The 57671-nt window shown below is 47.5% G+C and carries 48 protein-coding genes, 2 tRNA genes and 1 riboswitch (1 of these 51 only partly in view); of the genes, 30 read left to right on the top strand and 20 right to left on the bottom strand.

Annotation, left to right across the window (positions count from 1 at the left end; all coding sequences use genetic code 11):
- Positions 1-175 precede the first annotated feature (175 nt).
- The gene (locus tag T497_RS0106075) at positions 176-808 is read left to right on the top strand and encodes a hypothetical protein (protein ID WP_028514844.1); all 633 of its coding nucleotides are present in this window, start codon (positions 176-178) and stop codon (positions 806-808) included.
- Between the two features lie 76 nt (positions 809-884).
- Here the strand turns inward: T497_RS0106075 and T497_RS0106070 are convergent, their stop codons facing one another.
- Together T497_RS0106070 and T497_RS0106065 are read right to left on the bottom strand one after the other, a co-directional pair.
- A complete protein-coding gene (locus T497_RS0106070; RefSeq protein ID WP_242839979.1) occupies positions 885-1676 on the bottom strand; it encodes an NUDIX hydrolase in 792 nt (263 codons plus the stop codon).
- Positions 1677-1831: 155 nt separating this feature from the next.
- A tRNA-Arg gene (locus tag T497_RS0106065) sits at positions 1832-1905 on the bottom strand.
- 156 nt (positions 1906-2061) lie between these two features.
- Positions 2062-2137: riboswitch (adenosylcobalamin-variant (AdoCbl-variant) riboswitch) on the top strand.
- Between the two features lie 142 nt (positions 2138-2279).
- On the opposite strand from T497_RS0106065, the gene T497_RS0106060 reads away from it, so the two are divergent.
- From T497_RS0106060 to T497_RS17420, 21 genes are all read left to right on the top strand, one after another.
- Positions 2280-3197, top strand: coding sequence for an NPXTG-anchored protein (locus tag T497_RS0106060; protein ID WP_028514842.1), 918 nt, complete (start codon positions 2280-2282; stop codon positions 3195-3197).
- On the top strand, positions 3187-5001 hold the full coding sequence (locus T497_RS16045; protein WP_037324525.1) for a DUF4430 domain-containing protein: 1815 nt from the start codon (positions 3187-3189) through the stop codon (positions 4999-5001). Before T497_RS0106060 ends, T497_RS16045 begins: the two co-directional genes overlap by 11 nt.
- A complete protein-coding gene (locus T497_RS0106050; RefSeq protein WP_028514840.1) occupies positions 4998-5876 on the top strand; it encodes an energy-coupling factor transporter transmembrane component T in 879 nt (292 codons plus the stop codon). The genes T497_RS16045 and T497_RS0106050 overlap by 4 nt, the downstream gene beginning before the upstream one ends.
- Positions 5849-7489, top strand: coding sequence for an ABC transporter ATP-binding protein (locus T497_RS0106045; RefSeq protein WP_028514839.1), 1641 nt, complete (start codon positions 5849-5851; stop codon positions 7487-7489). Before T497_RS0106050 ends, T497_RS0106045 begins: the two co-directional genes overlap by 28 nt.
- Complete coding sequence (locus tag T497_RS0106040; RefSeq protein ID WP_037324524.1) at positions 7480-8166, top strand: ECF transporter S component; 687 nt, start codon at positions 7480-7482, stop codon at positions 8164-8166. Before T497_RS0106045 ends, T497_RS0106040 begins: the two co-directional genes overlap by 10 nt.
- Positions 8167-8343: 177 nt before the next feature.
- Positions 8344-9183: a pyridoxamine kinase gene (locus tag T497_RS0106035; RefSeq protein WP_051530556.1), complete on the top strand. Its 840-nt coding sequence runs from the start codon at positions 8344-8346 to the stop codon at positions 9181-9183.
- A 113-nt stretch (positions 9184-9296) separates the two neighbouring features.
- Positions 9297-10070, top strand: a complete 774-nt coding sequence (locus tag T497_RS0106030; protein ID WP_028514836.1) for a SigB/SigF/SigG family RNA polymerase sigma factor — start codon at positions 9297-9299, stop codon at positions 10068-10070.
- Between the two features lie 145 nt (positions 10071-10215).
- Positions 10216-11523 (top strand): ABC transporter substrate-binding protein, encoded by a 1308-nt coding sequence (locus T497_RS0106025; protein ID WP_028514835.1) that lies wholly within the window; start codon positions 10216-10218, stop codon positions 11521-11523.
- Positions 11520-12395 (top strand): carbohydrate ABC transporter permease, encoded by an 876-nt coding sequence (locus T497_RS0106020; protein WP_028514834.1) that lies wholly within the window; start codon positions 11520-11522, stop codon positions 12393-12395. The genes T497_RS0106025 and T497_RS0106020 overlap by 4 nt, the downstream gene beginning before the upstream one ends.
- Positions 12395-13222, top strand: coding sequence for a carbohydrate ABC transporter permease (locus T497_RS0106015; protein WP_028514833.1), 828 nt, complete (start codon positions 12395-12397; stop codon positions 13220-13222). Before T497_RS0106020 ends, T497_RS0106015 begins: the two co-directional genes overlap by 1 nt.
- Positions 13219-14340 carry a glycoside hydrolase family 88/105 protein gene (locus tag T497_RS0106010; protein ID WP_028514832.1) on the top strand — a complete coding sequence of 374 codons (1122 nt, stop codon included), beginning with the start codon at positions 13219-13221 and terminating at the stop codon, positions 14338-14340. The genes T497_RS0106015 and T497_RS0106010 overlap by 4 nt, the downstream gene beginning before the upstream one ends.
- 125 nt (positions 14341-14465) lie before the next feature.
- Complete coding sequence (locus T497_RS0106005) at positions 14466-14900, top strand: NfeD family protein (RefSeq protein WP_028514831.1); 435 nt, start codon at positions 14466-14468, stop codon at positions 14898-14900.
- A 42-nt stretch (positions 14901-14942) separates the two neighbouring features.
- Positions 14943-15968 carry an SPFH domain-containing protein gene (locus tag T497_RS16040; protein ID WP_051530553.1) on the top strand — a complete coding sequence of 342 codons (1026 nt, stop codon included), beginning with the start codon at positions 14943-14945 and terminating at the stop codon, positions 15966-15968.
- Between the two features lie 273 nt (positions 15969-16241).
- Positions 16242-17642: an MBOAT family O-acyltransferase gene (locus T497_RS0105995; RefSeq protein ID WP_028514830.1), complete on the top strand. Its 1401-nt coding sequence runs from the start codon at positions 16242-16244 to the stop codon at positions 17640-17642.
- A gap of 12 nt (positions 17643-17654) precedes the next feature.
- Positions 17655-19091 carry a DHHW family protein gene (locus tag T497_RS16035; RefSeq protein ID WP_051530552.1) on the top strand — a complete coding sequence of 479 codons (1437 nt, stop codon included), beginning with the start codon at positions 17655-17657 and terminating at the stop codon, positions 19089-19091.
- A gap of 8 nt (positions 19092-19099) precedes the next feature.
- A complete protein-coding gene (locus tag T497_RS0105985; protein WP_028514829.1) occupies positions 19100-20896 on the top strand; it encodes an HAD-IIIC family phosphatase in 1797 nt (598 codons plus the stop codon).
- A complete protein-coding gene (locus T497_RS0105980; protein ID WP_028514828.1) occupies positions 20893-21135 on the top strand; it encodes an acyl carrier protein in 243 nt (80 codons plus the stop codon). The genes T497_RS0105985 and T497_RS0105980 overlap by 4 nt, the downstream gene beginning before the upstream one ends.
- Positions 21135-21968 carry a metallophosphoesterase gene (locus T497_RS0105975; protein WP_028514827.1) on the top strand — a complete coding sequence of 278 codons (834 nt, stop codon included), beginning with the start codon at positions 21135-21137 and terminating at the stop codon, positions 21966-21968. Before T497_RS0105980 ends, T497_RS0105975 begins: the two co-directional genes overlap by 1 nt.
- A 226-nt stretch (positions 21969-22194) precedes the next feature.
- Positions 22195-22956 carry a 23S rRNA (guanosine(2251)-2'-O)-methyltransferase RlmB gene (gene rlmB, locus T497_RS0105970; protein ID WP_028514826.1) on the top strand — a complete coding sequence of 254 codons (762 nt, stop codon included), beginning with the start codon at positions 22195-22197 and terminating at the stop codon, positions 22954-22956.
- A 10-nt stretch (positions 22957-22966) separates the two neighbouring features.
- Entirely contained in the window at positions 22967-25492 is a 2526-nt protein-coding gene (locus T497_RS0105965; protein WP_028514825.1) for a hypothetical protein, read from the top strand.
- 61 nt (positions 25493-25553) lie between these two features.
- On the top strand, positions 25554-26990 hold the full coding sequence (locus T497_RS17420; protein ID WP_051530551.1) for an LCP family protein: 1437 nt from the start codon (positions 25554-25556) through the stop codon (positions 26988-26990).
- 60 nt (positions 26991-27050) lie between these two features.
- Here the strand turns inward: T497_RS17420 and T497_RS18780 are convergent, their stop codons facing one another.
- The 3 genes from T497_RS18780 to T497_RS0105950 all read right to left on the bottom strand — a co-directional run bounded on the left by T497_RS18780 (position 27051) and on the right by T497_RS0105950 (position 31137).
- Positions 27051-27563 (bottom strand): hypothetical protein, encoded by a 513-nt coding sequence (locus T497_RS18780; protein ID WP_242839978.1) that lies wholly within the window; start codon positions 27561-27563, stop codon positions 27051-27053.
- Between the two features lie 51 nt (positions 27564-27614).
- Complete coding sequence (locus tag T497_RS18775; RefSeq protein ID WP_242839977.1) at positions 27615-28643, bottom strand: glycoside hydrolase family 5 protein; 1029 nt, start codon at positions 28641-28643, stop codon at positions 27615-27617.
- 529 nt (positions 28644-29172) lie between these two features.
- Positions 29173-31137, bottom strand: a complete 1965-nt coding sequence (locus T497_RS0105950) for a putative bifunctional diguanylate cyclase/phosphodiesterase (protein WP_028514824.1) — start codon at positions 31135-31137, stop codon at positions 29173-29175.
- 294 nt (positions 31138-31431) lie between these two features.
- On the opposite strand from T497_RS0105950, the gene T497_RS0105945 reads away from it, so the two are divergent.
- Entirely contained in the window at positions 31432-33498 is a 2067-nt protein-coding gene (locus tag T497_RS0105945; protein ID WP_028514823.1) for an Eco57I restriction-modification methylase domain-containing protein, read from the top strand.
- 12 nt (positions 33499-33510) lie between these two features.
- Here the strand turns inward: T497_RS0105945 and T497_RS0105940 are convergent, their stop codons facing one another.
- Positions 33511-34428 carry a tetratricopeptide repeat protein gene (locus tag T497_RS0105940; RefSeq protein ID WP_028514822.1) on the bottom strand — a complete coding sequence of 306 codons (918 nt, stop codon included), beginning with the start codon at positions 34426-34428 and terminating at the stop codon, positions 33511-33513.
- A gap of 123 nt (positions 34429-34551) precedes the next feature.
- On the bottom strand, positions 34552-36105 hold the full coding sequence (locus T497_RS0105935; RefSeq protein ID WP_028514821.1) for a dockerin type I repeat-containing protein: 1554 nt from the start codon (positions 36103-36105) through the stop codon (positions 34552-34554).
- Between the two features lie 330 nt (positions 36106-36435).
- On the opposite strand from T497_RS0105935, the gene T497_RS0105930 reads away from it, so the two are divergent.
- Positions 36436-37710 carry an aminotransferase class I/II-fold pyridoxal phosphate-dependent enzyme gene (locus tag T497_RS0105930; RefSeq protein WP_028514820.1) on the top strand — a complete coding sequence of 425 codons (1275 nt, stop codon included), beginning with the start codon at positions 36436-36438 and terminating at the stop codon, positions 37708-37710.
- Between the two features lie 321 nt (positions 37711-38031).
- On the opposite strand, the gene T497_RS16020 is transcribed toward T497_RS0105930, so the two are convergent.
- From T497_RS16020 to T497_RS0105910, 4 genes are all read right to left on the bottom strand, one after another.
- Positions 38032-40923 carry a family 43 glycosylhydrolase gene (locus tag T497_RS16020; RefSeq protein ID WP_037324520.1) on the bottom strand — a complete coding sequence of 964 codons (2892 nt, stop codon included), beginning with the start codon at positions 40921-40923 and terminating at the stop codon, positions 38032-38034.
- A 14-nt stretch (positions 40924-40937) separates the two neighbouring features.
- Positions 40938-41255, bottom strand: coding sequence for a TfoX/Sxy family protein (locus tag T497_RS0105920; RefSeq protein ID WP_028514819.1), 318 nt, complete (start codon positions 41253-41255; stop codon positions 40938-40940).
- A 172-nt stretch (positions 41256-41427) separates the two neighbouring features.
- Entirely contained in the window at positions 41428-44037 is a 2610-nt protein-coding gene (locus tag T497_RS16015; protein WP_028514818.1) for a glycoside hydrolase family 11 protein, read from the bottom strand.
- A 206-nt stretch (positions 44038-44243) separates the two neighbouring features.
- Positions 44244-45698 carry a DUF6937 domain-containing protein gene (locus T497_RS0105910; RefSeq protein ID WP_028514817.1) on the bottom strand — a complete coding sequence of 485 codons (1455 nt, stop codon included), beginning with the start codon at positions 45696-45698 and terminating at the stop codon, positions 44244-44246.
- Between the two features lie 114 nt (positions 45699-45812).
- Here T497_RS0105910 and T497_RS0105905 point away from each other — a divergent pair, with 114 nt between their 5' ends.
- From T497_RS0105905 to T497_RS17415, 4 genes are all read left to right on the top strand, one after another.
- Positions 45813-46460 (top strand): TetR/AcrR family transcriptional regulator, encoded by a 648-nt coding sequence (locus T497_RS0105905; protein ID WP_028514816.1) that lies wholly within the window; start codon positions 45813-45815, stop codon positions 46458-46460.
- Between the two features lie 5 nt (positions 46461-46465).
- Complete coding sequence (locus T497_RS0105900) at positions 46466-47854, top strand: MFS transporter (protein WP_028514815.1); 1389 nt, start codon at positions 46466-46468, stop codon at positions 47852-47854.
- Entirely contained in the window at positions 47847-49475 is a 1629-nt protein-coding gene (locus T497_RS0105895) for a glycoside hydrolase family 36 protein (RefSeq protein WP_028514814.1), read from the top strand. The genes T497_RS0105900 and T497_RS0105895 overlap by 8 nt, the downstream gene beginning before the upstream one ends.
- Positions 49476-49580: 105 nt before the next feature.
- Entirely contained in the window at positions 49581-50348 is a 768-nt protein-coding gene (locus T497_RS17415) for a ComEA family DNA-binding protein (protein ID WP_051530550.1), read from the top strand.
- A gap of 104 nt (positions 50349-50452) precedes the next feature.
- Here the strand turns inward: T497_RS17415 and T497_RS0105885 are convergent.
- Positions 50453-50524 (bottom strand) — tRNA-Arg (locus tag T497_RS0105885).
- Between the two features lie 93 nt (positions 50525-50617).
- Between T497_RS0105885 and T497_RS0105880 the strand changes: the two genes are divergently transcribed.
- Positions 50618-51169, top strand: coding sequence for a hypothetical protein (locus T497_RS0105880; RefSeq protein WP_028514813.1), 552 nt, complete (start codon positions 50618-50620; stop codon positions 51167-51169).
- On the opposite strand, the gene T497_RS0105875 is transcribed toward T497_RS0105880, so the two are convergent.
- The gene (locus T497_RS0105875; RefSeq protein ID WP_028514812.1) at positions 51158-51457 is read right to left on the bottom strand and encodes a hypothetical protein; all 300 of its coding nucleotides are present in this window, start codon (positions 51455-51457) and stop codon (positions 51158-51160) included. The two genes, T497_RS0105880 and T497_RS0105875, sit on opposite strands and share 12 nt — an antisense overlap.
- A 1-nt stretch (position 51458) precedes the next feature.
- Positions 51459-52619, bottom strand: coding sequence for a stage II sporulation protein P (gene spoIIP, locus T497_RS16005; RefSeq protein WP_051530549.1), 1161 nt, complete (start codon positions 52617-52619; stop codon positions 51459-51461).
- Between the two features lie 117 nt (positions 52620-52736).
- Between spoIIP and T497_RS0105865 the strand changes: the two genes are divergently transcribed.
- Positions 52737-53612: a polysaccharide deacetylase family protein gene (locus T497_RS0105865; protein ID WP_028514811.1), complete on the top strand. Its 876-nt coding sequence runs from the start codon at positions 52737-52739 to the stop codon at positions 53610-53612.
- Positions 53613-53631: 19 nt separating this feature from the next.
- Here T497_RS0105865 and T497_RS0105860 read toward each other — a convergent pair whose 3' ends face one another.
- The 6 genes in view from T497_RS0105860 to T497_RS0105835 are tightly spaced (at most 59 nt apart) and all read right to left on the bottom strand, a layout consistent with a single transcriptional unit that may run on beyond the window.
- Positions 53632-54309, bottom strand: a complete 678-nt coding sequence (locus T497_RS0105860) for a DUF4190 domain-containing protein (RefSeq protein ID WP_028514810.1) — start codon at positions 54307-54309, stop codon at positions 53632-53634.
- Between the two features lie 13 nt (positions 54310-54322).
- Complete coding sequence (metA, locus tag T497_RS0105855) at positions 54323-55270, bottom strand: homoserine O-acetyltransferase MetA (protein WP_028514809.1); 948 nt, start codon at positions 55268-55270, stop codon at positions 54323-54325.
- Positions 55271-55285: 15 nt separating this feature from the next.
- Positions 55286-55672 (bottom strand): hypothetical protein, encoded by a 387-nt coding sequence (locus tag T497_RS0105850; protein WP_028514808.1) that lies wholly within the window; start codon positions 55670-55672, stop codon positions 55286-55288.
- 1 nt (position 55673) lies between these two features.
- Positions 55674-56405, bottom strand: coding sequence for a pseudouridine synthase (locus tag T497_RS0105845; protein WP_028514807.1), 732 nt, complete (start codon positions 56403-56405; stop codon positions 55674-55676).
- Positions 56406-56418: 13 nt separating this feature from the next.
- On the bottom strand, positions 56419-57567 hold the full coding sequence (locus T497_RS0105840) for a D-alanyl-D-alanine carboxypeptidase family protein (RefSeq protein WP_028514806.1): 1149 nt from the start codon (positions 57565-57567) through the stop codon (positions 56419-56421).
- Between the two features lie 59 nt (positions 57568-57626).
- A protein-coding gene (locus tag T497_RS0105835; protein ID WP_028514805.1) for a GerW family sporulation protein crosses the window boundary here: on the bottom strand, positions 57627-57671 show its end. 393 nt of this gene lie beyond the right edge of the window; 45 of the gene's 438 nt are visible here — the last part of the coding sequence; the start codon falls outside the window, past its right edge — the gene reads right to left on this strand; it ends in the stop codon at positions 57627-57629.

Raw genomic sequence — 57671 nt, 5'->3', positions numbered from 1 at the left:
CAATTTCTGTTATTATAGCACTTCACTGACATATTGTCAATCGAAAAGACCAAAACTGCTCACGATCAGGCACTTTTCATCATACTTTCACACAAACAGGCATACTATAGCTTGACTTTTTCCGACATCAGTAGTATAATAAATACATAACTATGTACAGGAGAGTGTTTATTACATGAGCAGAGGAAACGGCTTTTTCAGCAATCTGAAAAAATCCACCAAGATAACCCTCGTTTCGTGCGGCTGTTTTATTGCACTTACAGCTGTTATTCTTACTTTTTTTGTTATTTTTCCAATAACTCCGTCGGAGAAGATGATATCCAGCTTCGGACGTGAGAGCATATACAAGCAGGATCCACAGAGTACAAGCCCTACTACAGCTGTTACCACTACAGCTACAAGCACTGTATCCAAGACAAAGCGTACAACTACAGTCACAAAGGTAAAGAAGTCAGAATACACCATAAGCTTTACCTCGGGCAATGGCTTCTTCAAGGGACAGAAGATCCCGTCAGGCGACTTCTCGGGACAGCTCAACACCTATACTCCCACTACTACAACTTCCGTTGTAAGCGGCTATGCAGGCGGTACAGGTGAACTCACCACATATCCTAACGGTGAAGGTACGACACTTGATCCGAACGGCGGTACAGGTACAGGAACCGAGAATCCCGTAACTCCTCCTGAGGGCGGCACAGGTACAGGCACTGAAAATCCTGTAACTCCACCTGATAACGGCGGCGCAGGCACAGGCGGTGAGACCGCGGCTCCCGCACCGGCAGACGGCGGAGCTGCTGCATCTGAATAAACACAAAAGGCGTGATGATATCACGCCTTTTTTAATGATGAATCACACATAAAAAAGCAGGCTTTGCCTGCTTTTTTCAAAATACTGCTTTTTTTATCATGTCCAGCTCGTCAAGTGAGATACAATTCGGGATATCCTCATATTTCATTATGGAGAGAAGCTCGTCTATCTCAGCCCAGCATACCTCAGAGACCTCAGATGACTGTAGCACAAGGTCTTCGATGTTGATATTCTCACGGCAGATGTAAACTGCCACGAGCTCGTTATCATGTATGCCGTCCTTGTTGAACTCAGCCTTTTTAAGTCCGATAAATTCAAGCTTGCTCCTGTCTATATCAAGTCCCAGTTCCTCATGTACCTCTTTCAGTGCAGTATAACGGAACTCGTCGCCCTGAGATACGTGTCCTGCCGCAGATACATCGTAACAGTCAGGATTGATATCCTTTTCATGAGCACGTTTCTGCAAAAGAACGAAAACTCCCATATCACGGCGCTTTATCATCCAAATATGTACTGTCGGGTGAAGATCGCCGTCCCTGTGGACAAGGCTTCTCGGCTTGCTGTCAGCAGTTATCCTTGCCTTATCATCGATAAGGTTGAGGAACTCATCGGAAATAAACTCAACGCTGATCTCAGGATTTTCCTCGGCAGCCTCTGAAAATACCGACTTTATTTCTTCGATAGTGCTGTTTTCTATATCCTCGTCAGAAATATAGACCTTGTAGGACACAGGAGCGCCCTTTTCGGCAATAGCTCCCGAAAGTGTGAATCTGTCTGTTATATCTGCCGTGCCAAGCTTTTTTGCAGCTTCCTCATAGAGCTTTTTCTCAGGGGCAAGTCTGCTCAGAAAAATTTCAACATCTTCCATAATCTTCTCCATTTTATCTATATTTCTCCCATAAAACGCCTTTATTCAGCGCTATACATTATATACCTTAGAATGGAAAAAGTCAAGACCTTTTGAAAAATTTAAATATTTCGGGTAAAAAAACAGCTCCCCGACAAATATCGGGGAGCTTACAGCGTCCCAAAGAGGAGTCGAACCTCCGGCCTACTGCTTAGGAGGCAGTCGCTCTATCCTACTGAGCTATTGGGACACATCACGTATAATATTTTACCACATTTAACTGCTCATTGCAAGTCTTATGATATAATTTTATATTTTTACAAACAATCAAGGTTCAATATTTAAAAATACGTGAATTTTTCTTACCGAATGTTGCATTTCAGCAAACTATATGCTATAATATTTTTGTCTGAAACTGAGGGAAGTACGGTGCAAATCCGTCGCAGCAGTCACTGCCGTATAGTCGGATCGCTCGTCAGACAATGGGTAATTACACGTTTTTGGACAGTGAAAAACGTTGCCAGAGAACTCCTCAGTATCGCTGTGGAGCTGTTTGCTGCGCTTTTTCGCAATGCGGAAAGGCTTTTTTATTGTCCCCGACATTATTTTAAGGAGTAGGTTTTTATGAAAAAAACTATCGCTATGGCAGCTGCTCTGCTTATCTCATGTTCAGCTGTCTGTATGACTTCATTCGCTGCTGACGAGACTAAGGTCTTTGTTACTGTTTCCAACGACAAAAAGGATCTTGTTCTCATTCAGGAGCCTATCACTGTTACCGATATCGACAGCGACGGCAAGCTCACTATCAACGACGCTCTCTATATCGCTCACGAGAATAAGTTCGAGGGCGGCGCAGCAGCAGGCTACAAGTCCTCTGTAGGACAGTGGGGACTCGGTCTTGACAAGCTCTGGGGCGTTGAAAACGGCGGCAGCTACGGCTACTACGTAAATGACAAGATGTCCATGGGACTTGCAGACGAAATAAAGGACGGCGACCAGATACAGGCTTTTATCTATCCCGATCCAAAGGACTATAACTACTATTACAGCTTCTTTAACGCTAAAAAGGGCGAGCCTGTTGCTGTTGACGCAGAAGTTCCGCTGACTCTAACATATTACACATTCGGTGCAAACGGCGATCTTGTTGAAAACAAGCTTGCAAACGCAAAGATAACCTTAAACGGCAAGGCAACTGACTTAGTTACCGATAACGACGGCAAGGTTACTGTAAAATTCTCAGAAGCAGGCTCTAATTACGTAAGCGCAGCTTCTGACAGTGTAAATATCGTTCCTCCTGTTTATATGGTCGAGGTCGATCCTGCACTGACTACTACAACAACTACAGCTCCCCTGACAACAACTACTAACTCTTCTACTACGACCACTACTACTGCAACAACTACAAAGACTACCACAAAGGCAACAACTAAAGCTTCAGGCAACTCTCCAAAGACAGGCGTAAAGGGTGCAGGACTGGCTGTATTCGGTCTTGCAGGCGCTGTTGCTACTGCTTTTGTTCTGAGAAGAAAGAATGAGGATTAAGGTACTCACAGGCTTTCTGTGCATTGTACTTACATTGGTTTTATCACTGGGCTGTGTCCCTATGGGAGCTCAGTGCAGCGAACATACCGCCGAGGAGGTCAGCGACCTTATCGGCGGTATCGTTGATTATAAGCTAAGTCAGTGCGGCGCAGGCAGCGTAGAAGAATGGCTCGGCAGTGAGATAGCCGAGGGTGCAGGCAAGACCTCTGACTGGTACGCTCTCGCCCTCAGTCAGTACGGGTATTCCGACCTTTCTGCCTATGAGCGCTCCCTCACGGACTATCTTTCAAGCAATAATGTACCCTCGGCAACTTCAAGAGAGAAATATGCTCTCGGACTGGCGGCGGCAGGCAGCGATAACAGCTATATCTCTGATATACTGGACAGCTCTATCGGCGAACAGGGCATGATGAGCTGGATATACGGACTTCATGTGCTCAACAACGGCTATACCTGCTCCCGTTTCACAGCAGATTCGGTTGTGGATAGTATACTCTCCATGCAGTACGGCGATGGCGGCTGGGCTCTTTTCGGAGACTTCGGCGATATCGACGTAACAGCAATGACTGTTCAGGCTCTTGCTCCCTATAATGACAGGAGCGATGTCTCTGAGGCTGTGGACAGGGCACTGGACTTCCTGTCGGCAAAGCAGAAGTCAAACGGCGGCTATGAGAGCTTCGGCACGCCAAATCCCGAGAGCACATCTCAGGTACTTGTTGCATTGTCGGCTCTGGGGATAGATTGCAGGTACGACGAGCGCTTTATCAAGGACGGTCACGACCTTATCGACGGCATTGCGGAATATCGCCTTGACGACGGCAGCTTCTGCCATACTAAGGGAGGCGGCAGCAATCCTACGGCTACGGTACAGGCTTTTTACTCGCTGATAGCTTTCCAGCGCATGACCGAGGGAAAGTCTCCCCTGCTTGTGCTGGATAACCGCAGAGTTCACGAAGCTCCACAGCGCAACACTGAGGGCGCACATCAGAAGCAGGAGCATAGTACGACTCAGACTGCGGCTGCTGCAGAAGCTAAATCCACGACTTCAAAGACAAGCACTGTAACAACAGCAAAAGCAGGCACAACTCTTGCTAAAACTACTGAAACAGGTGCTGAAACTGTTACTGTTTCAGGAACTGTACTGAATTCGGGGGCAAAAGTTACTTCAACAGCTTTGAATGCGCAGAGCAATAATGCTCCCAAGGGTAAGAACCACAAGCCGATGATAATTATTATTATAATCGGTGCAGTAGGGGTAATTTCGCTTGTTATTTTCATTTTCGGAAAGCGAAGCTGGAAGAACTATCTGTTCATCGTTCTTGTGGCAGGTGCGGCTATAGCTGTTGTACTTTTGCTGGATATACAGTCCGCCGAGGACTACTACAGCGGCGAGAAAAAAGTAAAAAAGAACATCGCAGGTACTGTAACTATGGAGATACGCTGTGACACTATCGCAGGCAAGGCCGAGCATATCCCTGCGGACGGCGTTATACTGCCGCCTACGGCTTTTGACTTTGAAAGCGGCGAGACAGTTTTCGATATTCTCACAGAAGCTGCACAGACCTACGGTATTCAAGTCGAAAACAAGGGCAGCGCTGGCAATGCTCACGGTATGGTCTACATAGCAGGCATAAACTATATTTACGAGTATGATTTCGGAGACCTGTCAGGCTGGGTGTATCATGTGAACGGCATTACTCCGTCAAGAGGATGCGGCGAATACGAGCTCTCCGACGGCGATAAAATAGAGTGGCTGTACACCTGCGAGATAGGCCACGACCTTAACGAGGTATATGAAAAATGAGAAGCTTTTCCGAATACAATCCAATAGTCATAGCCGTCTGGTTTCTAAGCGTAACGGGAATAGCTATGTTCTGCAATTATCCCCTGCTTATGGTCATATCTCTGGTGGGAGCTGTTGCATTCTTTGTCATGCGCAACGGTCTGTCCCACGGGAAAACTCATATATTCTTCTGGGTGCTGTTTCTGATACTGGCACTGGCTAATCCTCTTGTGTCACACAACGGAAAAACTGTACTCTTTGTCATGAACCACAATCCTGTAACCCTTGAAGCCACGCTGTATGGCTTAAATTCAGCTGCTATGATAATCGGAGTGCTGTACTGGCTTCGTTCATTTACACAGATAATGACAAGCGAGAAGCTTCTTTACATTACGGGAGCTCTCTCTCCGAAGCTGTCACTGGTGCTTTCAATGGCGCTTAGATTCGTACCGCTGTTCGGCAGGCAGTCTGCAAAAATAAACGCCGCACAGACTGCAATGGGACTTTACAGGGACGATAATATAATCGACGACATCAAGGGAAAGTCCCGTGTTTTCTCCGTTATGGTCACATGGGCGCTGGAAAACGGCATAATAACCGCCGACAGTATGGAGGCGAGAGGCTTCGGCACAGGCAGACGAACTCAGATGAGAAGATTCAGATTTGCGGCGGCTGATATCGCATTTTTGCTGACAGAACTCGGGCTTCTCGGTATTACCTGTGCAGCTGTAGGAACAAAGTCCCTCAGCTTTGTGTTCTATCCGTCCATAACAGCAAAAGCTCCCGATATGCTTGGAGTTCTTGGACTTATCTCATACGGGCTGATGATACTCATGCCCATGATACTTGAATTGGTGGTGAACCTTAAATGGAAATACTTGCGGTCAGCGGTCTGACCTTTACATATCCGCAGTGCGCAGAACCTGCTGTCAGCAATATATCCTTTTCTATTGAACGGGGCGAGTTCGCCGTACTGTGCGGAGCTACGGGCAGCGGCAAGTCTACTCTGCTGCGTATGCTGAAACGTGAGCTCACACCTCTCGGTGAGAAAAATGGCTCGGTAAGCTTCGGCGGTGTGGAGCTGTCACAGCTTCCCGACAGAAGATCTGCTTCTGCGATTGGATTTGTTATGCAGAAGCCCGAACAGCAGGTCGTCACTGACAAGGTCTGGCATGAGCTGGCTTTCGGACTGGAAAACCTCGGGACTTCGCCTGATGAGATATCCCGAAGAATAGCCGAAATGGCAAGCTACTTCGGTATCGGAGACTGGTACGACAGAGATGTTGCGGAGCTTTCGGGCGGACAAAAGCAGCTGCTGAATCTTGCTTCTATCCTCGTTATGCAGCCTGAACTTCTTATTCTCGACGAGCCGACTGCTCAGCTTGATCCGATAGCCGCAGCAGACTTCATTTCAACTCTCAGGCGGCTTTGCAGCGACCTGTCCATTACAATAATTATGGCAGAACACCGCCTTGAGGACGTTGTACCGCTTTGCGACAAACTTCTCGTTATGGATAAAGGTCAGCTGATAGCAAACAGTAAGCCCTCAGAGGTCATATCCGAACTGAAAGAACGTCCTGATATCCTCTGCGGTATGCCTGCGGCGGCTCGGCTTTACGCCGAGCTCAGCGGCAGCGGAAGCAGCCCGCTTACAGTCCGCGAGGGGCGTGACTTCATAGAAAAAGGCTACAATAATACTACTCGCGGACTGCCGCAGGCATTGTATGAACATTCGGACTCCGCGGCTATGGAGTTCAGCGATGTTTTCTTCCGCTATTCACGGGAGGGAAAAGATATACTTGACGGGCTCAGCTTCACTGTATACGAAAAGGAGATATTCTGTATCCTCGGCGGAAACGGCTCGGGAAAGACAACGGCACTCTCCGCAGCAGCAGGACTTCTAAAACCATACAGCGGCAGGATAAAGGTGTTCGGCAAGCGTCTCAAGGATTACAAGAACCGCTCACTCTATCGTGAGTGTCTTGCCATGCTGCCGCAGGACGTTCAGACAGTATTCCTAAAAAGCACGGTCCATCAGGAGCTCGATGAATGTCACGCTGATATAACCGAACTTCCCTACGATATCAGTCACCTTATGGATAAGCACCCCTATGACCTTTCAGGCGGCGAGCAGCAGCTCACGGCACTGGCAAAGGTGCTGGCTTCAAAGCCGAAATTGCTTCTTCTTGATGAGCCGACAAAAGGTCTGGACGCAGGAGCAAAGCTCAATATAATCGGTGTTCTCCGCAAACTGAAAGAAAAAGGTGTTACCGTAGTAATTGTTACTCACGATGTGGAATTTGCCGCTGTATGCGCAGACAGATGTGCTATGTTTTTCGGCGGCAGGATAGTCTCTACAGGGGAGCCCAATGAGTTTTTCAGCAGGAACAGCTTCTACACAACAGCCGTCAGCCGTATGACGCGCGGTTATTACGACAATGCCGTTACTATCGACGACGCAGTAAAGCTCTGCTCACTTAACGGCAGAAAGGAGAAGCCATGCTCCTGATACGAAACGAAAAGCTCAGAAATGCCGTAAGAATAGCTGTTCCCTTTTTTATAATACCCACGATATCTATACTTGGAGCACTGGTTTTTGACGGCAAAAGGCACATACTCATCGCTCTTGCAGTTGCTGTGCTTTCTCTGGTGCTGTTTGCGGCAGGCTTTGAGAAAAAGTCCACAGGTACTCGGCGCATGGTAATTGTTGCCGTAATGACGGCTCTCTGCTTTGCAGGACGCTTTATCCCCTTTTTAAAGCCCGTTGCAGCGCTGACTATAATCACTGGACTGTATCTCGGCGGCGAGGCAGGCTTTCTTGTGGGCTCGCTGTCGGCTGTTCTCTCCAATTTTTACTTCGGACAGGGACCGTGGACGGCTTTTCAGATGCTTGCATGGGGACTTATCGGTCTATTTGCATGTATGCTCTCAAAGCAGCTTCTCGGAAGCCGTATACTGCTGCTTTTATACGGAGCTCTTGCTGGTCTCGGGTACTCATTTTTCATGGATATCTGGACTGTTCTATGGTACAACGAAGAATTCAGCATAAAGCTCTACGCCGCTGCTCTTGTATCGGCAATCCCCTACACCGTGTCATATGCAGTGTCCAACGTGCTGTTCCTGTATCTGCTCGCGCCGCCTTTCGGCGAGAAGCTCCGACGCATTAAGGTCAAATACGGAGTTTAAACAGCTCTATATTTCAAAAAGGATAGATCAATGTAAGTATTATCTATATGCTCATATCTGCAAACTCCTACTGATTTTTATTTGTTTTTGCAGCAGCTTTTTCTCTATCGTATTGACAAAAACGCCTGTTTGGGGTATAATCAAGAATTGATAATATATATCGAAAGAATGATGAATATGAAAAAAATCGTTTCTATACAGGATATTTCCTGCTTCGGAAAATGCTCCCTTACAGTTGCTCTGCCTATAATTTCAGCTATGGGTATCGAAACTGCGGTAATACCAACGGCTGTGCTGTCTACTCACACGGGAGAGGGCTTCAAGAACTATACATTCCGTGACCTTACCAGCGACATACCTGCCATTGCAAGGCACTGGAAGAGCATGGACCTCAAGTTCGACGCGCTGTACACAGGATATCTCGGCTCTATGGAGCAGGTGCAGATAGTTTCGGACTTCTTTGACGATTTCAGCACTAAGGACAACTATATAATCGTCGATCCTGTACTCGGTGACGCAGGAAAGCTCTATGCAGGCTTTACTCAGGAGTTCGTTTCTGAGATGAAAAAGCTCTGCGCAAAGGCTGATTTCATTATGCCGAATATGACCGAGGTAGCTTTTCTCCTCGGTATCCCCTACACCGAGACCTACGATGAAGCATACGTCAGGGACGTTCTCCGCAGACTTGCTTCTCTCGGCTGCAAGGTGCCTGTTATTACGGGAGTTCACTTTGACGACAAGCAGCAGGGCGCTGCCGCATATGACTCGGCTAACGATAAGTATTACTTCTCCTTTGACAAGAACGTGAATATGCGTTTTCACGGTACGGGAGACATTTTCAGCAGCGTTTTCTCGGGAGCCTGCGCTCTCGGCATGGATATACAGCAATGTCTCGATATCGCAGTTAAATTCACCCTTGACTGCATTGAAGCTACTGTTCCCAATATGCAGGAAACATGGTACGGAAGCTGCTTCGAGCTATGTCTCGGAAAACTGATAGAATACGTAAATAAATGATTATATGAGAGCAGCTTCGGCTGCTTTTTCTTTTTATTCCAGTTATTCCCTGTGATTACCTTGTACAGAAACGGCAATAATATCCTCGTAATCTTTTACGGAGGATATGGCTCATGGCATACAACAAAGTCGTTATCGCAGGGATAAACACCTCGGAGCTGACAGTGCTCAAGGAAGAGGAAAAAATAGCCCTGCTTAAAGAAATAAGAGCTACGGGCAGCAAGGCTGCACGGGACAAGCTCATAAACGGTAATCTCAGGCTTGTACTCAGCGTGATACAGCGCTTCACAGGGCGGGGCGAGGACATCGACGACCTTTTTCAGATTGGCGTTATCGGGCTTATAAAAGCTATCAACAACTTTGACCTTTCAAAGGAAGTCCGCTTCTCCACTTACTGCGTACCAATGATAAGCGGAGAGCTTCGCCGCTATCTCCGCGACAGTAGTCACGTTAAGGTGAGCCGCTCCCTCCGTGACCTTGCCTACAAGGCTATACAGGCTAAGGAACGGCTGACCATAAAGCTCCAGCGCGAGCCCAAAATGGAGGAAATCGCCGAGGAGATAGGAGAAAAGCGTTCAGATGTGGTAATAGCGCTGGAAAGCATAAGTGATCCCGTATCGCTATATGAGCCTGTTTATTCCGACTCAGAGGACAATCTCTACATCATGGATCAGATAAGCGACATGAACGACGTTGAGAGCCGCATGGACGAGCTAACTATCCGCGACGCTATCCATGACCTCGGTGAACGGGAGCGCAATATCCTGTATCTGCGTTTCTTCCGCGGCAAAACACAGGTTGAGGTGGCTGGCGAGATAGGCATATCGCAGGCGCAGGTCTCACGCCTTGAAAAAAACGCCATTGAACGCATAAAAAACAGCGTATGAACTCCGCTCTCCTTCGGGAGAGTTTTTTGTTATATTCTGACATTTTTCTATTGATTTCGAGAGGATTATAGTGTATAATTAAATATATCAGTTTTATAGAGAAGAATCCAAAAAGTCATTATATTAGAGTTTGAGGTCTGAGAGTATGAAAAAACTTTTCAAAGCCGCAGCCTTGTGCTGCGCAGTTACGCTCTCCGCCTGTTCAAGCAGAAAAACCAACTCTGTTACGCCTCCCGACGGCAGGCTGGATAAGTGCAGCCTGCGCTTTTCGTGGTGGGGCAGCGATGACAGACACAAAGCAACTCTGGACGCTATCGGCCTCTGGAACAAGAAGCACCCCGATATCACCATAACCCCCGAATACGGCGGCTGGGACGGGTGGACGGAAAAGGTCTCCGCACAGATGAGAAGCGGCACAGAGCCCGACATCATGCAGATAAACTACGACTGGCTCATTTCCATGTCCGAGAACGGAAGCAGATTCTATGACCTTGACAGTCTTGACAGCTTTCTTGACCTGTCAGGCTATGATGATGAGATACTGTCATTCGGACGAATCGACGGCAGACTAAGTGCCCTTACCGTATCAGTAAGCGGAAGAAGTCTGTTCTACAATTCCGAGGTGTTCGGCTCTCTGGGAGCTGAGTACCCTAAAACGTGGACAGAGCTTACAGCCCTTGGAAAGAGCTTCGGAGTGGAAGGTCTCTATCCTCTTGACCTTGATATCCAGTCAGGAGGAACTGCGTGGTATCTTGCGGTAGTGTATGTTCAGCAGAAAACAGGCAAGGAGTTCATAACCCATGACGGAAAGCTTGGCTTTACCGTCGATGACATCAGTGACGCACTCAAATTTTATAAAAGCCTTGAAGACAGCCATGTTATCAGAACTGTCCGAGCACGTACCGATGAGGACGGAAATGCCGCCCTTTATCAGTCCTCCGAGTTCATTGACGGCAGAGTGGCAGGCGTTCTCGAATGGGGCAGCGCAGTTGGAAAATACGAATCAGTTCTCCCCGAGGGCGTTCTGGAGGCAGGTCCCCTTCTTGCCGACGAAAGCGGCAATACAGGGGGCTGGCTCATAAAGCCTACCCTGCTTTACGCTGTTTCGGGCAATACAAAATATCCCGACGAAGCCGCAGCATTCATCGACTTTCTTGTAAACGATGAAGAATGTGCTGAGCTTCTCGGCACTACACGCGGCATTCCTGCTTCAAAAAAAGCAGCGTCAGCTCTCGAAAAGAGCGGCAAGCTGTCAGGACTTGCAAAGGAATGCAGTGATATCCTTGCGGCTGCCGATACTGTCACCATAAGCCCCTATATGGAGTTGCCGCGCATGAAGGATTTTTACAATACCGCCATTGAATCAGTATCCTACGGCACTGCCGACGCGGATACTGCTGCCCGTCAGATGTACGGCTCTATCACCGACTATCTGGAGAAGATAAGAAAATGAATACCCGAAAATACCGCAATCCCGTGGGCGTCAGCAAGTACACAGGTCTCGCGCTTATATCGCCGTTTATTATCGGCGCTGTGCTGTTCATAGTCTATCCTTTTATTTGCTCATTTGTTGTCGGACTTACCGACAGCGGCAGCTTCGTTGGCTTTGAAAATTTCCGCGAAATGCTCAGCAGCAAGGACTTCGGACAGGCGGCAGGCGTTACTCTGAAATACGCACTGATACTCGTTCCACTGAAGCTCATAGTGTCACTATTGGTCGCTTTGCTCCTCAATATAGAGCTGAAGCACATAGGCATATTCCGCACTGCATTTTACATACCGTCTATATTGGGAGCAAACCTTGCCGTAATAATCATGTGGCAGTATCTCTTCACCGCGGACGGTCTTGTAAATCAGCTTCTTGAAGCTGTAGGGCTCTCCCCTGTTAGCTGGTACGGAGAACCAAACGCAGCCATATTCATAATAGTTCTGCTTAGGCTGTGGGAATTCGGCTCGACTATGGTCATATTTCTTGCGGCTCTCCGCGATATTCCCCGTGAGTTCTATGACGCTGCAAAAGTTGACGGCTGCGGACGGGTAAGAGCATTTTTCGCTGTGACTCTCCCACAGATAAAGAATGTAATTTTCGTCAACCTCATATTGCAGACTATCGCGGCTATGCAGGAGTTCAACGCACCGTATATGCTCACAGGCGGCGGTCCTATGGGAAAAACCAGAACTATCGGTATGCTCATATACGAGGAGATGTTCACCTTCGGCAGCGAGGGTATGGCAAATGCGGTATCATGGGTGCTTTTCGTTATAATCGCCGCAGTTGTGGCTCTCATGTATAAGCTTACTGGCAAAGCAAGGAGGGACGCATAGTGAAAAAGCTGTTTCTCTATCTGCTTCTGACAGCTGTGGGAGCTGTAATGCTCTATCCCCTGCTCTGGCTTGTAGGAGCTTCTTTCAAGACCAATGAAGAGATATTCTCCTCAATATGGTTCATGCCGAAAAGCTTCTGCACGGACTCCTACAAAAATGCGTGGGAGACCGTTACTCCATACAACATGGGGCACTATTTTCTCAATACCTTTGCAATTATAATCCCAAAGACCGTTTTCGCCGTCGCTTCCTCGGTGACAGTTGCATACGGCTTTGCAAGATTTGATTTCCCGTTTAAAAAGTTCTTTTTCGCTCTGCTTATATGCGGTATGCTTATGCCCTCTATCGTGACTGTCATGCCGCGGTATTTCATGTGGAGCAAGCTTGGACTTCTTGATACATATATACCGCTTACGCTCCCCTCGCTGTTTGCCGAGGAGGGAATGTTCGTATTCATACTGGTGCAGTTTTTCAAAGGCGTACCCCGTGAATTCGACGAAGCGGCAAGGATAGACGGCTGCGGAACGCTTAAAACGCTGTTTTTTGTGCTTCTGCCATGCATAAGACCTGCCGTCATATCCATAGCGGTATTCACATTTTTATGGACCATGAACGATTTCCTTGAACCGCTGATAATGATACAGTCAGTGGAAAAATATCCTCTGTCTCTTGCTCTGAGACTGTCCGTGGACAGCACGGGACAGGGCTATGAGCAGCGCAAGGTCATTGCAATGTCTGTCATTGGTCTTATCCCCTCTATAGCAGTGTTCGCACTTGCTCAGAAAAAATTTGTCAGCGGTATCACCGCAGGAGGTCTCACAGGATGACTAAAGCTGAAAGCATCGTTTCAAAATATATCGATAATCTCATAATCCCCTCAGATCCTCTTTCTCCGAAATGGAACAAGGAGAACGAGCTTCTGGACAAGGCTCCGAAATGGAACTATATCGACAACTGCATGATAACAGCCGTCCTTATGATGTATGAGCTTACAAATGATGAGGATCTTCTGGAATATTCCATAAGGTTCATAAATACCTATGTTGCCGAGGACGGCAATATCCCCACTCTTAACTATGCCGACTATAACCTTGACAATATAAACGGCGCAAAAAATCTGTTCAAACTCTGGCGCATAACCGACGAAGAACGCTACAGACTTGGCTTTGAACGCTTCTGGACGGAACAGCTCGTGCGTCAGCCACGACTTGACTGCGGAAGCTTCTGGCACAAGAGCATTTACCCCGACCAGATATGGCTGGACGGCTCATACATGGCTCTGCCGTTTCTCATAGAATACGGCATTCTCCATAAGTCACGGGGTATAATCGACGACGCTATCCGTCAGCTATGGGATATGCGAAGGATACTCCGCGATCCTGATACAGGACTGTTCCATCACGGCTACGACGACACCAACACAATGTGCTGGGCAGACAGGATAACGGGACTTTCTCAGGAATTCTGGCTCCGCTCAAACGGCTGGATGTGCGCGGCTCTTGCCGACAGCTGTGAACTGCTCCCCCAAAATGAGCTCCTCAAAAGAGAACTGTCAGAGATACTTACCGCTCTCGCAAAATACTGCATGGAGGACGGTATGCTTTTACAGCTGCCGACACGCTCCGAGCTGGAAAACAACTATCCCGAGACCAGCGGCTCACTGCTCTTTGCCTACTCTGCTCTGAAAGCAGCCCGTCTCGGCATATGCGGAGACGATATGCGTAAGGCAGGTCAGTGCACATTCGATACCGTCACCGAGAAATACATTGACGACAGCGGTGACGTACCCGTGCTTAAAAACATCTGCCTTGTGGGCGGTCTTGGCGGCGAGAATGACCGTGACGGCTCCGCGGAATACTATCTCAGTGAAAAAATAGTAGAAAACGATGCAAAGGGCATAGCTCCCTATATAATGGCATATACAGAAATGAAAAAGCTGTCCTGATTATACTCTGCGGACAGAAAAATATGTCGAAATACTGCGGTTTATACTTGAAAAGTTCACACTTTTATGTTATAATATTTGCTGTAGGGATTACTACAAATATTATGTGAAAGGGGGAGCTCGTTTTGAATGTACTGTTCTGGGCAATAGCCGTTATCGCTTTCGTTATAGCCGAGGTCGTTACCGTGCAGCTGGTGTCTATCTGGTTCGCGGCAGGCTCTTTTATAACGATGATAGCCTGCTATTTCTATGACCTGTCTACTATGGAGCAGCTGGGATTGTTCATAGTCTCGTCAGTGCTGTTCCTGCTGGTAAGCCTGCCGTTCATCAAGCGGCGAAAACAGCAGATAAAGGTCGCAACAAATGCCGAGCTTGACGTTGGCAAACACGCCACTGTCATCGAGGCCATCGACGCAGACAAGGGTACGGGGCGAGTCACTTTAAACGGGGTAAACTGGAGTGCCGTTCCCGAAAACGAGAACGAAATAATACCCGAGGGTACTGTCGTTATCGTAAAAAAAGTAATGGGCGCCAAGCTTTTGGTGACACCTGAAAACTGAATCTGCAATATTATTTCACAACATTATCGGAGGTAAATCATTATGGACACACTTGGAATCATTGTTTTGATCGTTATCATCATTCTTCTTTTCCTTTTCATCAGATGCTTCAGGATAGTTCCTCAGGCACACGTTTTTGTTATCGAGCGTCTCGGTTCTTTCCACGCTCAGTGGGAAACAGGACTTCATATCCTTGTTCCTTTCATCGACAGGATCGCAGGCAAGGTATCACTCAAGGAAAAGGTAGTAGACTTCAAGCCGCAGCCCGTTATCACAAAGGATAACGTTACAATGCAGATAGATACCGTTGTATTCTATCAGGTAACAGACGCTAAGCAGTACATCTACGGCGTTGAAAGACCTCTGGCAGCTATTGAAAATCTGTCGGCTACAACACTTCGTAACATCATCGGTGAGATGGAGCTGGACGCTACTCTCACATCAAGAGATGTTATCAATACAAAGATCACTTCTATCCTCGATCAGGCTACTGACCGCTGGGGTATCAAGGTAAACCGCGTTGAGCTCAAGAACATCCTCCCTCCTCGTGAGATCCAGGACGCTATGGAGAAGCAGATGAAGGCCGAGCGTGAACGCCGTGAGAAGATACTTCAGGCAGAGGGTGACAAGAAGTCTCAGATCCTCGTTGCTGAAGGTGAAAAGGAGTCACAGATACTCCGCGCACAGGCTAAGAAGGAAGCTCAGATCCTCGAAGCTGAGGCTCAGAAGCAGGCAATGGTCCTCAGAGCTGACGCTGTAAGAGAGCAGAAGATACTTGAGGCTACAGGTGAAGCAAAAGCTATCGAAATGGTACAGCAAGCCCTCGCTGAAAGTATCGTAAAGCTCAATAACGCTAATCCGAACGAGAGAGTTATCCAGCTCAAGTCGCTGGAGTCCTTTGCTAAGGCTGCTGACGGCAAGGCTACAAAGATCATTATCCCAAGCGAGATACAGGGACTTGCAGGTCTTGCAACAGGTCTAAAGGCTATCGTTGAAAAGGATGCTGCTCCTGCTGCACCTGCTGCTAACAACAGCAGCGCAGGCTATCAGGGCTATAACGCAAACTAAAATATCACAGATACTCCCCGATTTTTCGGGGAGTATTTTTTTGTGTCAAAAAACTGCGCAGTCAATGCTGATTTTTTGTGTTTTGATACGATTTTTGCAAAAAGCTCCCGAAAAATAAAAAACAGCCGTATTTTTGCTTGCAATTAAGCGCTTTTTGTTGTATAATAATCTATAAAGATTTCAATTACAATGCTTTTTTATTTTATTTTCTCCGTCAGTCTTTAAGCGGTAAAGCTACAGATATATAATTCATTCCAGCAAGGCGGTAGAACAATGGTTTTTTCGAGACTTTTCTTTATATACATCTTTCTCCCCGTATGCCTTTTGTGCTATGCACTGGCAAGAGGGACGAAAGCAAAAAATCTGGTGTTGATAGTTTTCTCGCTTATTTTTTACGCTTGGGGCGAACCCGTATATATTTTCCTTATGCTGACAACTGCCGCTGTGAACTACGGCGCTGGTCTGGTAATCGGAAAATATCAGGGACAAAGGGGCGATACTGCCGCAACTGTCATTGCGGTGACGTATGACCTGCTCATGCTTGGCGTATTCAAATACAGCGGCTTCATTGTTGAAAACATCAACGCCCTTTTTTCATCTTCAATACCTATTCCCGATATAAGACTTCCTATCGGTATCAGCTTTTACACATTCCAGACTATCTCTTACATCATAGACTGCCACTGGGAAAAGGTCAAGCCACAAAAAAGCTTTGGAAAGTATCTGCTTTTCCTGACACTGTTCCCACAGCTTGTAGCTGGACCTATAGTCCGCTACAGCACTATCGAAAAAGAAATAAATGACCGTAAAATTGAGCTCAGCGACATTTCCTACGGACTCAACCGCGTGGCTCTCGGTCTTGGCAAAAAGGTGCTCCTTGCCAATCAGCTGAGCATAATCGCTGACAGCTTTCTCGGCAATATCGGCAGCTCCACCATGTTCGGAGCATGGTACGGAGCTATAGCCTACGGCTTGCAGATATACTTTGACTTCTCAGGCTATTCTGATATCGCAATAGGTCTGGGACGTATCTTCGGATTCCATTTCGATGAGAACTTCGACCACCCGTTCATATGCAGGGACATCACCGAATTCTGGCAGCGCTGGCACATCTCCCTCAGCACATTCTTCCGCGACTATGTCCTCTATATCCCTATATTCGGCAAGCGCAGAAAGTACGGCGGACTTTTCCTCGTATGGCTCTGCACAGGCATATGGCACGGCGCAAGCTGGAACTTCATCATATGGGGACTTTACTACGGTATTTTCGTATTCATCGAAATGCTCATCGGCAAGAAGCGCATGAAGAAGATACCCGTTGTTATCCGCCATATCTACAGCAAGCTTGTTATAATCATCGGCTTCGGCATATTCTATTTTGAGAAGCTGGGCAAGCTCGGCACATTCTTCAAAACTGCATTCGGCTTCGGCGAAAACGGATTCCTTGCAGTTCAGGACAAGATATCCGTCATCAACAATATGTATCTGCTGACTGTAGCCGTTATATGCTGCTTCCCTGTCATCAAATGGGTAAAGCAGACAGCGGACAAGCATTTTGTCACAAAAGCCGCAGTTTCCTCAGCAGCTGCCGTTGCAGCTGCTCTGCTTCTCATAGTTACAAGCATTATGCTGGTAGCTTCTACTGCAAATCCATTCCTTTATTTCAGATTCTGACGAGGCAAACCCATGACCGATAACCAAAACAAAAACAGCCGTTCCCTGCCTGCTATCTCAATAGAGGCATCGGACCGTGCTAAAACCACCATAGATGTGCCAATTAAGGCAAAAAAACTGAAAAAACAGCAGCGAAAAAAGGCTCTTAACTTCATTTCGCTGGCTAATGTTATAACTATAAGTGCGATCTTCGCAGGCGGCTTCGTTTATGTAACGCTTCTGCCCCACGAGACAAAAGCCGACGACGAGAACCGCTATCTCACAAAGTTCCCCAAGTTTTCCGCAAAAAGCTATGCAAGCGGAAAATTTACCGAGGGCGTTGCTGACTACTTCGACGATACTGTCCACGACAGAGCTCATATCAAGGAGTTCATCTCCGACTACATCATGCAGCTCAAAGGCAGAAAATACGGCGCTGACGGCGAAGAAGCCGAGCTTTTCGGCAGCGGCTTCGAGAAAAAAACAGCCGTAACCACTTCAGCTCCTGTAACTACTGCTGCTTCAGTATCTACATCAGTTACAACTGCCGTACCCGAGACGACAACTGCTCCAGCGGAAGAAGCTCCTGCTGACGGCGAGCTCACAAACAATATCCTCATCGTCAACAAGCGCGGTGTAACTCTTTACGGCGGCGCATGGGGCGCAGAACAGGAGTACGCTTCATATGTGAGTCTGTACAAGGAAAAGCTGCCCGATGTAAACGTTTACTCGATGGTACTGCCAACGTCCAGCTCATTCTATCTTCCCGAAAAATACCAGAACCTCGCCTACAGCGAGAAAGAGGACTTCGACAGGCTTGACGCGGCTCTCCATAACGTGATCCCTATCGACGCCTACAGCATACTCGGCGCTCACAAGGACGAGGCTATTTACTCCCGTACCGACCACCACTGGCAGCCTCTGGGCGCTTACTATGCCGCACAGCAATTCGCTCTAACGGCAGGCGTCCCCTATCCCGAGTTGTCGGAATACGAGACAGTCACACTGCCGGGCTACGTCGGCACCCTTTATATGTACACACAGAGCGCAACACTCATGAATAATCCCGAGGACTTCGTTTATTACAAGCCCAAAACACCCGTAACAGTCACACAGTACAACACACGCTTTGAAAATCCTGTTGCCGCAAATCTTCTTCTCGATCCGTCATATATGGCTAATTCAGGCTATTATATGGTTTTCGGAGCTGACGAGAGGATAGTTCACGTAAATACAGAATGCAAAAACGGAAGAACTCTTGTCATATTCAAGGACAGCTACGGAAACGCCCTGCTGCCAATGCTGACAGGCTCTTTTGAGAACATATATCTCTGCGATATACGTTATTTCGACCTTAACGCCGTCGATTTCATAAACAGAGTCGGCGCAACGGACCTCCTTTTTGCCATGTGTTCATTCTCCGCAGTAGGCGGCAACAGAAACTGTATATACAACAATCTGACAAAATAGGTGATATTATGAGAGAACTCAACTTTCCATTCGACGGCAAGGATATAATCCGCAGACGACTTGCGCTTCGCAAGCAGCTGCTTGCGGACGGCTGCGTCCGCGTAAAGAAGAGGATCGCTGTGCTGGGGGGCTCAACGACCAATCACATTGTATCCGCACTTGAGCTTTTTCTGCTGAATTTCGGCATAGAGCCCGAATTCTATCTGTCAGAATACAATAAGTTCTATGAAGACGCCGTTTTCGGCAATCCCGAGCTTGACAGCTTCGATCCCGACGTTATCTATATCCATACTACATCGCGCAATCTCACTATGCTCCCCGAGAGCCCTGCCGAGACTGCCGAGACAGTGGAGCATAAGCTCAACGACCAGTTCGCATACTTCAAGCAGGTGTGGGACAGCCTTAAACAGCACTTCTCATGCCCTGTCATACAAAACAACTTCGAGCTGCCGCTGTTCAGACGCACAGGCAGCTACGACGGCTGGAGCACGGCAGGTCATGCCGCGTTCATTCAGCGCATGAACGTCATGCTTTTGGACTACGCACGCAATACACGCGGTCTCTACATCCATGATATCAATTATCTCTCCGCAGTCTGCGGACTGGCTAACTGGCACGACGCCGAAGCATGGTATCTTTACAAGTATGCCATGAGCACCAATGTTATCCCAGACTTTGCCTACAGCCTTGCCTGCATAATCAAGTCAATTTACGGCAAGAACCACAAGGTCATCGACCTTGACCTCGATAACACTCTCTGGGGCGGAGTCATCGGCGACGACGGTCAGGAGGGCATTGAGATAGGTCAGGAAACCGCCGTGGGACAGGCTTTCAGCGAGTTCCAGAGCTTTATCAAGGGCTACAAGGACTACGGCGTGCTTTTAGCGGTTTGCTCCAAAAACGACGAGGAAAACGCACTCCTCGGACTGAATCACCCCTGCGGAGTCCTCAAATCCACAGATTTTGTCTCCATTAAGGCTAACTGGGAGCCAAAGGACAGAAATATCGCCGAAACTGCCGCTGACCTCAGTCTGGGACTGGACAGCTTCGTATTCATCGACGACAATCCTGCTGAATGCGCTATTATTGAAGGACAGCTCCCCATGGTTCAGACCATAAACCTCAGCACCGTTCACGAAGCAATGTACAAGCTTACGCGAAGTGGTTTCTTCGAGGTGACAGCCGTTTCCGACGACGATATGCACCGCTCGGAGATGTACGCCGCAAACGCTCAGAGAGCGGCACAGCTGAGAAGCTTCGAGAGCTATGAGGACTATCTGCTCAGCCTCGATATGCACGCTGTCATCTGCGGTTTTGAGCCTGTCTATATACAGCGTATAACTCAGCTCACCAACAAGAGCAACCAGTTCAATCTCACCACTCGCCGCTACAGCGAAGACGAGATACAGAAGGTCAGCACAAGTCCCGACCATATTTGCATCTGCGGCAGACTGCTGGACAAATTCGGCGATAACGGCATAGTTTCCGTAGTTATAGGCAAGTGCAGAGACAAAGAGCTTGATATAGAGCTGTGGCTCATGAGCTGCCGTGTACTAAAAAGAGACATGGAGCTCGCCATGCTGGACGAGCTGGTCCGCCGCGCAAAGGACAAGGGCATAACCCGTATAAACGGCTTTTATTACAAGACGCACAAGAACAGCATGGTAGCGGAGCTTTACAGCTCGTTCGGCTTCACACTTGATAAAAAGCTGGATAACGGAGATTCCGAGTGGCATCTCGACATAGAAGGCTATGAAAACAAGAATAAGGTAATAAAAATACGTGATAAGGAGAATCCTGAATGAATAATAATGAAATACTCCCCCGTCTGAATGAGGTATTCAGAGATGTTTTCGGCGACTCGTCACTTTCGGTGAACGAGAATACCACATCTGCCGATATTGAGGACTGGGACAGTCTTGAGCACATCAATCTCATTGCCGCAGTTGAAAACGAATTCGGTCTGCGCTTCAAGATGCGCGAGGTATCGGGCATGAAGAATGTGGGAGAAATGCTTGCAATTATCGCTGAAAGAGGAAAATAATGTCAAAAAAAGCGAAAAAACGACTTGTAATTGCCGCTGTCTTTGCGGTTTTATGCGCTCTCAGCGCATGGGGCTTCGCTATGAAGCCCGTAAACTACAGCGTCAGCACAAAAAAGCTTGACAAGGGCATGAGAATAGTCTTTATTTCCGACCTGCACAACTGCTTTTACGGTAATACCGACAATTCAAAGCTCATAGACGAGGTTCGCAAGGCTGAGCCCGATATGGTGGTATTCGGCGGCGATGTCATAGATATGTGGGGCGGCACAGAATACGCCCTGAACCTTATGTCTGCTCTCAGCGCTGAATATCCCTGTGTTTACACTCCAGGAAATCACGAGGGTATGCGGGACGACACCGAGGAATTCTACGAAAAAGCACGCAGTATTTGTCCCGTACTCATGGGCGATATGAAAGAATTCAGCATAAACGGTCAGGATATCCGCTTTTACGGTGTTGTGGACTCTGTCCAGTGGGGAAAGAAAAAAACTCAGCTTGAGGAATGCATTGACGAGCTTGACGATAAATATTACAATATACTGCTTCTTCATCAGCCCGAGCAGATAGACGACTGTTTCGGCAGTGACGGCAAGGGCTTTGATCTTGTCCTTTCGGGACACGCTCACGGCGGTCAGTGGAGACTGCCCAAAATACTGGAACAGGGACTTTACGCCCCAGATCAGGGTATATTCCCAAAGTATACCACAGGTATATACCATATTGATGATACAACTCACATAATCAGCCGCGGACTGGCAAGACCTATGCGTATGATATTCATACCCCGTATTTTCAACCGTCCCGAGCTCTCGATAATAGATATAAACAACTAATAATGCTGATATATAGCAATTTTATGCGAAAAGGTACTTGTAATTTCAATTCATTGATGATATAATAAATTTGTATGCAATAACAGCCCTCAGGCGGTTATTGCCCTGAACTATGTTCAGAGAGCGCAAATTCTTTATAAAAAACAGGATTTTCGCAGGCATTAATTGGTTTCAGAAACAAAAACAGAACAAAAGGAGCATGAGCGTTTCGCGCTCGCTGTCAAATATGGAAAAAGAGAAAAATATCAAGGAAATGCCGCAGAATATGATCTGCGGACGTAATCCCGTCATAGAAGCGCTGAAATCGGGAGCTAATCTCGATACGGTCTATATAGACGGAAACGGCGGCAGTCTAAGTGTTATCCGCCGTCTTGCAAAGGAAAACGGCGTCGTAGTCAAGGACGCTGACGATAAAAAGCTCTCACGCCTGTCAGGCGGCGCTTCTCATCAGGGAGTAGTTGCCGAGGGCGCCTGCGGAGAATATGTTACGGTAGAGGATATCCTTGCCGTTTCGCAGAAAAAGGGCACAAAGCCTTTCATCATCATCTGCAATGAGATCGAGGATCCTCATAATTTGGGAGCTATCATACGTACTGCCGAAACATCGGGCGCTGACGGTGTCATTATCCCAAAGCGCAGGAGCGCTTCGCTGAACGCTACTGTCTTTAAGACATCAGCAGGCGCGGCAAGCTATGTGCCTGTGGCAAGAGTTTCAAATCTTGCCTCCTGTATCGACACCCTCAAGGACAACGGCGTGTGGATATACGGCACCGACGCTTCGGGCACGGACTACTCCGAGACCGACTTCACAGGGGGAGTTGCCCTTGTTATCGGCTCAGAGGGCTTCGGCATGAGCAAGCTGATACAGAAAAAATGCGATTTCATGATAAAGCTCCCGATGCTTGGAAAGATAAATTCACTCAATGCCTCCGTGGCGGCAGGTATCTTCATGTACGAGGTACTGCGCCAGCGCAGAGGCTCTGAATAAGGAGATAGATATGTCAGAACAGAAACCGTCGCTGGAGGCTATTCTTGACGAATACTCTCCCGACTCTCTTGAACCTAATAAAGTGGGCAGAGTTGACGCCCAGAAAATAATAAATTCTACGGTAGACGCTCCTGAATTCGTTGAAAGACCTAAGTCAAGACCGCCTATCTCACATGAAAAATCCGCTCTATTCGATAATGCACACCGAAATGAATCTCCTGCCGACGAGGTAAAACCTGCCGACCTTTCAAGACATAAGGTGGCTGTGGTAAGCTCCGACGCCATGAGCGAGATACGCACCAATCCTCAGCGAAAGGTCATACCATCGGGCACTATCACTCCCGTGCAGATGAATCCCGATGAAGCACCTAAGATAAGGCGTATGAGCGAGTCCACCCGCGCCAAGGAGATAGAGAACAAAAAGAACAAGAAAACACGCCGCGGCAAAAAGGATAATTATACCTACGCAAGAGAAACTCCCGAGGGAGAGTATATGTATACTCCTCCTGAGTTCAAGAAGAAAAAGCGAAGCCGCATTCAGATAATCAACGAAGCTGAGAGCCCCGAGGGCAGAAAGCAGATAACGGACATCGTCCCCTCGCCTGCCGCCGTCGAAGCCGCAAAGCCTGTTGAGCCTGCTCCGAGAGCTGAGCTCACAAGCATAAATCTCAGCGAAAAGGCTGATATCGACGCAAATCAGCTGGACGTACATATCACTCAGGGCGCTGACGAATATATGTCGGTGCACTCCAAGAACAAGCGTACAAAGCGTATCGTTGACTTCAACTACTACGGCGATGTCGAGGACGTCGGACGAGATATCTACGAGCTGAAAAGCACTATCTCAGTACGTGTTGTGATACTTGCGATGACTGCTTTCCTCAGCCTTTTTATGACGCTGGCTAATCAGTTCGATGTGCCCACGCTGGATATTTTCAGTATGTCAAATATCAAGTCATATCTGACTGTCCACCTTATACTGGGTACTGTTTCAATTATTTCGTCCATTGCGGTCATAACAAAGGGACTGCGAAAGCTTCTGAGCTTCAAGGCAGACGGTGACTCCATGACGGCTATCACCGCACTTTCCTGCCTGATAGCTATTATCCCCGCTTTCCTAAGTCCCGACCTTGTAAGCTCGGAGAATATACACATTTATATGCCTGTAGGCATACTTGCACTTCTCATAAATGCGTTGGGCAAGCACCTTATCATAAGGCGAGCCGCCAGAAACTTCAAGTTCGTGTCGAAAAACTTTGACCGTCACGGCGTTACCTACGTCAGGGACGAGGACAGAGCAGAACGTATAACCCGTGGAACTCTCGGAGACTTCCCTATCCTTGCTTCAATGCGCAAGACGGACTTCCTCACGGATTTCCTGCGGTATACCTATTCGTCGGATATGACCGACGATTTTTGCAGAAAGGCTTCGCCGCTGTGCCTGTTCGCCTCAATAGTTGTTGCACTGTTCCTCACCATATTCTGCAAGGGAACTATCGCAAGCCTTGACGCGGCGGCATTCGGCTTCTCCATTTTCAGTATGCTGATATGCGCTACTTCCTGTATCGCAATGCCTTTTGTAGTAAATATCCCTCTTGAGAACGTTTCCAAGAGCGCTATCCAGAACAAGGGCATAATGCTTGGCTATCAGAGCGTTGACGACTTCTACGATACAAACTCCATACTCATTGACGCTTCTACTCTCTTCCCTGAGGGAACTGTCAGACTGGACGGTATCAAGGTATTCTCAAATACAAAGCTGGACGAGGCTTTCCTGGAAGCCGCAAGCCTTACAGCTACATCAGGAAGTATCATGTCACAGCTCTTCACTGACGTCATAGCAGGCAGAAACGGTGCGCTCTATCCTATTGAGAATTACTCCTACGAGGAGGGCATGGGAATGTGCGGCTGGATAAACAACAAGCGTGTGCTCTTCGGCAACCGCGAACTCATGACCAGCCATAACATCGAGGGCGTTCCCACCAAAACTCAGGAGGCTGAGTTCGTTGAGGAAGGCAAGGACGCTCTTTACCTTTCAATATCAGGAAACCTTGCGGCAATGTTCGTTGTTGACATCGTTGCAGACAGATATGTGAAGAAATGGGCGAAAAAGCTCTGCAAGAACAAGATATGTATGTTCATCAAGAGCATTGATCCCTGTATAACACTGAAAAAGCTAAACAAGCTCTTTGGTATCCCCGAGGAAATGATAAGGATACTGCCTAAGAAGCTTCACGAGGACTTCTACGAGGAGACTAAAAAGGCAGTCCGTCTCAGCTCATCAATGGCTACAACGGGTAAGTTTTCTTCCCTTGCCGAGCTTCTCATCGGCACAAAGGTAGTTCATTCCTCGGCTATAATCGGACTTATCTTACAGACAGCTTCAATACTTCTCGGCTTTGTGCTGTGTATGATGCTGATACTTTCAAAAGCATTCCGCTCAAATTACGTATATATGTCAGCTACAGCCCTTATCGTTTATAACGTGGCATGGACAGTGCTTACATATATAGCCGTAAGTCTCAAAAAAACATGACGTAACAAGAACCTGTGTCAGCTATGATACGGGTTCTTCAAACATTGAAAGGAGCTTCACAATGCCAAACAGATATAATGGCAGAGACGAGGACAACATTCCAAACACTGATAATCAGGATACTATGCTGCTCCCCAACGGAGTAAGCGGCTACAGCGCTCCGCCAAAACAGGAGCTGCCGCCCCTAAGGAGAGTAAATCGCAGAGCTGCATCGCAGTCAGGTAGCAGTGCTCCCCAGCAGCAGGCTCCCCGCTTTCCCCAGTCAGGACAGCCGCCGCAGTTCCCACATTCAGAGCAGCCGCCACAGTTTCCCCACTCTGCTCCACCACCGCAGCCAAATTACAGCGAACCTCAGTATTACGATTATAATCAGCAGTCACCGCAGGAATACAGCGGCTACGGCGACGGCGGATATTATCCGCCTCCTGCTGCTCCACAAGCAGCACCGCCTCCGCCGCCAAGACCGCCGCAGAAGCGAAAAAAGCCTACTGCACCTCAGTACGAGCCCGAGGAAAAGCCGCGAAAGAAAAAACGCCGCCACAAGTCGCTTCTCCGCAGGATAATCGGCAGACTGTTCAGAACTGTCCTTATACTGTTCCTTCTGCTTTTCGGACTTTACTCCTGCACATCAGTGTCTCTCATAAAGAAAATGGAGTATAAGCCCTCAGACAGCCGTAACCACTACGCAGACAGCCTCGGCAGAGGTCATGTCCGCAGCATACTCGTTATCGGTACTGACGGCAGAACAGCCGACGAGGTCGGACGCTCCGACTCAATGATACTTGTTTCTCTCAACAGCAAGACCAATGAGATAATCATGACCTCATTCATGCGTGACTGCTACGTAGAGATACCGAATAACGGCTGGAACAAGCTCAATGCGGCTTACGCATTCGGCGGAGCTGACCTGCTCATGGACACTCTCGAACTCAATTTTGATGTTCGTATCGACGACTATGTTTCCGTCGATTTTGCTTCATTCGTATCCGTTGTGGATTCAGTCGGCGGCATAGATATCGAGGTAAGCGACGCAGAAGCTCAGGAGATAAATGTTATCCTCATCTCCGAGGTAAACGGTCTCATGGGCGATCCTCCCGACGCAGACCTGCTCAGCGGCGGCGGAAAGCTCCACCTCAACGGCAAGCAGGCTCTCTCCTACTCGCGTATACGTAAGGTAGGCAACAGCGACTTCGAGCGAACAGAGCGCCAGCGCAGAGTAATGTCACTTATCATCGCTAAGATGAAGACATTCAAGCCCTCTATCTTCAAGAACCTTGCTTCGGACGTTATTCCCGATGTTGCTACAAATATGTCCACACCAAAGGCATATCTCCTCTCTCTGAGAGCACCGTTTGCTCTTAAATACAAGACAAAGCAGATACAGATACCTGCCGAGGGAACCTTCACAGGTGCAGATGTAGACGTAGGAAACGTTTTACAGGTAGACTTCGGCGCAAACAGAGAAGTCATCGACAAGGAAGTTTTTTCTAAAGATTAAAGGCAAAAGCCCACAGCATTAAGCTGTGGGCTTTTTTCGGGATATACACGTCTTTAGGTTTTAAAGAGAGGACTTGATACCAAGAAGGAAAAGCTGTATCTCAAGGGCGTCGCCGCTAGTGAGACCGTCATTGCCGCCTGCTACGTCACCGTTATCTGCTCCCTCACGGGTGATGTGGTGCTCGTCTGTGCCGCTCTCGCCGAATCTGTTTGGATTTGCAAGCGACTGCATTATCAGCACAACATCTGACATATCAACATTGCCGTCGCAGTTTGCGTCGCCCTTTTTGCCAGCCTTTGGAGCTGTAGTTGTTGTAGAAGTAACAGGCTCGGCAGTTGTTGTTACAGAGGTCGTAGATGTGGTTGTCTCGGCTGTAGTAGTTACAGTTGTTGTAGTTGTGGAAGATGTGGTAGTTGTTGTTGCAGTAGTTGTAGTTGCAGTGGTTGTAGTTGTTGTCTCAGCAGGAGCCTTTGGCTTGAAGCCTGATATCTCATTGAGAAGCTTTCTCAGCTCCTGATCTTCCATTTTGCAGGTCTCGCGGTTATAGTGTCCGCCTGGAGTTGACCAGAGCACAGGACAAAGTCCGCGCTCATATGCTGCCTTACAAACAGAGCTGATGAAAAGTCATACCGAATCAGGCTCCTTGCCCTTTGTAGGACAGCCGTACTCGCCTACGATAACGGGTATGCCCTTGTCAATAAAGCCATTTTTCATCATGTCCATGTTCGCATTGAGTTCCTTGTAATCCTCGTCTGTACCCCATGTTGCGCGAGCCTTTGCCCATGTTTCGTCCTTATCCTCAAGGATAGCAAAGCCTGCGGGAGTATAGTAGTGAACTGATACTGCCATGCGGTTTGCAGGATCGCTCGGCATTTTGAAGAGAGGATCGCAGGTGCGGTCAAATCCCGTATTGTATCCCGATATCAGCAGATGACGCTTCGGATTGTTACCGCCTGACTTGCGGATAACGTCAACGAACTTCTGATTTATCTCATTTACAAGAGCATAGGACTCAGCCTTGCCCTCTGTGCCGCCCCATGGGTTCCAGACCTTTTCCCAGCCCAGCTCCTCGTTCTGTGACTCGAACATCAGCTTGTCGCCGTAGTCCTTGAAGCTGTCGGATATCTGCTCCCACATTGTCTGATAGCGCTTCATGCACTCGTCCTTTTTGTCAGGGAATGTGTTTACCCAGCCATTATCCCAGTGGATATTGATGATGCAGTACATATCCGCGTCGATAACCCAGTCAACTATCTCATGAACACGAGCGTCAAGGTCCTTGTTTATCTTGTAGTTGTCCTCCATGAGGTTTGACCACGCTACAGGCACACGTACCACGCCGAAGCCCTCGTCAGCCATGCCCTGAATCATTTTCTGAGTAACAACAGGGCTTCCCCATGCTGTTTCGTACTCCTCAACAGTGAGAACTCCGTCGCCCCACTCTGCGTCGACCTCGGCTATCCAGTCGCCGCAAGCCTCCATAGTGTTGCCGAGATTGATACCTACACCCATTTCCTTTACAAGGTCCATAGTCGAGATATCACGCATAGTGCTGTCTGCGGCAAATGCTTTCTTCTCGCTCTGCCCAAAGGGCTGAACTGTCGCCCCGAGCACCATAAGTGCCAGAGCAGTACTGATGATCTGTTTCTTCATAATTATTCCTCCTAAATATTAATGTCCCGTGAACAACTTTTATATTCTGTATCAATTATAGCACAATAAGTCATGCTTGACAACAGTATTTTGATATTTTTAAATAATTTCGGTATCAAAATTACTATTTCAGCATTTCCAAAGGCGTTTTATGCACTCAAAGTGCAAAAATCAACGTAGAAGAATATGCACCGCAGGTTAAAAATTCGTATTCTATTTGTATAAAAAAGCGCTCCCGATAAACGTAACACTAATATAGAGCATATGGCTATTTATGGGGTAAACCTTTCTGAAGAAAGCGTTTCCCCCATACCCCTTTCCAAAGACTTTTATCTGTTTTTTTCGCAGATAGGGCGCTTTATATAATAAAAAAGCCCTGCAAAATGCAGGAGCGCCCTATCTGTGAAAAAACAAAACGAAAGTTTTAGGGAGAGAGTTTGAGAGAAGCCCCTTTTTCAAAAGGGGTTCTCTCAATAATAAACATAAAATTTCTATATAAGTATTACTGTTAAACGAAAGCGCTGTAATATTATTTTGCATATTGCTTTGAGATAGAAAGCTTGCCTGCGGCGATCTTCTGTCTTAGCTCCTCAAGCGGCAGAGGCTTGCTGAACAGGTAGCCCTGTGCGCGGTTACAGCCGATATTTGCAAGGAAATCGAACTGCTCCTTAGTCTCAACGCCCTCGGTAAGCGATACCATACTGAGCTGTTTGGTCAGGTCTACGATATTTTCAAGGATAGGTCTGGTCTTTTCGTTGCTGTCAAAGCCTCTGAGGAACTTCATATCTATCTTGAGAACATCAAAATGGTAATCTTTAAGTACATTCAGCGATGAATAGCCGCTTCCGAAGTCGTCCAGCCAAACCTTGTAGCCCATTTCCCTGAGGCTCTTTATTGCATTCGGCAGGAAATCCTGCTGATCGGTAAGAGCGCTCTCGGTAACTTCCACATCTATAAATTCCTTTGGAACGTTGTACTTCTCGACGATCTCGCAGAGATTTCCGACGATGTCGCAAAGCTCGAAATCAAGTCTTGAGAAGTTGAGCGAAACAGGAACGAAGGCTTTTCCGCTGTCAACAGACTCGCGGTAATCTCTGCAAACCGATTCCACCATGCAGAGGTCAAGCTTGTATATCTGGCGGTATTCTTCAAGTATCTCGATGAATGCGCCCGGAGGAAGAAGTCCGTAATTCGGATCCTGCCACCTTGCGAGAGCTTCAAGACCACAGATAGAGCCGTCAGAAGTATCCACAACTGGCTGGTAGAATACCTTTATCCAGCCGTTTTCAATAGCCGTGTCGATATTATTGACGATGTACTGCTTCTGCTGGAATTTGTCCTCAAGGGACTTATCGTAAAAACGCAGAGTGCGGTCATAGTGCTTCTTGATACTGTTGCAGGCAAAACGAGCTCTGTCGCAGGCCTGACTTATGTCAGACTTATCGTCTGTAGGCTTATAAGCGCCGCATTTCAGTTCAAGGTGGACTTCCTTCTGGAGCTTCTTTATCTCCCCTGAAAGCTGTCCTATCTTATTCTGAGCTCCGTCAACACTGGTAAGAACTACGAAATGGTCATCGGAAAAGCGGGAAACAAGCGAGCCTTCAAATTCATCTTCTATCATATGAGCTATCTTTTTAAGAAGCTCATTTCCTGCCTGAAAACTGTACTTTTCGTTGTAGGACTTAAAGTTTTCGATATCAAAGAACAGGAAAAGGATATTTTCCTTATCGGTCGTTACATAATTCAGAAGCTTTTCGCCCTCTGAGCGGAAATATACCATGTTGTGAATGCCTGTCAGCTCGTCCTCTACGGATATCTTTGAAAGATAAGCGTTTATCTTCTCAAGATTCTCGTCCTTGATAGCCTGCAAACGTGTGTTGTTATAATTTGCAACACATACCATCATAGTAGATATCCACATGGTAAAAAAGTTTATCTGCGTTGCTATAGTAGTACCCTGGTCTCCCGTATTAACTGCCACCATATCATTTATGCGCAGGAAGAAATAAAGATAAGAGCCGCCTGAGATAAGGAACGCCGCCAAAGGCTTCCATGTAAGCAGACACATGGAGAAAAGTTCCATAGTAAGGAAAGTAAGTATCTGCTCTCCCTTTGCATAATCGTTAATGGATATCTTTACTCCGAAATAGATGCATATAAAGGTAAATACCCATTTTATGCACTGTCCGAGAGCGTGATTCTTGGTCTTTCCCCTGATATATCTCTGTGAAAACAGGAGCATAAGTACGCCCGAAACCAGAAGAATTATATAATTGATGTAATACTTCTCGAAATAATGCTTGAAATTACTCTGAAGATTATTCTCAAATATGGTATTGGTCATACGGATTATCATCCATATTTCAAGAACTATTACAACAACGGACATATAAATGCTCGCACGCATATTCGCTCTGAAGAAATACTCGTTTACATATTTGCTTTGCTTCTCAAAACCGAGACCGTCCGACAACCATTTCAAGACCTTTTTCATATGTAGTCCCCCCGTTGTAAAAAAATAGAAACAGTATTACCGCCAAGCTGCGATGTAAATAATCGAATTAATAACTGATAATAAGCTAAAAACATATCGCTTATACGCAATTTATTTAAACCGAAGTTATTGAACACAAAATTATTATAACACACCCATAGTAAATTGTCAATAGTTTACAAAAAATCACATAGTCCCCAAAACGAACTATATCGGCAATATTCCCTTTTCACTTGAAAGAAAAGCCGCTGTGTGTTATAATAATAATGTTATTTGATTTAAGGGGGGGATACCGTGAAAAGGTCATCGCTGAAAAATATCACCGAAGCCGTAAAAAATGAGTTCCGCAGCGCACTTGATTCCGATGCGCTTCGATTTGAAGCCTTTTTCCGCGGAGCTGCCATGCGATACATTGCCGCCAATAAACTGCAAATAGATAAAACGGAACTCAGCGACGCTTTCCCCGAAGTGTTCCCAAGGCTTACCGTTGAAAGCGCAGTTATATCAGCTTCTGATAAGGTATGCAAAATGCTTGGCGATATCCCCGATGAATCGTGGAAAAGCAACGTTCAGCTCATAGGACGGCTCTATCAGTACTTCAACAGCGACGCAAAGGAGGCTGCACTCAGCGGCTTGAAGCGCAATGTCAAGGTTGGCACTGAGAACATCTCAGCCGCTACGCAGATATTCACTCCCCACTGGATCGTACGCTATATGACGGAAAATACTCTCGGTCAGGCTTTTTCGTCAGCCTGCGGATTTGATACATCAAATCTTCCCTATCATATCCGCAGAGATACCGAAGCTATCCCCTGTGCTCCCGAGGATATAACCTTTCTCGATCCATGCATGGGCAGCGGAAATATCCTCACTGCTGCACTCGACCTGTTCATGGAGCTGTATATCTCCCGCGGCTATGACCGCCTTGAAGCCGCAAAGCTCGCTCTTACGCGGAATATCTTCGGTCTGGATATCGACAGCCATATGCGGAGAATGTCCCATTTTGCGCTGATAATGAAAGCAGCGGACTATGCTCCCGAGATACTCAGCTGTAATATTGAGCTGAATCTCTGGGATACCGAGGATTTAGCAGGCGCAGACGATTTTTCGCAGCAGTTTGAGGGTTCGGAGCTCTTCGGCAGTCTTCTCAGACCGACTATACCGCCCCAAACACATGGCACAAAAGCGGCAAAGGTCTATGAGCTCCTAACACGCAAATACGACGCTGTGGTGACGAATCCGCCATATCTAAGCTGCGGAAATATGAGTTCTCAGCTTCTCTGCTTCATCAAGGCTAATTATCCCGACAGCCGTGCTGACCTGTTTTCCGCTTTTATACAGCGCTGCACCGAGCTTGCAAAGCCAGTGGGCTATCTTGGCTTCCTTACGCCCTTTGTCTGGCTGTTCATTCAGAGCTACGAAAAGCTCCGCCGAATGATGTTCACCGAACGTACTCTCGAAAGTCTTGTGCAGTTCGAGTATTCCGCCTTTGAGGAGGCTACCGTGCCTGTCTGCGCCTTTACAATGCGCAACTGCAAAACCGAGTGCAAGGGTGTTTACTTCCGTCTTACGGACTTCCGCGGCGGTCTTGAAGTTCAGCGTGAAAAGCTTCTTGAAGCTATAGCTTCTCCTGACTGCAATTATGTGTTCAAGGCTGACGCCGAGGATTTCTGCAAGCTGCCCAATGCTCCTGCGGCATACTGGCTTAGTGACAGCGTCCGCGGACTTTTCACGAAATATCCGCCTCTGGGAAGTATCGCAGCTCCCCGAAAAGGCAATTCCACCTCTGATAACGACAGATTCCTGAGACTTTGGTTCGAGGTGGACAAAAACAAGCTCAATCTTGACAGCAACTCTATCGACAGGGCTGAAACTCTGAAAAAGCGCTGGTTTCCTTATAATAAGGGCGGCGGCTATCGGAAGTGGTACGGCTTCAACGACTATGTCATCGACTGGTTTGACGACGGTGCAGAGATAAGAGCTATCCCCACTGCTGTTGTAGCGAATTACCGCTATTTCACCAAGGCAGGTCTTACATGGTCTACCCTCACCAGCGGAAAATTCAGTATCCGCGAGTTCGGAAAGGGCTATATCTTCGATAACGGCGGCTGCTGTATATTTGACCTTGACGACAAAAAGCACTTCATCTGCGCACTGCTCAATTCCAAGGTTTTTGCCTATATCTTCGGTCAGCTGAACCCTACTCTGAATTTTCAGTCGGGAGAGGTGGCAAAATTCCCCGTAATATATAAAAAGTCCGCCGAAGTCGATGAGCTTGCGGCGGAATGTGTGGAAATATCCAAGGCTGAGTACGATTTCTTCGAGACCAGCCGTGATTTCAAAAAGCACCCGCTGATATGAGGCATCACCTCATTATCTGCGAGTGCTTTTTCTTGTTTTTGAAGAAATAGGGTTGTTTCTTTCAAGGTCGATAGTGCGCCTGCGCCAGTCATTTGTAGCCATGGAATAGGCTTCGTTGAAGTAGTTCTCAGCCTGCTCCGTTCTGCCCATGCGCATATAACAGCGTCCCTTGTCAAGCAGATATCCGAATCTCAGTTCCTCGTTGTCCTTGTATTTCTCAAGGAGCTTATCAGCGTTTTCGTACTGCTCATGCACTAAAAGGGACTCGAAATAAGCCGTATCTATAAGATAGTTCATCATTTCGCTCTTATCACGGTATAATGCGAATACCTTTTCGCCGCTGGCTACACGCTCCTCAGTCAGCTTTATATCGCCGCTTACGGCGGCAAGCTGAACTCTCAGCACATGAATAAGCAGGATATTCCGCTGTAATGATATGGTATTTGTGCCGCGGAGCTCGCTTTTCATGAACTCATAGTCCACACAGCCAAGCTTTTCCTCGGCAAGCTCATACTCATGGAGCGACATATAAGCTTCGGTGAGGAACATTGCGTACTGATTCCTGTATGTAGCGTAGCTTGTAGGCATAGTCATACAGAACTGGAGCTGAGCCTCCATATCCTTTATAACCGCGTCGGAATAGCCCTCGTCGGATATCCTTGACACTATTTTCCGGAATATCCGAAACTGCTTATTAACTCGCGGTATCACTAAGAAATACACTATAAACGTTATCGGAACTGCGGACAGTGCCGAAAAAGCCGCACGGAACATCATCGCCCTGCCGATACCAGTACCTTTCCATGCCGATGAAAGCAGGTCTATGACCGTTGTGGCTGAAAAGATAATGGAAAATCCCAGTACCCACCAAGCCGCAAGGGCTCGCAGTATCATCAGATTATCCTTTGGTTTCTGGAAATCATTTTTCATAATATCCTTTCTCCGTTTCTGTAAAGCCCTTTACTGGTGGTGTACACAGTGAAAAAGGCTCTGATAGACGATGTGAGAGCCTTTTTCACCTTTTAACTGTAAGAAAATGAATGATATAACGCGTTATTTAACTTTACCTGCAATGAGCAGTTTTCTCATGAAAACGATATCGAACGAATCTGTATTGCCGTCGCCGTTAGCGTCGCAGGAATGCTGAGGCTTTATCTTGCCGATAACTGTTCCCTGACAATATACAAGGTCTGCAACATTTACCTCGCCGTCCTGATTAAGGTCGCCTATAAGCGTTTTTGGCGGCGCAGTTGTTGTCGTAGTCGTTGTAGTAGTTGTGGTCGTTGTCGGCTTAGCCGTTGTAGTCGTTGTGGTTGTTGTTGTTGTTGTCTTAGCGGTCGTAGTAGTCGTTGTAGTTGTTGTAGTCGGCTTTGTTGTGGTAGTTGTCGATGTAGTCGTTGTTGTGGTCGGCTTTTTTGTGGTTGTAGTAGTCGTAGTGGTGGTAGTAGTTGTTGTAGTCGGCTTCTTTGTTGTAGTGGTAGTAGTTGTTGTGGTGGTTGTTGTTGTGGTTGTAGTCTGCTTTGGTCCTGTAGTCAGGACATAATCTGTTTCCGAAAGCTCGGGGTACTCAAAATGAGTTATTTTATAGTCAGACTCGGGAGTATGCTTCTCAGAGAAGCTCTTTGAACCTCTCAGGAAATAATCATACTTGACTTCCCTGCCGTACTTGCCGTCAAGATCGTCCCATGTTACGTCCATAGCGTACCATATGCCGTCTTCCATTTTGACGTAATTCCACATATGTCCCGTATTGTCCTCCTCGATGAGGTTTCCGAATACGCATACGCATGGGATATCCAGTCTGTCGCACATGAGCTTGAACGCCTCGGCATAGCCCTCACAGACAACACCGGGTTCAACAACAGCGCCCAGAGCAGAGCTGCTGAACCTTGCTTTAAGGTCGTAATTTGTAAATTTAGCTATGTAGTCATGTATGCTTTTGAGCTGCTCATATCTGTTTGAGCCCTCAATTGATACCTTGTCCAGTCCCTCTTCAAGGAGAGCGCCGTAGCTCTTAGCCTCCTCAAGTGAGCTGAAGCCTTCAAGATAGGCAGGTGTAATTTCAAGGGACCTTATCTTCAGAGTATAGCCGCCTGTCCAGAAGCTTGAAGTAACGCCTGTATCTTCGCCAAGACCGATATTTATGCCCGAAGGCTCTATCCAGTATATCTCGGGGCAGTCAAAAAGCGCAGCGTCGATACCTGGCTTACAGGCACCGAATACAGCCAGCTGGAAATTCTCCTGATCCTCTTCGGTGAAACGCGCTGAATTAGGCAGCGCAGACACTTTAAGAGTCACAGTCTCGGGCAGTTTGACATTGATAGGTGTGAGGTCTGGAACAGTGAGCTTAACAAACTCATTGTAGACCGCCGTATTGTTGGCATCAAGCTGGTCTCCGTAGTTAAAAGAGCCGCTTTTATAGTTGGACTCAGCCTTTGGAGAAGCAGGAAGCGTCAGCGAACCGAAGTCAGCGTCGCCTAAAGTCACTTCAAATCCTGAGACATCTTCCGAATTATCAACTGCACATACCACGCCTGCTGTGCCTGCACCCATGGTCAAGGCTAATGATGTCAATAATGAAATTGTCGATGAGATTAATCTTTTCATACAGAACCCTCCTATTGAAACTATTAATGCCCATCCCCTTAGTTTATCTGTATAATTATATTATATATAAACTGCCCATAAAAGTCAATAGTTATCACCTGATTTTCATTTAAAATTAACATTGGACTTTTAGTGCAATTTGCTATTCCAAAAGAGAATATCGCTATATATAGGCGAATAATGCCGAAACTGCCAAAAAAAGAAGCTATCTCTCAGTATAATTTGTTATATTGACACTTGCAAATGTCCGGTCGCTGTGATATACTGTTATGTGGAGATTTTGTGCATATTACTGCACTTATTAATTATTTGAAAGGTGAGATCCCGATAATGAATTTATCCCAGATGACAAAAGAAGAGCTTGCTTCGTTCAAAAGCGAAAACGAAAAGCTGTACAATGACTTCAAGAGTCAGGGACTCTGCCTCAATATGTCAAGAGGCAATCCATGCAGCGAACAGCTCGCCCTCAGTCTTGATATGCTCAAGGCTTTCGACGACGGAAACTTTATGAGCGAATGCGGCAATGATGTCCGCAATTACGGTGTACCTGACGGTATCCCAGAAGCAAAAAAACTCTTTTCTGAAATGATCGGCGTAAACACCGACGAGATCATCATCTTCGGTAATTCAAGCCTCAACGCTATGTTCTTCGCTGTTCAGTGCGCTTTCAACAAGGGTATCCTCGGCAGCAAGCCATGGTCGGAATACGACAAGGTAAAGTTCCTATGTCCTGTTCCCGGCTATGACAGACACTTCAAGGTAACTCAGTTCTTCGGCGTTGAGATGATAAATATCCCTATGACTCCTACAGGTCCTGACATGGACATGATAGAGGAGCTCGTAAAGAACGACGAGACTATCAAGGGTATCTGGTGCGTTCCTCAGTACTCCAACCCTGACGGCATATGCTACAGCGACGAGACTGTAAAGCGTTTCGCAGCTCTCAAGCCTGCTGCTAAGGACTTCCGTATTTTCTGGGATAACGCTTACTGCATTCATCACCTCACCGACTCACCTAAATATATCCTCAATATCCTTGACGAAGCAAAGAAGGTCGGCAACGAGAACATCGTTTACGTTTTCGGCTCGACTTCAAAGGTTACTTTCCCAGGCGCAGGCGTTGCAGTTATGGGCGGCAGCAAGGAAAATATCGACGAGCTCAAGAAGTATCTCGGCATAAGCATTATCAGCCACGATAAGATGAATCAGCTCCGTCATGTTAAGTTCTTCGGCACATTCAAGAATATGCAGGAGCACATGAAGAAGCACATGAGCATTATCGCTCCAAAGTTCAGTCTCGTTTGCGATAAGCTCGAAAAGGAGCTTGCTCCTCTCGGTATCGGTCAGTGGACAACTCCAAAGGGCGGTTACTTCATCTCGTTCAACGCTCCTAACGGCTGCGCAAAGAGAATAGTTTCACTTTGCAGTGAAGCAGGCGTAACACTTACAGGCGCAGGCGCTACATTCCCATACGGCATTGATCCCGATGACAAGAACATCAGACTTGCTCCTACATATCCTCCGATAGAGGACCTCAGCAAGGCAATGGACCTCTTTGTTATCTGCGTAAAGATAGCAGCTGCTGAAAAGCTTTTGGCTGAATAAAAATATCGCCCTTTCGGTTTGACCGAAAGGGCTTTTTCATTGATTTGAAGCTTAGTATAAATCATAATTTAACGCAATAACTTGCCGAGCCCATGAACGGGATTCCAAAGGGACCGTGTTCCTTTGGCGGAGTGACTCCCCATAAAATGGGGAGATGTCGCAACGCGACAGAGGGGACGGACCCGATTAGGGGGCCTTGCAAGTGAAGGCGTCCCTAAATGGGACGTCGAAGACGCCGTCCCCTACATTTTCCAACGGGCGGATAATATCCGACCCTACATCGGGACGCCGAAGGCGGCGTCCCCTACAAGTAATAATTTATTATTCAACTATAATTGTTGCTGTCACTTTTTTATTTGCCGCAGAGAGCTCCGCTTCGTCACTGAGATTCAGCACAGGATCGCCGTTTCCGTCAAACACAACTCGCTTGATTCGGGTATGTCTGCACGGATCATACAGCGGATCCTTGTTATATGTTCCGCAGCCCTGTGAAGCATGGCTGTCGGGACGCGCATGGTAAACTATAAGCAGATTTCCTTTTTCGTCGGTCACAAAGCTGTTATGTCCAGGACCTGACTTGCCCTTGACATCGGCTGTTGAAAGCACAGGCTCTGTCAGCTTCTTCCAGCTCTTTGTATCCATAAGATTTGAATCAATATCCGCTTCAAGCCTGCCTACACAATACTCCGAGCCTGTTCCCGAAGCCGAGAAGAATACATACACTTTTTTATCCGTTTTCAGAACTGCCGCGCCCTCGTTTACACGATTATTCACAAGCTCCCACTTGTACTCGGGCTTGGTAAGGAGTATGGGCTTGGATATGAGCTTCCACGGCTCGTCGGGACTTATATCAGCCATAAACAGTGAAGAATCGCCCTTTATTTCTGCCCATATAACGTAGTGTTTGCCGTTGTTTTCAAAATATGTCATATCGAGGGAGAAGTTCGCAAAGGATTCGCTGTCCCCTGCGCTTGCCTGCATTTGTCCGCACTCCGTCCAGTTTCCCGTGTAAGGATCTCCATCACATTTCAGTACGTATGGACGTATCGCCCATATATCTCCGCTGGCGCCTGCCGCAAAGAACATATACCACGAATTCCCTATCTTGTGCATTTCGGGAGCCCATATGTGCTTGGCAAGTATGCCGCTGGAGTGTGCTTTCCAAATGGTCTTTTCCTCAGCGGCGGCAAGTCCGCCCACTGTATTGCTCCTGCGGAGGATTATGCGGTCGTAGCCCTTATCCACGCTGCCGTAAGCAGGATAAGAAGCCGTAAAATAGAAATATCCGTCGCCGCCGTCCACCACATAGGGATCGGCTCTTTCTTTTATAAATGGATCGGCGTATAGCTCCGCACTTGACTTTACTGTGCCGCTTACGGTATAAGTCCCAGCCTTTTCAGTGTTGATACTACTGACAGCAGAGCTGTCCCAGTCAACGCTGAGCTCTCCCCTGCCGCCGCCTGTATAAGTTGCCGTGACAGTCTCAGGCATTTTCAGCGGCTCGCCAGCCCTTACATTTACGGTAGGATTCTTTATCCCCGTGTTTATGGGAGTAAGCCCTGCCGAGGGATATGCGCTGATAAGCGCGTTGTACTGGTCACCGTTTATAGGGATAACATATCCGTGACGGGGCGTAAAGTTGAAGCTGTAGCTGTTTCGGCTGACAGTTTTGAAGTTCTCAAGGTCAGTGGTCTCCTGCATTACATAATAGCCGTTGCCGTATGCGTCGGACATCATCAGCCACTTGTCGGTTCCGATAAGATTATAGATATTCGGTCCCTCAACGCCGATATCTCCCTCAGAGACCTGCTTTATCTCGCTGTAAGGACCGCTTGCGTGGTCGGCTGTGGCAAGATAAATACGCTTGTTTGTCTCGTTCTTGTAGTACATATAGTACTTGCCCTTCTGATAAATTATATCGGAGTCGATAGCGTCGTTGCCGTTCTTAGGAGCAAACAGGAGCGCAGGCTCAGTATCGAGGCGCTTCATGTCCTTGCTGTAGGCGTAATACATGATAGTCCTGTCATCGCGTCCCGGAACTCTCGCCGCAAAGTATATCATGTAGGACTCCTTTTCAGGATCGTATATAGCCTGCGGAGCCCAAGCACGGTCAGCTCCCTGCATGAGAGGATATTTGTTGGCTATCTCAATGCTTGTCTCGTCGAACCAGTGTACAAGGTCGGTAGACTTGGCACTGAGAAGATTACGGTTGCTGTTCCAGCCAAGTGAGGACTTCATATCCGTGGCAAGCATATAGTAGAAGCCGTCCTCGCCCTTGAAAATATAGGGATCGCGGAGACATTCAGTGCCTACGCTGGACTTCCATACAGCTCCGCCGCCGTTGAGTGCCTTGAAGTTGTAGCCGTCAGTGCTGACCGCATAGGAAAGGCGCTCCTGCTCGGGAGCATTGCCGAGGAAGTATGCAAAGAGATACGCCACATCAGGCTTTTCGGTGGAAATAGTGCTGTAGGTCTGTATATCGGCGCCCTTGCCGAGGATATAGCTTGTAAGCATGACTAAATCCGCAGTATTCACTGCTCCGTCGCCGTTCATATCCGCAATTGCAGACATGGTATCATCGAAGCTGCTGATAAGTCCGCGCTGCATAATGATACGGTCAAAGCTGTCCACAGCTCCGTCAAAGTTAAGGTCGCCGCGAATGAACCTGAAATCGCCGCCAACAGGACGGATATAGAACTTCTGTCCCTCACCCTTCCAGTAGTCCCACTGGTCAATGTTAGCGCCGTTTTCATAGCTTATGTCATAGACGTCCAGTGCCGCGTTGCCCGAGCACTCCGCTGTGATATAATATGCGTCGTCAGTGCGGTGGAGTATGAAATGCTGAGCCGCCGTATCCTTGTACTCCGAAAGATAGATGTTGTTTCCGTTGGTGGAGTCGCCGTTTTCCACGGTCAGCGCAAGCTTTCTGTCCTTGCCCGAAAGTATGCAGCATTTCCCGTTACCTGCACTCTCGATATGCCAGACCTGTGAATCGTCGCCTAACTTCTCCCACTGGTGGACATTTCCGTCATTTGCGGCTGTTACATACTTGCCGCTAAGCCGAACCATGATAGTGTAGTCCGCTCCGCTGATGACTTCGCCGTATTCGTCGGCAAAGTCCGCCGTTACCGCCGCCTGTGCAGGAACAGGACAAGCCGCAAATGCAAGCGCAGCGGCGCTTGCAGCAGCAAGCAGCCTTTTCAGTCTGTTCATTCCCTAAACCTCCTCTATTTACTTTTTTTCTTAGGCAATGGCAGTTCGTTTACCATTGACTCAAATAATTCTTTAAGAAAAGCCTTGTTCTCAATATTCTCCACAAGAAGCATTTCCTTTGCGCCCTCATAGGGAAGCTCAAGGGACACATCAGGCATAAGCGCTCTTGCAGTTTTTGTGTTCTTCACAAGAAATCTGTCATCGTAGATCCCCCCGATGACTCTGCCCTGATAGTAGATGATGTATTCCCCCATCATAGCACGGTATGTTATGTCGTTAAGCTCTGAAAGCTGTTCCAGTACGTATTCAAGATAGTCTTTTGATGATGCCATTTTTTACTCCTTTTTTCGGGACGTCGAGAACGCCGTCCCCTACTGATCACTAATAACTAATCACTATTATTCTATACTATTTTATCCCAAAAATCAATAGTTTTTTGTGCTTTATTGTATCTTATGGCACAAAAAAGCTCCGACACAAGGTCGGAGCTTTTAATGTTGAATTTTACTTTATGAGACCTATGCCCCAAATTGTGAAGCTGCCGCTTCCTGTGATTGAAACATCAAGGTCCCCCGTAGTATTCTGATAGTAGCCAAGCTCTGCGTCAGGACCACCCCATGTGTACTGCTTGTTGCCGTTGATCTTTGTAGTCTTGCCGTTTACAGTAACATTGATGCTGCCCATACCCGAGCTGTTAGCCTTGAATACAACTATGAAGCCCTTACCCTGTGTCTTGAATGTCATAGGACTTCCGCCATTAAGAGTGTAGGAGTATGGCAGTGAGTTATAGCCTGTTCCTGCCTTCCATGAACCCGCATTGAAGTTTGTGAGTGTCTTCGGATCAACATTTACGCATGAAGCGTACTCTGCGCCGTAAACGTACTTTGTAGGCTGTGTGTAGCCTGCGGACTGATTCTCAGTCTTTAATGCCTGACGAACATAATATGCCATACAATCTGCTACAAGCTGTCCGCCCTTCTGGTGTGGGTGGTACTCGTCTGTGTAGTAGTCGCTTGCCTGGAGGAATTTGCTGTTGAACGCCTTTGTAAGTGCGTCGTCCATGCTGATTACAGGGATATCGAAGTTCTTGCCGATAGGATACATCTGTGCCTGACTTGAGAAGCCGCCCTTTGAACGTGTGATAACGATACCAACAGCAGGCTCATTAGGCATATCAAGGAACTTCTTGATACAGCTCTCAAAGCACTTCTTGTACATGATATCCTCATGGTCATTTACGGAGAATTCAAGGAAGATGATATCGGGCTTCTGCTCGACTATCTGCTTCTCGCTGCGGACCAGTCCTACAACGGAAGATGTTCCCGAAAGACCTGCGTTTATCTCCTTGAAGCTGCCCTTTGCAAATGTTGTCCTGAGGTAGTTGGAAAATGGTGTTGTGTAGTTCTTGCCCTCGGTAATTGAACCGCCGAGGTAAGCTACTGTAAGAGACTCGCCGTTTTCAGCTGCTGCCAGCTTCTGGGTGAGTCTGTATGTGTTGCCCATGTGCTTTATCGAGCTCTTGTAGAAGTCGATATACTGAGCAGAAGCTGTCTCCTTGTAGTTATCCCACTTGGAGGTATCATAATCAGGCTTCTCGGGCTCTGGCGGCTCGGGCCATTCGCTTATCTTACCGATAACAAAGGACTGGATAAGAACAAGGTCAGCTGTTTCAAGCTTGCCGTTCTGGTCAACATCGGCAGCTTTAAGGTCTGAACCGCTTGCATTTCCTGCAAGGATAGCCTTTCTTGCTGCTACAAGGTCGAATGAGTTTACAGCGCCGTCGAAGTTAGCATCACCGAGGATAACTACCTTCGGACCGTCTGCTCCCTTTATCTCTGTGCCGCTCTTTGCGCCTATTGCCTCGTCGATATAGAAATCTATATCGGTATCAACTGTCTCAACATAAAGCTGGAGGTCTGTTGCACCAGCAGGGATAGTATAGCTCGGATTTGCAAGCTGTACCCAGTCGCCTGCTGTTGTAGAAGCAGAAGCTACCTCGCTGTACTGTGCGCCTGTACCGTCATTGTACTGAAGAGTAAGCTTGAACTTCTCCTCAGAGCCGCCGCTCTTGTACATAGCGTTTACAGCAAAGCTGTAGGTCTCACCTGGCTTGAATGTTGAAGTATCAAGAGCCTTTACAGCGCCGTTCCAGTTAGCTGTTCTGCCTGATACGCTCAGTGAGCCTGTACCTGCGAACTTCTCAGAAGTGGTCGTATCAACTGTGGCTGCGCCTCTGCCTGCCCAGTCGCCAACGCCGCTGTCAAAGGTATCGTTGAAGTAGTAGCCATTCTCATCAGGCTCTACAGTTGTCTTTGGCTGCTCCTCAGATGTGCCGGGATTGGGATTCTCTCCGCCGTCATCGTAATTCTCGTAAACTCTTACGCTCTTTACGTTAGCTGAGCCGTTGGACCTGTAGCCCTCGATATTGAGAGATACTTCATAAAGAGTGCCCGACATATCAAGTCCTGCCTTTGACCATGCGTCAAAATGCTTGCTTACATGGATAGTGCCCTTCATATTATTCTGAACATTATCTCTTGAGCCGCTGGTCTGACGAACGCTCCAGTACTGAGGGAATGTCTGGGTACCGTCCAGCGAAGGCTGATTATAGCGCATTGTCTTGGCAATGTCATAGGTATTTCCGTCGAGAGTTACCGTGCCTTTTCTCTCTGCGTCACCTGCGATAGGTCTCCAGCTGCCCCAGCCCTCAACGATATAATACTCCATGAGAGGCTTTCTTGTCCAGCCGTAAACGCACATATAGGAATTTCCTCTCGGTGAATACTCAACATCATAGGTAAGGACGATATTATTGCCTATGTCCTTGTAATTGAGCTTCTTGCTGTCGTAGTTCTTTCCCATACGAGCGAGGAAGTTCTCAATGTTGCTCCATGAACAGGTAAAGGAGCCTGCGCTTGGTTTCATTGACGCCTGTCCTGTACCGTTCTGATTCCACATTTCGTAGTCGTAGCCGCCTATGTTGCCTCTGTCCTGCGCATCGGCAGCCTTAGCGGTCATTGTGCCTATTTCGGGGAAAGCTGTGTTGCCTACCAACAGCAATGCAGACGCTGTAACAGCAGAAAGCATTTTCCCGAAGATTTTTGAATGCTTCATTAGTATCACTCCTTTAAAAAATGCAAATTTCTCCAATCATATTATACTTCAACTAATATGATAAGACAACCTACTATTTACATATATGGTGGACATTTCAAAGATTGAACGTGAATTTCAGCGATTTACACATCACTCATCTGATATTTTTGTGCAAAAAGCAAAGCCGCGTTCCCTGCGCAAAGCTCAGGAAACACGGCTGATCATTATTTGTTTTTGCCCACAGCAAGCTCAACGGCGCGGTATGCTCCGTTGTAAACTCCTGCTTTTTTGGCGGTGAGAATGTATCCGCACATCTTCTCGATGATGTCCCTGCCATGCTGGATCATGTCTATCATGGCAGCAGTCTCCGCAGGCGTTGAACACTCATATGTACCGTCGCCTATCTCGGCAGCGCGGATAGCTCCCCATGCCTCATGACCGCCTACACGCTTTATCATAAGCTTGGGTATGGGATAAAACGCAAGCTCACTTGGCTTTGTGATGAGGACGTCGCTGCACCTCATAAGCAGATTCGTTGAGTAAACTGCGGCAAATATATCGGAATGACAGAAAGCGTGGATACCGCTGACCTCGCCGCTGTAAGCTTCCTCACAGAAGCTTGCGGTCTCGTCAAAATCGTCGAAATGCTCACGGAGAAACGGCTTCATCTGCGGAACTGCCGCAACAAGCTCATGCCATACCTTTGAATGGTCGCCCACATTTATGAAAAGCACAGCTTTTCTCGCCTTTATAGCAGGAAGAAGCTTTCGGATAACTGCAATGAATATCTCCTTCTGTGCGCCTGCTCCGCCTACGGACATGAGCCAGCGGACAGGCTTTTTGCTGTTGACTCTGTCTATACGCTTCTGGCAATCCGCCTCGATATTGCTTACAAGCTCATGGTCGATATAGTGACCTGTGTAAACTATGGCGTCCTTGGGCATAGGCTTTAGCTGACGCTTCTTGTCCATTCCGCGGAGAGCTCTGTAGCCAAGGTAAGCCGACGGAGTCTGCACCGCATGGACAGCGCCCTCGGAAAGATGAAGTCCCATGGGCCAGTTATCGGGGATAGCGTTTACAACATGGGTGAGCCCTGCGTGGACTGCCGCCTGTGACGGCCATACATGAGTTGCCACATAAGGGATATCCTTCGGGAGCTCTTTGAATACAGCAGTCATAAGCTCCGCTGTTTTCTGGTCGGAGCTGTTATAGGTCAGCTTGCGGAATCCCTCGCTGTTGAGAGGCTCCCAAACTATTTTATTGAAAAGTGCAAAGCGCTGAGACAGGCGTGAACCAAGGGAATACAGCTCGTTCTGCTGAGCGATTATCTTGCCGCAGGACGCCTCCTTGAATGAGTGCAGGTCGAACCAATAAGGCGTATAGCCCATAGCATGAGCAGCTGAAGCTATAGCCATGGATATCCTGTAGTGTCCGAAGCCCATACGGATATTGCCTATAACAAGGCTCTTGTCGTCAAATTTGCAGGTGCTCTCCTTACCGATGACTATTTTGCGGACGCCCAGCGGCTTTCCTACAGCAGGAGCTTCAACCTCGGCAAGGTGATATACAGCGTCGGAATCGTCGCCGTATTTATCAATGAATTTTGCTTTTGTCTTAACTGCCTTTTTGTAAGCTTTTCGGGATATTTCATTGCCAAAGATAAATTTTGATCTGTCCATAAAAATACCTCCAAGGTCTTGACAAAATGCGTAAAATATGATACAATTAATTTAACAATGATAGGCTGTCTATCATCTGATATATAGTCTATCACAAAAAAGGAGGTTTGTCAAGTGGAAAACGCATTTTCGCAGGATAATTTGAAAAATCAACGATTCGACAAGGCTGTAGAAGTCAGCGCTCAGCTCTTTCTCAAAAACGGTATCGAAGCTGTCAAGATGACCGATATCGCTGAGGAAAGCGGTGTAGGCGTAGCTACTCTTTATCGCTATTTCGGCACAAAAAACGGTATCACTATCGCTGCCATGACCTATATGTGGAACGAGCTCAACAAGATGTTCAGCGGTATCTTTGAATCCGATGTCTTTCTTGCTCAGTCAGGCATTAAGCAGGTCAATGACCTGATGAGAATGTTCATAGTTCTCTACGAGGCACACCCGGGTTTTATGAAACTTCTCTCGGAGTTCGACCTCATGCTCATGTCAGGAGATATTCCCAAGCAGGATCTGAAAAACTACGAGAAGTCTATCATAAACTTCTACCCCGTTTTTGAAAACGCTTATCTTACGGGACTGTATGACGGTACGGTCCGCGAGATACCGAATATACGCCTATTCTACCTTTCCTACGCACACACTCTTATGGAGCTCAGCAAGAAGCTCATTCAGGGAGAGCTTCTCCCGGGTGATGACTTCTCTCACGCTGTTGACGAGCTCGGGACTATCATTGAGACAGCCGTTTTCTTCCTTAGAAAGGAGTGAACCTTATGGAGAACAGAAAAGTTGCGACAAACAAGATATTATGGATATTTGCAATAGGTCAGCTTGGCTGGTCGCTGCTTTCGGGAATAATCGCCAACTGGCTCGTATTCTTCTATCAGCCAAGTCAGGAGGAGCTTGCAAAAGGTCAGCTCCAGTTCATACCCAAGGGCACTTTCATAGGTCTCACCGCTATCGGTATCATCACAGCTTTCGGACGTATCTTTGACGCTGTGACCGATCCCCTTGTTGCCGGAAAATCCGATTCATTGAAGCACAAATGGGGCAGACGTATCCCCTTTATGCGCTTTGCGGCTATCCCCTTTGGCGCCGTAACAGTTCTCATGTTCATATCGCCCTTTGAGGCAGGCAGCTTCGGAAACGCTGCTACTCTCTTTGTATTTGCAATGATGTTCTACTTCTGCATGACCTGCTACTGTACGCCATATAACGCTCTTATACCTGAGCTGGGCAGCACACAAAACGCAAGAATAAATCTTTCCACATTTATCTCAGTTACTTATTTCTTCGGCACTGCCGTTGCATACCTCGTTCCGAATATCGCAGGTATGTTCCTCGAAAGCATGGGCTACGCAAACAGCTACCGCATAACTATAACTATACTTGCAGCTGTAGCCGTTATCTGTATGCTGGTCCCTGCATTCCTTATCGACGAAAACCAGTACGCAGACACTACTCCCAGCAAAAGCTCGGCATTCAGCTCGCTTCTTGCCACCTTTAAAAACAAGGACTTCCGCATATTCGTATGCTCTGATATTCTCTACTGGGTAGGTCTTACACTGTTCCAGACAGGTCTTTCATTCTATATAACAGTTCTTCTTGGACTTGATTCGGGCATGACATTCCCACTGTTTGCAATAATGACAGTTGTTTCACTGGCGTTTTATCCGCTGGTAAACATCTTCTCAAAGAAGCTGGGCAAAAAGAAGCTCATAGCATTCGCTTTCCTGTTCTTCTCCTTTGCCTTTCTCGTTACCGCAGCCGCTGGTATACTCGCTATACCGCCGTTTGCATACGGAGTTATCATAGCTGTTCTTGCAGCTGTGCCAATGGCGATACTTGGCATACTCCCACAGGCTGTAGTTGCTGATATATCAGAAGCAGACAAGCTCGACACAGGCGAGAGCAGACAGGGTATGTTCTATGCTGCACGTACCTTTGCATTCAAGCTGGGACAGTCCCTTGCTATGCTCATGTTCACAAGTATCGCTCTTATCGGCGGCGATGTTGAAAAGGGCGAGTCAGGCTACGGTCTCGGATACCGTCTTACAGCTCTGTTAGCGGCAGGTCTCTGCCTGCTTGGCGGAATAGTTTTCCTCAAATACAACGAAAAGAAGGTCATTGACCGTATCGAGGGAGGACAGAAAAATGCTTAGATTCAAATCCCTGCAATTCCTTTATAATGACGGCGAAAACGACTTTATGGCAATAACGTCCAGCTCTGTGTGCAACGAGCGCATGAAGCTTGAGATAAATACCGACGGCGATGTTTTCACCGTAAAGCTCAAAGCAAACGACGAAATAACCATTCAGAAGCTTTGCGCGGAGTTTGAATACGACTTCAGAGACAATGATAAGATATTCCTAAACGGCTATCAGTCGTGGACAGACTCAGTGGAGCGTCCTGTTGACGGAAAAATGCGCGGTATCGGACATATTCCCTGCGCTATCCGTGAAAAATACGCCTTTTCACAGTACGGCGACTATAATTTTGCAGATTACGGCGATGATATGCACGGCTGGTCATACGGCTATATCCGCAATGATACACACTATATCTTTATCGGCTCTCTTGCCGAAAATACAGGCTTCACACAGATCATCACCCATGTTGACAAGGGACTTGTCTCCCTGAAAAAGGACTGTTCGGGAGTTACAATAAACGGCGAATGGTGCGCGTTAAAGCTCCTTATCACCGAGGGCGGCGAAGCCGAGGTCTTTGACAGATATTTCTCAGAGCTCGGAGTAAAGCCAAGGGCTGCAAAGCCTATCTTCGGCTATACAAGCTGGTATAACCACTATCAGGATATAAATGAAAAAACTATACTTGACGACCTCAATGGTCTGGACGCTCTCACCTGCAAGGCTGACGTTTTCCAGATAGACGACGGCTGGCAGACCGCAGTCGGAGACTGGCTGTCCGTTGATGATAAAAAATTCCCCGAGGGCATGAAAAAGACTGCCGACGATATAAGTGCCGATGGTCTTATCCCAGGAATATGGCTTGCTCCCTTTGTCTGTGAGGAAAGCTCAGATATTTTCCGCAATAACAAGGAGTGGCTGCTTCTTGACGACAAGCAGGAATACGTCAGAGGCGGCTCAAACTGGAGCGGCTTCTATGCGCTGGATATCTATAATCCCGAGGTTCGGGAATACATCAAATACGCTATCGAGACCATAGTCAAGGAATGGGGCTATAAACTGTTGAAACTTGACTTCCTATATGCCGCCTGCATAGTACCGCGGCGTGACAAGACTCGCGGACAGATAATGGCTGAGGCTATGGACTTCCTCCGCGAATGTGCAGGAGACGCCATGATACTGGGCTGCGGAGTTCCGCTGGCTTCGGCATTCGGCAAGGTTGAATACTGCCGTATCGGCTGTGATGTAAGTCTGGACTGGAACGACAAGCCTCACATGAGACTAATGCACCGCGAGCGTGTCAGCACAAGGAATACTATCCTCAATACAGTGTTCCGCAGACAGCTTGACGGACGGGCTTTCCTGAACGATCCTGACGTTTTCCTGCTCAGACCGTGCAATAACTCCCTTTCTGCCGAGCAGAAAAAGTGTCTTGCAGAGGTCAATGCCCTCATGGGAAGCGTACTTTTCACCTCTGATAACTTCTTCGATTATACCGAGGAAGAAACAAAGGAGCTCTCGAAAATACTGAAAATAAGGGACGCTGAGATAATCTCGGCTGACCTTGACGACGATACTCTTACCCTGAGATTCAGGATAGGCGAAAAAAAGTACAAAAAACGCTACGATATGTGACAGAACAGGCTTACCTTCCACGGAAAGTCAGCCTGAATCCATAGCCGCGATTTGTCGTTTTTTATCGTAATTTGTCGAAAAAGCAGTATAAGAGAGGTGATATTCTTGAAAAAAGACGCTTCCACGATAAAATATCTGCTCTTTTTGCTTTTATCAGCCGCAGTTATCGGCGCTGCTGTATTTTTCTTTCATATCACCGACATGCCCGAAAACACACGAAATACTGTAACAATAATACCAAAGACAGAAGATATATCCACAGAATACACCCGAACTTCAAGAATATCGACCACATCAAGATCAAAGACTACGACACGCAAAACCACTTCTCATACTTCAAGGACTACAGCTGTTCCGACTACTGCCGAATTTGTCCGGCTTGATATCAATTCCGCCGGCGCTGATGATCTGACAAAGCTAAAGGGCATTGGAGAAGTCCTTGCACAAGAGATAATAAGCTACCGCGAAAACAGCGGCAGATTCAGAAATATCGAGGAGATAATGAACGTAAAGGGTATAGGCGAGAGCATTTTTGCTGATATCCGAGACCATATCTACGTTATTGATCCGATTTACAATGAGCCCGAGGAAGAACCTGTCATCGGCGATACTCCCGATGTTGACCAGGAGACGGAACACGTTCCCAGCCTTGAAGAGGTCTCTCCCGTAAATATAAACACGGCGGAGCGTGATATCCTCATGCTTCTGCCCCATGTGGACGAGGAAATCGCCGACAGGATAATAGATTTCAGAGAGCGTGCAGGCGGATTTCGCAACGAATATGAGCTTCTGCTCATAGATGGGCTATCACGAAGCGATGCTGCTGAAATTATGGAATATATAACTATTGGATACGCTGAAAAAGCCCCTTGACCTGATATCAAGGGGCATTAATGTGTATGCAGAGTAAGCCACTTATAAAAAAGCAAGCGAGCCTGCGAGCGCCAACGTGATCGGGCGCACAGGCTCTGTGCGGATACGCCTGACTGGAATCGAACCAGCGCACACCGCGTCGGAGGCGGATGCTCTATCCACTGAGCTACAGGCGCATAAATAATAATACTATAATATTATATCAAAAACTCTTGAAATTTGCAAGCATTTGTGCTATAATTATAAAAAATAAATTAGGAGGGAACGTTTTGGGGAACTACATTTATTTGATAGTTGCGCAAACAGGCACCAGACCTGCAAGGTTCTTCAAATTTTTCACCAAAAAGCCTTATAATCACGTTTCTCTTTCAGGCGATATAGAACTTTCCGAGATGTACAGCTTCTGCCGTACTTACCGTCCTTTTCCGCTTCCTGCTACCTTTAACAAGGAAATAGTCGGTCAGGGCACTCTTGGACAGTACCACAATATACCATGTGAGATATATCGCATCAGCGTTACTGACGAACAAAAGGAAGCATATAACAAGATAATCCACCATTTTGAAGAATACCGCAAGGTGTATTCGTATAATCTGCTCGGTCTCCTTGCAGTTTACTTCAATATCGAATGGAAACGCGAGCGAAGCTTCGTCTGTTCGCAGTTCGTAGCCTATACGATGGATAAGATAGGAATACCGCTGGAAAAGGCGTTCAGCCTGTATAAACCCGATGATTTCAGGAGTTTCCCCGGTGCAGACCTTATCTATACGGGAGAGCTGAACACCTTCTACTATACAAGACAATCCAAGCTATATACATAATGATATGACATATGCCGCCGCTCTCACCTCGTCGGGTGAGAGAAGATAAGCTCCGCAGTAAGCCTTGCTTTCGGGAGCTATCCCCGATATGCTGAACTGTGCGCTGTGGTCGAGGAGCTCCACTGAGGCTTGTCCGCCGCTTATTATAGCTCCCGCAGGTCGGATATCTTCACCGCTGAGCCTGTTGTAGGAATTGGCATAACAATTGATAAACATCCATGAGCCGCCGCTCAGAAGCAGATATAAAAAAACTGCTTTGAGGGCGGTGTTTTTATTTTTTCTGCGCATATTATCTCCTTTTCATGGAATTGAGAAGCTGTCCCAGAGACCTGCCGAAAAGCTGTCCTGCGAACTGCACCTGCCCGAGAGTATTGCCGTGAGAGCCTACCTCTATGAGTAGACTTCCGTTGGTGAGGTCCTGGTTATAATGCCTGTAATCAAATAATATGGGACGGGTAAAGCCTTTGTGGTCGGACTCCAGCTTGCTTTGCAGAGCACAGGCAAAGTGAAAATTCTCCATATAATTCGGCATACCGAGGGTACCGTCATCACAGCCCGATATTATCATTATCTGCGCGGCTTCGTTGCCGTCCACTTCGATAAACGGCTGATAGGCAACTCCGTCACCGCCGATAGCGTCCCTGTGAATATCGAGAACCACCTTGATACTTGGGTACTGCTCCAGAATCGGCGTTATAGTATCACGGCTCCTGCCGTATGAGCCGTTATATGAGGGATAATCGTGTATCTCCCTTGCGTGTATAACGCCTATCCCCTGCGCTTCAAGCTCCGCCTGTATAGCGTCCCCAACCATGACAGCGTTTTTCGTAGGATCGGTAGTCCTGTAGTTGAATGATGTATCGTAATTATCGCGCACAAACGGTTCAAAGCTCTCGGTAGTATGAGTGTGATATATCAGCACCAGCGGCTCATCGGTATCCTTTACCGTGAAATTGGGGAGATAGCCGCTCTCCTGCATAAGAGTTTCGTTTGGGATATCGGTCTTATTATTGACCTGTCCGCCGCCTTCTAAGTCAAAAAAGGAGCTGCCGCTGTATTCACCATAGGTCGTGCGTATTATCTCACCGTCGCTGCCCCAGCTCCTGGGATAGGGCTTTGCTCCAGCGTCATCGGCACGGGTGTCTCTCGGATCGGGCAGTCGCAGATACTCCTGATTCTCAGCCTTTTCATCGCACACTCCGTAGCCCTCCGAAAGAGTCATCTTCCCCTCAAGAAGCTCGTCTTCACGGACGATACGGCTGATAGTTTCGCTGTCTGCTTTATGAGGAGCTGCCGCGGTTTCCGTATGAGTAATCAGCTCTTTTGACGAAAAAAAGCTGTCTCTAATGCCGAATGCTCCGTGAACAGCCGCTGCCGCCGCAACAGGCAGCATTACCGCCGCTATGCACCTTACAGTACCGCTTTTTCTTCTGCGCTTATGACGTTTCATACACTCACCTCACTTTTTCATCTGAGATAAGTATATTCTCCTATCTGCTCGAGTATGTCCGTAAATCGCCGTCATTTTCCGCACTTTTTCGGCATATTATGCAAAGAGGTGATATTCATGTACAGATGTCTGCGGCTTGGAAAGCTTTTTCGCCGATTTATCGAGACAGGACTGCTTATCGGATTCTTTGTCATAGGCTCACGCATCTCCCTTGCAGCTGCCGAAAAAAGTCGGGAAGCACCAATATCGCTCCCTGTGATAATGTACCACAGCGTATGCGAAAAAACTCCTGCGGACTACATAGTCTCGCCCTCACAGCTTGACGCCGACCTTGAATGGCTGAAAGGTCACGGCTTCACCACCGTCAGCGCACAGCAGCTCATTGACTACACCAACGGCAAGGGCAGTCTGCCGAAAAAGCCCGTGCTGATAACCTTTGACGACGGCTTTTACAATAATCTGTCAATTGCTCTGCCGCTCCTTGAAAAGCACGATATGTGCGCCGTTGTATCTATTGTTGGCAGATATACCGACGATTATGCAGCCGCCGATCCTCATGCGGACTGTTACTCTTATCTCACATGGGCTGATATCTCGGAGCTTGCCGCCTCGGGACGCGTTGAGATAGGCAGCCACACCTACGATATGCATTCCCGAAACGGACTGCGGCAGGGCTGCGCTAAGCTCCCCGAGGAAAGCAATGATGATTACACATCAATGCTGCGCACAGATATAGGACTGCTGAAAACCGAGCTTCATGATAACTGCGGCATTGTGCCTGCGGTATTTGCATACCCTTTCGGAGCTCTCAGCAAGGAGAGCTTGCCTGTGCTCCGTGACAGCGGCATACTCATGACTCTCACCTGCCGCGAGGGCATGAATACTATCACCCGCGAGCCTGACTGCCTTTACGGGATATTCCGCTATAACAGGAGCGGACTCCTCACCACTGAGGAATACATGGAACGGATAACAAAAGAGCTCCCCGTGTAATATCGGGGAGCAGTGTTTACTATGCAAAAACGGGCGAGAATGTCAGTGTATGGTCGTCTATACTTCCGCCTGAGGACTTTCTCGACGATGAGCTTCTTGACGAAGAACGGGAAGATGAAGATGAACCAATTCTGCTGCGATTCTTCTCGATTATCTCCTTACCGAAGAATTCATCAAAGCTGTCGTAGCCGCTGTTCTTCCAGTACTTATCGTACTTAGGATCGTGGTATTTCTCGAATCTTTCGGGTATAGTGCCGTCTCTGTCGTAATCCTCGGTTATCTGCTGCTGATGCTCTGTAAAGTACATAGCGTCGGGCATTATCTTGTACATGATGAAGCCGTAGTACGCAAAGAATATTCCTGCAAGCACCGAAAGCACTATACCGATTATGGCAAAGGCTGTGCCTTTTCTCTTCTGTACAAGGGATATGATAGCAAAAATGATACAAAGGGGAACTGTGATTATACTAAGGCAGGTGCAGCATGGTACGATATTAACAAGCGCCATAACAAAGGAAGCGATAGCAAATCCGCCGCCCTTGCGCTCGTCACGGGGCATATTATAATTGCTGTTATAATTGCCGTACTGATTATTGTTCTGATATCCGCCGCCGTAGCCGTTGTTATTGTAGCCGTTATTGTATCCGTTGTTGTTATAGCCGTTATTATATTGGTTATTTCCGTAATTATTGTCCATTTAAACTTCTCCTTTACAGACTTGTCTCCCAGTTCCAGTTGCGGACTTCAAGCTCCTCAAGATTATAGGGAGTTTTCTGATATACGCAGTAATTCAGCCAGTTCGAGAACATAAGGTTTGCAGTACATCTCCATGAGAATACAGGCATATTATTCGGATCGTCATTCGGGAAATAATTATAGGGTATCTGTATGTCAATGCCCTTTTCCACATCTCTCCTGTACTCGTTGGCAATAGTGTCCCTGTCATACTCGGAATGACCTGTGATGAAGTACTGTCTGCCGTTTTTATTGGCAACGATATGAACTCCCGATATCTCCGACGAGGTCAGTATCTCCAGCTGTGGTATACGCTCGATATCCTCTCTGCGGACCTCGGTATTGCGCGAATGAGGAACATAGAAGATATCGTCGAAGCCTCTCAGGAGCTGACAGTTGCTCACCTCAGCCCTGTGAGGGAAAATACCGAACATCTTCTGGTCGAGAGTATATTTCGGGATACCGTAATGATAGTAAAGCCCTGCCTGAGCCGCCCAGCAGATATAGATAGTGGAGAAAACATGAGTCTTTGACCACTCCATGATATTGGTTATTTCCTTCCAGTAATCCACCTGCTCGAAGTCAAGGAGCTCCACGGGAGCGCCTGTGATTATCATTCCGTCGTATCGGTTGTCGCTTATCTCATCAAATGTCTTGTAGAAAGAATCCAGATGATGACTTGATGTATTCCTCGAAACATGAGAAGCCATTTGCAGAAGCTCAACGTCTACCTGTAAAGGCGTATTACTGAGCAGTCTCATGAGCTGGCTCTCGGTCTCTATTTTTTTGGGCATTATATTGAGTATAATCACCCTGAGCGGACGGATATCCTGATGCTCCGCCCTTTCCTTGGACATTACGAAGATATTTTCTTCTCCAAGAGTCTTGAATGCTGGCAGCTCTGACGAGATCCTTATCGGCATTCAAAATCCTTCCTTTCATACATTATCTTTCTTATTTTTGCAGCTCTGACAGCCGTTCATGAAGCTGTCAAGGTCGCCGCACTGTCTGCTGTCTCCGCTTATAAAGCGCAGCTTTTTAAGGTTATCGAACTTGCTGTCGTCGGAGAGCTCAAAAAGCATATGCTTTATGCCCTTGAGAACGCTTTTCAGCATGACAGAGCGCACCATTCCGTCGCAGAGCATAAGGTCTCCGCCGTCGTCATAGTCATAGACAACAGTCTTTTCAGCGCCGTAGGAATAGGCGATGAATCCGATGACCTCTCCCCTGTCAAGCGCCTCTGTGATGTGGAGCTCAGCGCTGCCTGCACGCTCTAAGAGCTTCTCGTAGCCGACAGTGTCGAACCTTTCCTGTATCTCCAGCATATTACTTCTCCTTGCCGATAGCGTTTCGTATAGCTCGAAGCTCCTCGGCAGTAAGCTCGCGGTAGGTACCAGGTTTGAGCATACCCAGTTTAAGAGGTCCTATGCTGATACGGCGAAGTCTTGCAACTTCAAGTCCCACAGCCTCGCACATCTTACGTATCTGGCGGTTTCTGCCCTCTTTTATAGTCATGAGCAGAACTACCCTGCCCTCAGCCTTGTCCTTGACAACTACCGTAGCAGGCAGAGTTTTTCTGCCGTCTATCTCAACGCCTTCGGACAGCTTTATAAGCTGGTCGTCGGTGATGTCGGGACGTACAGTTACGCGGTAGGTCTTGGAAATATGTCTGCTTGGGTGCATTATGCTGTTGGCAAATTCGCCGTCGTTTGTAAAGAGCAGAAGTCCCTCGGAGTTCCTGTCAAGACGTCCGACAGGATATACACGCTCCTCAACATCTTCAAGCAGATCCATTACGCAGCGTCTGTCAAGCTCGTCGGAAACTGTAGTAACATAGCCTCTGGGCTTGTTCATCATAAGGTAAACGAAGCTCCTCTTGCGAGGCATATAGATACGCTCACCGTCAACGGTGATGATATCCTTGAAGCCGCACTTGTCTCCCAGCTTTACGGGGTGACCGTTGAGCTTTACCCTGCCCTTGGTTATGAGCTCCTCAGCCTTTCTGCGGGAACAAACTCCGCAGTCGGCTATCATTTTCTGTATTCTTATCTTTTCCACTGTAATCCTATCCTTAAAGGGAGAAAAATCTCCAGATTTTTTCTTTTATTTTCGCAAACAGGCTTTTCCTGTCCGCACACTTTTTTTCAAAGGCTATATCCTCGTCGGCATATAAGGGAACTGTTTCCACCTCGCGTCCCATGAAGCTTACACGGAGCTTTCCTGCTTCTTCTCCTGCATTTATGGGAGCGTACAGAAAAGGCTGACCGATGACCGTGAATTCAAAGTCGCTGATATCACCAGCCGCTGTAGTCACGGAAATGGTGCTCTCTTTGGCTGAAAGATGAAGCTTTTCACTACTTCCGCCCACTATATCTGCGGAAATATCCGCAGGTAGCGGAACTTCCAGAGTTCTTGCGGTCTGAAAGCCATAGTCATAAAGCGCCATATGATCGTTCCAGTCGTTGCGGTCATTTAGCGTCACGCAGATAAGGTCTTTTCCGTCACGCTCACAGGCTGATACAAGACACCGTCCTGCTTCATCGGTAAATCCCGTTTTTACGCCGTAGACTCCGTCATACATGGTCAGCAGCTTATTGGTGTTTTTCAGCCACCGCTCATATGGAGGATCCCCGAATCTCAGCTTCAGACTTGTCTGGGAGCATATCTCGCGGAAGATATCGTTTTTCAGAGCTTCACGGGCAAGGAGCGCCATATCCGCAGCCGATGAGCCATGTCCCTCACCCTCAAGTCCCGAGGGTGTGACGAAATAGGTCTTGGAAAGCCCCATTTCACGGGCGCGTTTGTTCATAAGCTCCGCGAATTTTTCGATACTTCCCGATATTTTCACAGCAGCCGCATTAGCAGCGTCGTTGCCCGACGGAAGAAGCATACCGCAGCAGAGAGCATACTTTGTGACGGTATCTCCCTCACGAAGTCCCATGGACGAGCCCTCCACCTTTATGGCTTCGCTGTCCACAGTAAATTCATCGTAAAGACCGCCGCTTTCAAGGCACAGCAGAGTTGTCATTATCTTGGTCGTGCTCGCCATAGGGAGCTTTTCAGCCGCATTATGAGCATATATGACCTCTCCCGTATCGGCGGAGATGACTACAGCCGCCTTTGCCGATATTTTTGGAGGCTCAGCACCGCAGGCAGTGATACTGCCAAGTGCTCTGCCCACTATGATAAATGATATAAAAACTGCAACCGACCTTTTCACAGGCACACCTCCGCACAAAAGCTATGCTAAAGGATATGCCGATATATCAGGTTTTATTCTCAGTTGAGAGGTACAGAATCGTCTGTGATGCCGCCGTCGCTTAT

Origin of the sequence: Ruminococcus flavefaciens MA2007, assembly GCF_000621845.1 — a bacterium.
In the GTDB taxonomy this organism is placed as follows: domain Bacteria; phylum Bacillota; class Clostridia; order Oscillospirales; family Ruminococcaceae; genus Ruminococcus; species Ruminococcus flavefaciens_E.
Note: the sequence above shows the minus strand (reverse complement) of the source record. Positions and strands in the feature narration are given on the sequence as shown.

Bases quoted from the DNA above. Each gene is read 5' to 3' on its own strand.
- T497_RS0106075 (WP_028514844.1), top strand. From the start codon at position 176: ATGAGCAGAGGAAACGGCTTTTTCAGCAATCTGAAAAAATCCACCAAG.
- T497_RS0106070 (WP_242839979.1), bottom strand. From the start codon at position 1,676: ATGGAAGATGTTGAAATTTTTCTGAGCAGACTTGCCCCTGAGAAAAAG.
- T497_RS0106060 (WP_028514842.1), top strand. From the start codon at position 2,280: ATGAAAAAAACTATCGCTATGGCAGCTGCTCTGCTTATCTCATGTTCA.
- T497_RS16045 (WP_037324525.1), top strand. From the start codon at position 3,187: ATGAGGATTAAGGTACTCACAGGCTTTCTGTGCATTGTACTTACATTG.
- T497_RS0106050 (WP_028514840.1), top strand. From the start codon at position 4,998: ATGAGAAGCTTTTCCGAATACAATCCAATAGTCATAGCCGTCTGGTTT.
- T497_RS0106045 (WP_028514839.1), top strand. From the start codon at position 5,849: ATGGAAATACTTGCGGTCAGCGGTCTGACCTTTACATATCCGCAGTGC.
- T497_RS0106040 (WP_037324524.1), top strand. From the start codon at position 7,480: ATGCTCCTGATACGAAACGAAAAGCTCAGAAATGCCGTAAGAATAGCT.
- T497_RS0106035 (WP_051530556.1), top strand. From the start codon at position 8,344: ATGAAAAAAATCGTTTCTATACAGGATATTTCCTGCTTCGGAAAATGC.
- T497_RS0106030 (WP_028514836.1), top strand. From the start codon at position 9,297: ATGGCATACAACAAAGTCGTTATCGCAGGGATAAACACCTCGGAGCTG.
- T497_RS0106025 (WP_028514835.1), top strand. From the start codon at position 10,216: ATGAAAAAACTTTTCAAAGCCGCAGCCTTGTGCTGCGCAGTTACGCTC.
- T497_RS0106020 (WP_028514834.1), top strand. From the start codon at position 11,520: ATGAATACCCGAAAATACCGCAATCCCGTGGGCGTCAGCAAGTACACA.
- T497_RS0106010 (WP_028514832.1), top strand. From the start codon at position 13,219: ATGACTAAAGCTGAAAGCATCGTTTCAAAATATATCGATAATCTCATA.
- T497_RS16040 (WP_051530553.1), top strand. From the start codon at position 14,943: ATGGACACACTTGGAATCATTGTTTTGATCGTTATCATCATTCTTCTT.
- T497_RS0105995 (WP_028514830.1), top strand. From the start codon at position 16,242: ATGGTTTTTTCGAGACTTTTCTTTATATACATCTTTCTCCCCGTATGC.
- T497_RS16035 (WP_051530552.1), top strand. From the start codon at position 17,655: ATGACCGATAACCAAAACAAAAACAGCCGTTCCCTGCCTGCTATCTCA.
- T497_RS0105985 (WP_028514829.1), top strand. From the start codon at position 19,100: ATGAGAGAACTCAACTTTCCATTCGACGGCAAGGATATAATCCGCAGA.
- T497_RS0105980 (WP_028514828.1), top strand. From the start codon at position 20,893: ATGAATAATAATGAAATACTCCCCCGTCTGAATGAGGTATTCAGAGAT.
- T497_RS0105975 (WP_028514827.1), top strand. From the start codon at position 21,135: ATGTCAAAAAAAGCGAAAAAACGACTTGTAATTGCCGCTGTCTTTGCG.
- rlmB (WP_028514826.1), top strand. From the start codon at position 22,195: ATGGAAAAAGAGAAAAATATCAAGGAAATGCCGCAGAATATGATCTGC.
- T497_RS0105965 (WP_028514825.1), top strand. From the start codon at position 22,967: ATGTCAGAACAGAAACCGTCGCTGGAGGCTATTCTTGACGAATACTCT.
- T497_RS17420 (WP_051530551.1), top strand. From the start codon at position 25,554: ATGCCAAACAGATATAATGGCAGAGACGAGGACAACATTCCAAACACT.
- T497_RS18775 (WP_242839977.1), bottom strand. From the start codon at position 28,643: ATGAAGAAACAGATCATCAGTACTGCTCTGGCACTTATGGTGCTCGGG.
- T497_RS0105950 (WP_028514824.1), bottom strand. From the start codon at position 31,137: ATGAAAAAGGTCTTGAAATGGTTGTCGGACGGTCTCGGTTTTGAGAAG.
- T497_RS0105940 (WP_028514822.1), bottom strand. From the start codon at position 34,428: ATGAAAAATGATTTCCAGAAACCAAAGGATAATCTGATGATACTGCGA.
- T497_RS0105935 (WP_028514821.1), bottom strand. From the start codon at position 36,105: ATGAAAAGATTAATCTCATCGACAATTTCATTATTGACATCATTAGCC.
- T497_RS0105930 (WP_028514820.1), top strand. From the start codon at position 36,436: ATGAATTTATCCCAGATGACAAAAGAAGAGCTTGCTTCGTTCAAAAGC.
- T497_RS16020 (WP_037324520.1), bottom strand. From the start codon at position 40,923: ATGAACAGACTGAAAAGGCTGCTTGCTGCTGCAAGCGCCGCTGCGCTT.
- T497_RS0105920 (WP_028514819.1), bottom strand. From the start codon at position 41,255: ATGGCATCATCAAAAGACTATCTTGAATACGTACTGGAACAGCTTTCA.
- T497_RS16015 (WP_028514818.1), bottom strand. From the start codon at position 44,037: ATGAAGCATTCAAAAATCTTCGGGAAAATGCTTTCTGCTGTTACAGCG.
- T497_RS0105910 (WP_028514817.1), bottom strand. From the start codon at position 45,698: ATGGACAGATCAAAATTTATCTTTGGCAATGAAATATCCCGAAAAGCT.
- T497_RS0105900 (WP_028514815.1), top strand. From the start codon at position 46,466: ATGGAGAACAGAAAAGTTGCGACAAACAAGATATTATGGATATTTGCA.
- T497_RS0105895 (WP_028514814.1), top strand. From the start codon at position 47,847: ATGCTTAGATTCAAATCCCTGCAATTCCTTTATAATGACGGCGAAAAC.
- T497_RS0105875 (WP_028514812.1), bottom strand. From the start codon at position 51,457: ATGCGCAGAAAAAATAAAAACACCGCCCTCAAAGCAGTTTTTTTATAT.
- spoIIP (WP_051530549.1), bottom strand. From the start codon at position 52,619: ATGAAACGTCATAAGCGCAGAAGAAAAAGCGGTACTGTAAGGTGCATA.
- T497_RS0105865 (WP_028514811.1), top strand. From the start codon at position 52,737: ATGTACAGATGTCTGCGGCTTGGAAAGCTTTTTCGCCGATTTATCGAG.
- T497_RS0105860 (WP_028514810.1), bottom strand. From the start codon at position 54,309: ATGGACAATAATTACGGAAATAACCAATATAATAACGGCTATAACAAC.
- metA (WP_028514809.1), bottom strand. From the start codon at position 55,270: ATGCCGATAAGGATCTCGTCAGAGCTGCCAGCATTCAAGACTCTTGGA.
- T497_RS0105850 (WP_028514808.1), bottom strand. From the start codon at position 55,672: ATGCTGGAGATACAGGAAAGGTTCGACACTGTCGGCTACGAGAAGCTC.